The sequence below is a fragment of the Longimicrobium sp. genome (genome assembly GCF_048594345.1).
Classification (GTDB): Bacteria; Gemmatimonadota; Gemmatimonadetes; order Longimicrobiales; family Longimicrobiaceae; genus Longimicrobium.
The window spans coordinates 1-57,671 of record NZ_JBMDXM010000122.1; the positions used below are offsets into that span (position 1 = coordinate 1).

The window sequence follows — 57,671 nt, forward strand, 5'->3', positions numbered from 1 at the left end:
CTGACATCCTGAGGGAGCGCACCACGTCTAAATACAATCCACACAACAACCTGCGCGCGACCGAAGGACCTTCTCTCCGCCAGCGTGAGGCGTGCTCTTCGGCAGAAATTCAGCCCCACGGTTGTGCCGGCAAGGTCCTTCGGTCGCCGCCACGGATCCTGCCGGTTGAAGGATCTGCGCGGCGGCTCCCTCAGGATGACTGGGTCGTGAGATTGCGGTGGGGCAACACCCTTCAGCGGCCGTTGCCGGCGTGTTGATCGCTCGCTCTGAGAGGCTCGTCGGCCTCCGCCGCCCAGACCAGTCATCCTGAGGGAGCGTACCACGTGTAAACAGATGCCACACAACAATCTGCACGCGACCGAAGGACCTTCTCTCCGCCAGCGCGAGGCGTGCTCTTCGGCAGAAATCCAGCTTCACGGTTGTGCCGGCAAGGTCCTTCGGTCGCCGCCACGGATCCTGCCGGTTGAAGGATCTGCGCGGCGGCTCCCTTAGGATGACTGACGTGCGGCGTTCGCCGAAGGACACCGGCACCCGGGCGGCGTCCATCGGCGCGCAGCCTACTCCGTGACGACGCGCTTCCACGAGCCGGCGGGGAGAATGCTGGCGCCGTCTTCCACCTGGTTGAGAATCGCGAGGTCGCGCAGCAGGATGACCGACGGGTACTGGCGGTTGAACTCGGCCAGCGTCATCTGTCGCGTGGTGCGGACGACGTCCACGCGGTTGGGGCGGATGTTGATCACCGCGGGATCGTTCATGGGCCCAAAGCTGCCGATCACCTGGCGAAACGCGGGCTCGTAGCGGCTGAACATCTGCGCCGGGGTGTATGCCATCACCTGGTAGGTGTTGCCGCCGTGCTCGATGAACCCCACCATCCCGCTGATTACCCCCTGCTGCGACTGCGCCTGAAAGTACGCCACCACCGCCGGGCTGCCGTTTACGTTCTGCCGTGACGTCTGCCCCACGCGCAGCCCCTGCTGCGACAGAAAGCGGCGCGCGGCGTCTTCCGCGCCGCTGGCGCCCTGCGCCAGGGTAAGCTGCAGGATGGCGTCCTTTTGCGGCGCCAGCGCGTTGACGGCCTGCGGCAGGTTCTGCGTCTGCCAACCCTGGGGAAAGTTCATGCGAAAGCGCAGCTCGGGGTGCAGGAACACGCCGTCCCGGAAAAAGCCCTGGCGCGGGTCGTCGCCGTACACCAGGCCGTCGATGCGGGCCAGGTACGTTTCGCGCCCCAGTTCCAGCGGCCGGCGCGTGACCGTGTCGGCGCGGGCCTGCGCGGCGGCGATGCGCTCCGGCTCGGCGGGGTGCGAGGCCAGCCACGACGGGATCTCGCTGCGCCCGCTCACCTCGCCGATGCGCAGCAGGGTGGCGAACACGTCGTCCATCTCACGCACCTCGAAGCCTTCGCGCAGGGCGTAGCGAAAGCCCAGCTCGTCCGCCTGCCGCTCCGCGTCGCGGCCGTAGCTCAGAAAGAGCAGCTGCATCCCCTGCTGCGCCAGCCCGCCCACGGCCTGCGCCGCGCTGGGAAACAGGATGCTGCCCACGCCCAGCCCCAGCTGCGCCAGCTGCCCGCGGCTGATCTGCGTGACGGAGTGGCGCGCCGTCACGTGGCCGATCTCGTGCCCCAGCACCGCCGCCAGCTCCGCCTCGGAGTCCATCAGGTCCATCATCCCCCGCGTCATGAAGATGAAGCCGCCGGGGAGCGCGAATGCGTTGGGCGTGGGATCGTCCACCACGCGAAAGGTCCAGGGCAGGTGGGGGCGCTCGGACTCGGCGGCCAGCTGCGCGCCCACGCGCTGCACGTACTGCTGCAGCGCCTCGTTGTCGACCAGGCCCAGCTGCTGTGACACCTCCTGCGCGGCCTGCTGCCCCATCTGAATCTCCTGCGCCTCGGAAACCAGCGTGAACTGCCGCCGCCCCGTCACCGGGTTGGTGGCGCACCCCGCCGCCATGACGCACACCAGGCCGGCCGCCGCCCACGCGCGGGCCTGCCCGCAAAGCGTAGTGCTGATGGACATCGCTCCCCCTTCTCCCTCTCCCGGGTCCGATCTTCTCGCTGATCGCCGCCGCCGGGGGCAAGAAGCACACCCCGCGCACGTGCAGGCGGATCCCCGATCCGCAAAAAGAATGGCCTCACACGGAGTCAACGGAGTCAACGGAGTTTTACGTGGTGGTTCCTCCTGCTCTCCCCGTTCGACAAAAGGAATGGGCCTCACACAGAGTCACCAGAGTCAACAGAGTTTTCTCGTGCCGTTTCCGCTGATCTTGCGTTCGGAGCCGGGATTCCCAGGTGTCGGGTGCAGGGGGGGCGGTCGACGAGGCACAATCTTTTGTGAGGATGTCGGGAACGGGATGTAGATGGAATGCGGCAGGGGGCCATGTGAATTTTTTTGCGGGGTATGCGGATCGGCGGAAAGGTCTCGGTAGATCAGAAAGGCAGGCAGTTCGCACCACCTGATGCGCGATCTGGAGAACCATCCCCCCTCTCCACGGTCCGGGGAGGCGGCCTGATTTCGATCACTGCGGCGTGGCGGACCGGCACGGCAAAGCCCCCTCCCGGTGCGGGGAGAGGGCTTTGCGTCCGCCGGCCGCGGGGCGGCCGGCGGAAAGGTGCCGCGAAGGCGCCTAGCGGATGCGCGTGGTGGTGCGGCCCTGCGCGTCCACCTGGAAGATGGGGCCGGTGGAAACGTCGTTCAGCAGCTGAACGCCGGGCTGGGCGGCGTTGGCGCGCAGCGAGAGCGTCAGGAAGAACGGATCGGCGCCGGCCACGTTGACGGTGTATCCCAGGTCGGCCAGCGAGCGGACGGTGAGCTGGCTGAGCGGATTGCTGCCGGCGTTGATGTAGCCCGTCATCAGCTCGTTGGCCAGCACCGACTCGCGCCAGTGGCCGTTGATGGTGCCGGCTCCGCCCGTGTTCTCCACCGGCACCTTGCTGCCGCCGGTGTAGGTGCTGCCGCCGATGGCGTTGAAGCCCGCCAGCCCGTTGGCCCCGCTGAAGTACGTGTCCAGCGCGGAGGTGTTGCTGGACGGGTTCTGCAGCAGGCTCAGATACGGCCACAGGCTGCCGACCCCCAGCACGTGCCCCATCTCGTGCAGGATGACGGGCGTGTACGATCCGTTGGCCTCCATGCTTGCCACGTCGGCCGCATCGAAGCGCATCATTCCCATCACCGGGAGCCAGTTGTTGCGCACCATGCAGGGGCCGGCGCTCCCCAGAACGCCGCCGGGCCCGTCGATCGACTCCACCGTGGCGATGATCAGCAGGTCGTCCACGGTGGTGTTGATAGCCGGCGTGCCGGCGGCGCAGGCGTTGGCGGCCGCGTTGACGGCGCCGTCGGCCAGGTCGCCGGTGATCAGCCCCTGCCACCGCGTCACCGCGTTCTCGAACGCCGCGCGCTGCGACACCGTCATGGTGGAGTTGATGCACAGCGTAATGCCGTATCCCGACGCCGCGCCCGCCTTGCACCCCGCCGCGTTGAAGCTGACGGGGTTGTTCACCACCCCCGGCCCGTTCACCGTGGCCGTGAGGGTGTTCAGGTTGGGGGTGGAGCCCAGGTACCAGTCGCCCACGCTGGCGATGCCGTTGGCGTCCGTGACCGCCGTGCCGCCCGTGACGGTGCCGCCGCCGGCGGTCACGCGGAAGGTGACGGTGCGCCCGGGGAGCACGTTGCCGGCCCCGTCACGCACGACCACCGCGGGGCGGGTGGGGGCCGCCGCGCCCGCCAGGGCGGCCTGCCGCGTCCCCAGGTGCAGCGCCACCGTGGGCGCGCCCACCTCGACCGTGTGGTCCGTCTGGACGCGGCGCCCCACGGCCCGCAGGGAGCTGCTGCCCAGGCCGGCGTAGTTCAGCTGCACGGTGGCCAGCCCGCTCACCAGCGCCGCGCGCGCGCCGAGGGTGGCGGTGGGGCCGGCGACGCGCTCGATCTGGATGGAGTCCACCACCGTGCGCACGTTGCCGTACCGGTCCATCGCCGCCAGCGTGACCGAGTACGGCGAGCCGGGCGTGGCCACCGACGGGGTGCCGCTGCGGAAGCGCGCGCCGCAGGCGCTGGTGCTCTCGCCGGGCCGCAGCATGTTGATGTGCGTGTACGCCGCCGCGCTGGTAATGTAGCGCGTGGGCGACGCGGCCGTCCCCGAGGTGCGCACGGAGCAGAGCTGGCGCTGCCCCGGGTAGTCGGGCACGTCGCTGGCGGCGGCGGTGCTGCCGGGGAGCACGGTGACCGTCGTGGCGCCCAGCGAGGCCGCGCGCTCGCGGATGCGGCGCACGGCGCTGCTGTCCTGCCCCTCTTCGATGCTCTCCGTCATCCGCGTCTCGCTGTCTTCCACCACCAGGATCTGAAAGGCGGTGGAGTACGGGTCGGCGTTGGCGCTGGCGGTGAGCGGATAGCGGAACGCCAGCGTCACCAGGCCGCCGTAGTCGTTGGCGGTGGCGGCGTTGGGGATGGTGCGGTTGGTGGTGCTGTTCACCGCGCGCACCACGAAGCCGTACGGCATCAGCCCCGTCACGCCCGCGGGAAGGGGAACGGAGGTAAGCTCGGACTCGTCGAACACCTGCAGCACGTCCACGTCCGTGGCCCGCATGGCGGTGCCGCCGCCCAGGGCCGCGGCGCCGGTGGGCACCATCTGCGCGGCTACGGACGGGTCCGCGGCGGTGCCGTTGAAAAGGACCAGCGAGGTGAACGGCGTTCCCGGGATGGTGCTGCTGCTGATGTTGGGGATGAACGTCAGGTTGTTGCGCGTGGCACCGGTGCTGTTGCGCACGCGATAGGTGACGTTGATGTACCGGTGTCCGCCCTGGCCGCGGACCCCCTCGGTGAACGAGCTGGACGACACCAGGTCCAGCGCGATCCCGCTGTTGTACGGCGTAAGCGTGAACGACGGACCGTCGGCCGACCTGAGCTGCGCCGGCCCGGCGGTGGACTGGATGTCGTCCGTGCCCAGGCCGGTCAGCGTGATCTCGTAGACGCCCAGCACCTTTGCGGGCGGCGCCGGCTCGGGGGGCGGCGCGCCGGTGGGGTCGTCGGCGCAGGCGGCGAGCACCGCCAGCAGGGGGAAAAGGCGAAGGGAGCGGGCGCGGAACATGGCGATCGTGGTCCGGGGGGCGAAAGTGCCGCCGCGCGGGTGCGCGGCGCGTCTCTCACGCCAGGTGAGCATCGTGTGGATCGTAGGCTCCGCGCCGCGGAGGACCGCCGGCGCGGCGTCCCTCGCGGGCGGTTCGGCCGCGGCAGGGACGGGGAGGAGTAGCACACGCCGCGAAAACCGCGGCGTGTGCACTGCATCTCGTTGGATCAACGGGCCGCAAAGCCGCCCCAAAGATCAACTTTCCGTCCCCGTAACGCAAGCCCCTGCTTCGGTTTACGGAGCCGTGACGATCGATGGGCGATGCGAACGATCCGCAGCGGCCGTGAGGCGCGAGGGCTCCGGTTCCGATCCGGCGCTCCGCGTCGTGTCGCGGCGGTGTTCATCACCCGCTAATGCTGGGGAGCCAACGCCGATCGGCAGGCCGGCATCCAACCCGTTGTTCGCGTATCTTCCCTACATCCGGCTATCTTGCGATCCCAGGAAACCTCCCGTGCACAACCGCCTCATCCGCCGACCCGGGGCCGTGCGGCTCCACCTGGCCCTTGCCTTTGCCGCCGCCGCCGTGGCCGCCGTACCCGCACCCGCCCAGGACGACCTGCCGCTGCACCTGTTCGCCTACGACCGCGCGGCGCCGCTGGAACTGCAGTCCAGCCCCATCGGCCAGGAGGGCGAGGTGGCGATCCACGGCATCAGCTACGCAAGCCCCAAGGGCGGCCGCGTGAATGGGCGCCTGTTCGTTCCGCGGGGCCGGGGACCGTTCGCGGGTGTGATCCTGGCGCACGGGGCCCCGGGCAACGCCGAGGCGTTCACCGGGCGCGCGGTGTACATCGCGCGGCACGGTGCGGTGGTGATCGCCATCGACGCGCCGTTCAACCGCCGCCCCGGCGGGCCCACGATCCTTTCGCCGCAGGACAGCGTCGAGCAGGTGCAGCTGATCGTGGACCTGCAGCGCGCCGTGGACGTGCTGCTGGCGCGGCCGGACGTGGACAGCGCGCGCCTGGCATACGTGGGACGCAGCTACGGCGGCGCGACCGGCGCGGTGTTCGCGGGCGTGGAGCGGCGGCTTACGACGTCCATCCTGGCCTCGGCGGACGGCGGCATCACCACGCGCTTTACGGCGCCCGGCGCGCCGCCCCCGCCTCCCGGGCAGGAGGAGCGGGCGCGCGCCTGGCTGGCGTCCATGCAGCCCATCGAAGGCCTGCGCTTCGTGGGCCGCGCGAACGGGAGCATCCTGTTTCAGAACGGGCGCCAGGACCAGATCGTTCCCGTGGCGCGGGCGGAAGCGCTGCACGCCGCCGCGCCGGCGGGCAAGGAGGTGCGGTGGTACGATGCGCCGCACGCGCTGAACCCGGCGGCGTACGTGGACCAGCTGCGCTGGCTAAGCCAGACGGTCGGCACCACGCCGCCCGGCCCGGAGGACGAAGCCGGCCCGCAGATCCCGCCGCCTCCCACGCCGCAGCCGCAGCCGCGCCAGCCGTAGCACACGGCCGAAACGTACCGAATGCGAAGGGGTGCATCCACGGTGGGTGCACCCCTTCGTCTCTTGTCGGATCCCTCGCGGCGGATGGAAACAAAAGTCTTCTCCCCTTCGGACATTTCTCCATTTATTTTCTGCTACGATCTGCTTCATCCCGCCGCCGGCCCGTGAGGCTGGTCTTCACGGCGCCGGCGGCCGCGGGTGCGCAGATTTCCCGTTGTCATCCTCTTACGTGACGGAGACGGACATGAGCGACGTGTATTCCCTGCGGTACAACGAGGTTTCGTTCAAGGCATCGCACAACTCCTACGACCGCGACGAGACGCTGGTGGAGCAGCTGAGCTGGGATTCGGCGGAGCCGTGGCAGGGCGGCTGCCGGGGGCTGGAGCTGGACATCAACCAGTCCGAGGACGGCAACTACTGGTCGGTGGGGCACGTGGGCGGCTACAGCAGCAAGGAGCGCCAGCTTTCGCAGTTTCTGAACGAGCTGCGCGTGTGGGCCGAGGGCGACCCGAACCACGACGTGGTGACGCTCTACCTGGACCTCAAGGAGGTTCACGAGGGCTTCGAGGACGGCCTGGACCAGTACGTCAGCCAGTACCTCAGCCGCCCCATCTACCGCCCGGGTGAGCTGATGGGCGGCCAGTCGTCGGTGCCCAACGGCGCGCGGACGTACGGATGGCCCACGCTTCAGGCGCTGCGGGGCAAGTTCATCATCGTGATTTCCGGCGACAGCGACGCCAAGCTGGCGTACAGCAACGACAATCCGCGGGAGCGCCTGTGCTTTGCCGACAAGGACCGCGCCCAGGACGAGGCGCCGGAATCCAACACCCGCGTGTTCTTCAACTACCACCTGTACGAGAACGACGAGGACGAGTGGGGTCCCGTGTTCGAGGGGCAGGCCACCAACCCGGCTTCGGTGTGCCGCGGCTACGTGATCAACGAGGACGATTTCTGGGAGGCCGCGCTGAGCAAGGGGTGCAACATCCTGGCGACGGACAAGGTGCAGGGGCACGACTGGGCCAAGGTGAGCAGCGCCGCACCCTTCACGCAGCTCAAGCCGCTGACGTAGAGGTTCGGAAGATGACCGGCCCCGACGGCGATGCCCGGACGGGGCCGTCGTTAGAGGTTCGGAAGATGACCGGCCCCGACGGCGGTGCCGGACGGGGCCGTCGTTTCTGCCGGACCGCCCTGGCGCTATCTTCGCCGGGATGACGGAGGGTGCGGGCGATGCGCGGGATCACCTGGATGCCGTGAGGGCGGGATGGAAGTGTTCGAGGTGGTCATCGCGCTGCTGCTGGGCGGTGCGGCGCTCGCGGCGGTGGCGCGGCGGATCGGGGCGCCGTACCCGGCGCTGGTGGCGCTGGCCGGGGCGGCGCTGGCGCTGATCCCCGGCGTGCCCACGCTGGTGTTGGATCCCGAGCTGGCGCTGGCGCTGTTCGTGGCGCCCGTGCTGGTGGACGCGGCGTTCGACGCGTCGCCGCGGGACCTGCGGGCAAACTGGCGCGCGGTGGCGGGGCTTGCCCTGGGCGCCGTGGCGCTGACCATCGCGGTGGTCGCCGTGGTGGTGCGGATGCTGGTGCCCGGCATGCCGTGGGCGGCGGCGATCGCGCTGGGCGCAATCGTGGCCCCGCCCGACGCGGCGGCGGCCACCACGGTGCTCAAGCAGTTGCGGCCGCCGCACCGGCTGCTGGTGATTCTGGAGGGCGAAAGCCTGTTCAACGACGCCAGCGCGCTGCTGGTCTACCGCCTGGCCGTGGGCGCCGCCCTCGCCGGCTCGCTGTCCGGGTGGACGGTGCTGCCCACGCTGCTGCTGATGACGGTGGGAAGCGTGGTGCTGGCGCTGGTGCTTTCGCGGGTCACGCTGGCCATCAACGCGCGCATCCAGGACGTATCGACCGCCATCGTCATGCAGTTCTGCAGCACCTTTGGCGTGTGGATTCTGGCCGAGCACCTGCGCCTGTCCGGCATCATCACCATGGTGGTGTACGCGATGGCGGCGTCGCGCCGCGCGGCGGAGATCGTCCCGGCGCGCATCCGCATTCCGGCGTGGGCGGTGTGGGAGGTGGCGGTGTTCGTGCTGAACGTGCTGGCGTTCATCCTGGTGGGATTCCAGCTCCGCTCCATCGCGGGGCGGATGACGGGGGCGGAGGGGGCGCGGTACGCCGTGGTGGCGGCGGTGGTGTGCGTGGCGGTGATCCTGGCGCGGATCGCGTGGGTGATGCTGGCGGCCGCGTTCAGCCGCTGGCGCTGCCGCCCCCGCGCGGACGGCACGCCCGGCCCGCGCGACGCGGTGGCGCTCAGCGCGCGCGGGGCGGCGGTGGTGGGGTGGTGCGGCATGCGCGGCACCGTCACGCTCGCGGCGGCCCTGGCGCTCCCCACGCCCCAGCACGGCGGCGCCGAGTTTCCGTACCGGGACCTGATCATCGTGGTTGCGTTCGGCGTGGTGCTGGGGACGCTGGTGCTGCAGGGCCTTACGCTGCGCCCGCTGATGCTGCGCCTGCGGCTGGAGGACGACGGCGAGGTGGAGCGCGAGGTGCGCCTGGCCCGCGTGGAGACGCTGCGGGCGGCGGTGGATGCGGTTCAGGCCAGCCCCGGCGCCGAAACCGCCGCGCTGGTGCGGCACCGCTACGACCTGCAGCTCACCCGCGCCCAGGCCGCCGTGGCCACCCCTGCGGCTGCGGTGAACGGGGCCGGCCAGGACGCCGACGAGGCGGTCGTGCGCGCCGCGACGGAGGCCCAGCGCCACCGCCTCGTCGCCCTTCGCGCCGACGGCACCATCGGCGACGCCGCCTTTCAGCGTGTGGAGGAAGAGCTGGATTGGGCGGAGCTGGACTGGGCCCGGCTGGTGCAGGCGGGGCAGCGGGAGGACGGGGCGGGGTAGGGACTATCTGATTCCCTAAATTCGTCGTGGACTTGGAGTTCTACTGCCGGTTCACGCGGAGACGCGGAGGGCGCGGAGGCGGGGAGAACAGCACGTTTTCTCCGCGCCTCCGCGTCCTTTGTGTGAGAGCCAGTCGTAGAGACCGGAACGTACAGCAAATTCGGGGAAACGATATGAAATACCGTTTCTCACGGTTCGTTGTGCATTCGGCGAATTGGGGTGAACACCCCCCAGACGGAACATCTCACACGGGGTCAACGGTTTTGATTTTTACCGTTGACCCCGTGTGAGACGAGTTTTGTACCTAATCCCGGATCGGGTGCACAATGAACAGCGGGATTCGGTATCAAAAGGTCCGGTGTGCGTCGTGCCCGCGTCATCCAGAGCGGCGTCAGGTGGGCCAGGCGGGGCCGCAGCCTTCTCGCTGGAAGGTGTCGCTGATGTTGAGGAACTTCCACCGGCCGTCGCGGCGCGCGAGGTGAAAGGCGTCATAGCCGCAGTGGCTGACGGTGCCATCGGGACGGCGGACCTGATATTCGACCCAGACAGTGGCCAGGTCGCCGCTCACCTGGACCACCGGGTTGCGGATGGGCTCGTCCACGCCGGCGGGCTGGCCCGGACGCGTGATGGCGCGGTTGAAGTCGGAGGCGGTCATCACCATCACGACGGAACCCCCCTCACGCGCCGGGCGGATGAGCGTGAGGCGGGTGAGCGAGTCCACGTGCTGGTTCATCGCGGTGGTGTCGCCCATCCGCAGCGCGGCCATGAAGGTCTGGATGGTCGCGAGCACAGCGGCCCGCTCCTGCTCCGTGGTTTCACGCGCGCCGGCCTGCGCAGGCGCCGCGGTGGACGGGGCGGGGGAGGTCTGCGGCTGGCAGGCGGCGATCAGCGGGAGCAGCAGGAGAACCAGGTGGCGTGTGCGCATGTGTGCGGGGGAACTCGGATCCACCGCCGTTTAGGACGAAGCGGACGGTGGCAACCAGCCGGGTGGCAAGGGCGCGCGAAAGCTACGAGGCGCCGCCGGGAACCGCCAATGACCGGGCTCGATACGGCGGTGTGATGAGGAGGGACGATGCTTTGGCCCCGGCGAGACCTCTCGCCGGGGCCGATTTACGTGGTGGACGTCGGAGCCGGCGGCGTCCGCGGAAGTCACCGCGGCTCACGCCCAGTTGGAAGCGGCCTCCGCCCGTCCGCTTCGGCCACGGGAAAGCCGAGCTTTTGGGAGGCGATGGCGATAAACGCGCTGTCCCAGGTCGCCCAGTCTTCCGGCGACAGCTGGCCGCCGACCTGCAGGCCGCTCGCCTCCACCGACACCCACAGATACGGTTGCTCGTATCCGCTTTCTTTCCCGACCACGGCCGGGGCACGGTTGAACCAGCCCGGGTGCCCGTCCGGATCGGAGTAGCCCAGAAATCCCGGCAGCTCCGCGTACAGGGCGTAGAGCGCGGCCCACTGCGCCTCGCTCATCGCGTCTTCGTGGATGTTGTAGAACTTGTCGACGGTGGTCAGGTCCATCTGCCCTCCACGCGGGAAGCCGTGCGCACCGCCATGAGGATAGCCGTGGAGCGGGAGGGCGGAAAGAAGACCGGGGGCGCCGGCGGGCGGCCCCCGTCGCTGGAGTCAGCTGCGCACCGCGTAGTGCAGGCCGACCACGCCAGTGGGGTAGGGCGTGGCGGACTTCAGCTCGAACTTCGCGAGCACGCCGTTGGGGAGCACCTTTTTGCCGCCGCCGAGGGTGATGGGATAGACCAGCAGGTGCAGCTCGTCCACCAGGCCGTGCCGCAGCAGCGCATGCACCAGCTGGCTGCTGCCGTCCGTCAGGATGTTCTGTCCCGGCTCCGCCTTGAGGGCGCGCACCGACTCGATCACGTTGTCGCGGATGACGGTGGTGTTGCGCCACTGCGGATTCTGGAGTGTGGTGGAGACGACGTACTTCTTCTTGCCGTTCATCACGTCGCCAAAGGGATCGCCCACCGGCAGCGGCTCGAACGCCTCGGCGTGCGTGACGTACGTGCGGCGCCCCAGCAGGAACGCGTCGCACTCCTGCATCAGCGCAAAGAAGCTGGCCCCGATGTCGTCGTGCCAGTAGGGCATCGTCCAGCCGCCGTGCGCAAATCCACCATCCAGGTCCTCGTCCACGCCGCCGGGCGCCTGCATCACGCCGTCCAGGGTCATGAACTCGGACACGATCAGCTTTCTCATGGGGCCTCTCTGGCAGGGGTCATCGATCATCGCTCTGCACAGGCGTCGAACGAGGAGCCCCGAAATCGACACACCTCCTCGATGATTGCGCAGGCTGATACCGAATCCGGAAAACCGTATCGATCCCCCGGCGAACGGTGTCAATCTGAGGGAGGCGCACCCTTGATTCTGGCGGGATGCGCCAGGGCCCGTGCGCCGACCGAAGAATCTGCCTGATGGGCGCACGATTCTGTCGGCTACGTCTGACTTTGCCGCGAGAAGCCGCGCGTTTCTGAAAGAGATCCTTCGGTCGGCGCACGGGTTTTCTCTCGTTTCCGCACGTTCGTGGCGGCGCCTTCCCTCAGGATGACAGGTATCGTCAAACAGCGATTGTTTTTGCGGATTCGGTATGACACTGCCGGCGGCGGTCTTTCGGTGAATCAGGACGGGGGATTGGCCGCACCGGGGCCGGCATCGGCGGCGGCGTAGAGGTTGGCGACGGTGTGCAGCCGCCGTTCGTCCGCCGGGCCCGCGGCAAAGACGGGCACCAGGATGCGCCGGTACTCCGCGCCCTCAAAGCGGTCCAGCTCGGGCCAGGCGGCTGGCAGTGCCGCGCTCGTCAGCACCTTCGCGGCGACGGCGGCTCCTCCGGTGACCGGGCGAAAGGCCGGATATCCGAGCGTGGCTCCCCATCCCACCGGAAACAGATCGCCCTCGACTACCCCATCGGTCCACTCGCCTCCCAGCGGCGCCACGACGTGGTGGTTGGGCTCGCCGGGCGCCAGGGTGCCGTAGACCGCCAGCGTCTGGCCGGTCTGGAACAGGTCTTCCAGGCGCCGTTCGGCGTCGTCCGCGTCCGTATCGTCCCCCCGATCCGCGCCTTCATCTCTCCAGCGCGCGGCGTTCGCGGCGGCTACCAGGCGATTCACTTCGTCCAGTGACGGATGCGTCATCGGTGACTCGTGGTTGTGGGCTGACCGAGGAGCGCTGCTCTGCATCATCCCGCATACGCAAAAAGAATGGGGCCTCACACGGAGTTAACGGAGTCAACGGAGTTTTCTCGCGCGGTTTCCCCTGGTCCCGCGCGCAGAAACCTGGGGGATGGATGGGTCTGACCTTGCTACAAATACAGCCGCATGGTCGATTTGTGTTTCGACGCCCCATTTTCGAGGGGCGTGGGCAAGACTTTCGTGAGGCAGGGATGGAGGATGATGGAGTACGGAGCTGGGCACATGGCGGCATGGGCTGCGTGAGTCGCGGGCAATGACGCTGATCGCGGCCGCGCTGGCCATTCTGGTGGGGCTGTCGCTGGGGCTGCTGGGCGGCGGGGGCTCCATCCTGACCGTGCCGATTTTTGTGTACGTGCTGGGATTTCAGGCCAAGGAGGCGATTGCGTCGGGGCTGGCCGTGGTGGGTGCGGTGAGCCTGTTTGGCGCGGCGGGGCACTGGCGCGCGGGGAACGTGGCGCTGCGGCCGGCGCTGCTGTTTGGGGTGGCGTCGATGACGGGCGCGCTGGCGGGCGCCCGCCTGGCCACGGTGGTGAGCGGGCGGGTGCAGCTGTTTCTGTTCGCCATTGTGATGCTGCTGGCGGCCGTCTTCATGCTGCGCGGGCGTGGGCCGGACACCGACGAGGCGGGGCGTCCGGCGGGGCTACGTGTGATCCTTCCCGCGGGGCTGTGCCTGGGGGTGCTGACCGGACTGGTGGGCGTAGGCGGCGGATTTCTGATCGTCCCCGCGCTGGTGCTGCTGGCGGGGCTGCGGATGAAGCAGGCGGTGGGGACCAGCCTTGCCGTAATCGCGATGAACTCCTTCACGGGGCTTCTTGGCTACCGGGGCGAAGTGCACTTCGACTGGGGCGCGATCGCGGCCTTTACCTCCGTCGCCATCGTGGGGAGCCTGGTGGGCGTGCGGCTGGTGAGCCACGTGCCGCAGCGCGCCCTGCAGCGCGGATTCGCCGTGTTTCTGCTCGCGATGGGGATGTGGATCGTGTACCAGAACCGCGCCGCCGTGCTTCCGCAGGCGCCTCCCGCCGCCGCCGCGCGACCCGCCAGCCGATGAACCCCGAGTACGTCGTCATCCGCACGGTTCATCCGGCCGATTCCTGCGCCCAGAAGGGTACGGCTTGTGTATCTGCCACGGGAAAGAGTGGGTTTCACGCAGAGTCACCAGAGTTAGCAGAGTTTTACGTGGCGGGTTCGTCTGCTCTCGCGCTCGGAGCCGGGATCCCCAGGTGTCGGGTGCAGCAGGGGCGGGTGCGACGGCGCGATCTTTTGTGAGGGTGTCGGGAACGGGAAGCAGATGGAATGCGGCAGGGGGCCATCCGCGTTTTTTGGAGGAACACCATTCCCGCCATCTCCGCGTCCGCGCGGGCTGCAGACATCGGAAAAGACGCGCAACAGGTGTGGGTGTCTTCTGGGTCCGGCGCGGCATCGTCGGGATGGATGCCGACGGAAGGATGGGGGACGGCGGAGTCTGCTGCGCAGGGGGCTCCGGTAGCATGAGGAGTGGATCATCCGCCGATGCTGATCGTTGCGAACGATGCGGATCGGTGGATGCCGGCCGGAGGCGTGCGGGATCCAGCAGCCTGCACCACCTGATGCGCGATCTGGCGAACTGTCCACTCGCTCCACGGTGAGGGAAACGGCGCGCCGGACGCTGGCCCGCGGACGGGATGAGACGTAGCGAAGGACAACTGGGGAGCAAGACGATGGAGATCAGGCGCGCGGGGTCGCAGCCGTCCGGAAAGGGACCGGCGGAGTGGTTCACCGGCACGGTGCGGATCGATCCGCTGTTCGCGGCGAACGCGCCGGCACGGGCGGCGGGAAACGCGGTGACGTTCGAGCCGGGCGCGCGGACGGCGTGGCACACCCATCCGCTGGGCCAGACGCTGATCGTCACCGCCGGTTGCGGCTGGGCGCAGCGGGAGGGCGGGCCGGTAGAGGAGATCCGCCCCGGCGACGTGGTGTGGTTCGCGCCGGGGGAGAAGCACTGGCACGGCGCAACGGCCACCACGGCGATGACGCACATCGCCATCCAGGAAGCGCTGGACGGCAAAGCGGTCGACTGGCTGGAGCACGTGCGCGACGACGAATACGCGACCGGCCCCGGAGCCCGCTGACGCACCGGGATCACGTTCGATCGAGGACATCCGACATGCTGCAGACACGCACCCTGGGCACGCAGGGCCTTACCGTCTCGGCGCTGGGCCTGGGGCTGATGGGGATGAGCCAGGCGTACGGCACCGCGGAGGAGCGCGACGAGGGCGAATCCATCGCCACCATCCACCGCGCCGTGGAACTGGGATGCACCTTTCTGGACACGGCGGAGGTCTACGGGCCGTACGTGAACGAGGAACTGCTGGCCCGCGCGCTGCGGACGCTGCCGGGCGGGCGCGACCGCGTGACCATCGCCACCAAGTTCGGCTTCCGGATCGAGAACGGCGCGATGACGGGGCTGGACAGCCGCCCGGAGCACGTCCGCGAGGCGGTGGAGGGATCGCTGCGCCGCCTGGCCACGGACCGGATCGACCTCCTGTATCAGCACCGCGTGGATCCCGCGGTGCCGATCGAGGACGTGGTCGGCGCGATGGCGGAGCTGGTGCGCGAGGGAAAGGTGCGCTACCTGGGACTTTCCGAGGCCGGCGAGCAGAGCATCCGCCGCGCGCACGCCGTGCATCCCATTTCCGCGCTGCAGAGCGAGTATTCGCTGTGGGAGCGCAACCTGGAGCCGGCCATCATCCCGCTGCTGCGCGAGCTGGGGATTGGCCTGGTGCCGTTTGCGCCGCTGGGCCGCGGCTTTCTGACCGGCGCCGTGAAGCGCGCGGAGGCGTACCCGGAGGGCGACTACCGGCGCGGCGACCCGCGCTACCAGGGTGAGAACTTTGACGCCAACGTGCGCGCGGCCGAATCGGTGCGCGCACTGGCGGCGGAGAAGGGAGTGGCGCCGGGGCAGATCGCGCTCGCCTGGCTGCTGCACCGGGGCGACGACATCGTCCCCATCCCCGGGACCAAGCGGCGGACGTACCTGGAGGAGAACGTCGCCGCGGCGGAGGTGCGGCTGACGAGCGAGGAGATGGCCGCGCTGGATGACGCCCTCGCGCCTGGCAGGATTGCCGGGCCGCGCTACAATCCCAAGCAGATGGCGACGGTGGACCGATGACGGATTCGACCCTGACCGCGCGCCGCCCGCGCGTGATCTGCCACATGATGTCGTCGCTGGACGGGCGCATCGTCACAGACGGCTGGCCGCAAGCTGGTTGGTGGACTGCGCTACGGGGGAGCCAGCGACGTACGTCGTAAATGCTGGGGCTTCAGTTCAAACATCCAGCCTTCGCAGATATTGGGGTTTGCATGGCAAGGACCGTCGACATCTTTATTTCGCATGCAGGTGAGGACAAGGATGTCATTGCACGCCCCTTGGCTGAGGCGCTTCGTGATCATGCATTCAGGGTGTGGTACGACGAGTACGCGCTCAAGCTAGGTGACCGGCTACGGAGGTCCATCGACGAAGGTCTGAATCAATGTCAGTATGGTATAGTGATCCTGAGCCATGCGTTCTTCTTGAAAGAATGGCCGCAGCGCGAGTTGGACGGAATGTTCGCGCGAGAAGTCGATGAGGGAAGGACGCTCATATTGCCGATATGGCATGGCGTAAGCGGGGGCGATGTCCGTCGTTATTCGTCAACCTTAGCAGACAGGGTCGGTATTCCCAGCACAAAGGGTATTCCCGCCATCGTCTCAGCGGTGCGGCAGCTGTTCGAATCCCGCGCAATCGAGAGACCGGTGCGTCAAGAGATTGCTTCGGTACCTGCACTCTCTTTTCCCCCCATGGTCCACCGCGCGGACCCGTTGTCGAAGTGCCTCGCCAGTGTCATAGCAATGACGACCGAAGTGGCGCGCACGGTGATGATTCGAAGGCTGGAGCGCCTGACGTTGCCGGAACAGAGCCTCATCGTAGATGCGCTTTCGACTTCTGGTATGATCGCTGATGAATCGGGGCACCTGCTCCCCAAGCTCATAAACTCCCTGCAGGCTACGACTGTGGTTGCTGGAAACCGCAGCGCTCACCCACCCAGCCTTTTCGACTACGTGTTTGCATGTGGTGAACTGGACGAGAGCTGGTTTGCGCGGTCCGTTCAGGCTGACGCAGTCACCGCCATTGCGCATGCGGTCAGGAGCGATGATAGGGGGGCGAGACAACTGATCATGGTCCTGCGTGACAGCTGTGACGTTACAGCCCATGTGACGCTGGGGTGGGCCTTGGATGCTGCTTCTTCCCTGGTCTCGGCTGAAAAAGGTGCTTCTCGCGTGCACGATAGATACTTAAAGGTGTTCTGGGAGGAGCCACTTGCGCATCTGCGCCGTTTCTGGGAGAAAGCTGAGGTAGAAGTTTGATGCAACTTCGTCCGATGAGCGGCCGGAGTACGGCAATGCAGTCACGGCCTCCTTGCCGAGTCGCTGAACAGCCCGAACCATTGGAATGACTCGGCGCCAGATTCGTGGAGGCGGGCGACGTCGATCAATTTTTTTTACGCCGCTATAAGGAGGCAGACGTGCAGGAGTTCCCGGTAGCAACGAGCGACGCCTTAGAGCCACAGTGGGAATGCGGTTTCCGTCCGAGCAGAAGGGTGGACCCGTGATAGCCAGCGTTCGTGCCCAATCGCGCCGGCCGCGCGTGATCTGCCACATGATGTCGTCGCTGGACGGGCGCATCGTCACGGACGGCTGGCCGCAATCCGAAGAGGGCCGGCGGCAGTACGAGCTGGTGCACGAGAGCTATGAGCCCGACGGATGGATCTGCGGGCGCGTGACGATGGAGCAGCACTTTGCGCAGGGGCTGCGCTCCGACGCGGAGGTCGCGCGCCAGCACCACGGCCCGCCGCGCGAGGACTTTCGCGCGCCCGGCGAGCACGAGTCGTTCGCGTTTGCCGTCGACGCCAGCGGCAAGCTGGCGTGGGAGGACGGCGACATCGACGGGGACCACGTGGTGGCGATCCTCTCCGAGCGCGTGTCGGACGAGTACCTGGCGTCGCTGCGCGAGCGCGGCGTGTCGTACCTGCTGGCCGGGGCGCGCGACGTGGACCTGCCGCTGGCGCTGGAGAAGATCGGCGCGACTTTCGGCGTGCGGACGCTGATGCTGGAGGGGGGCGGGCGGATCAACGGCGGGATGCTGCGCGACGGCCTGATCGACGAGGTGAGCGTGCTGGTGGCGCCGGTGGCGGACGGCCGCATGGGCACCCCCACGCTCTTCGACGACGACGGCGCCGACGTGACGCCGCGCCGCCTTGCGCTGGAAGCCGTGGAGCGGCGCGCGGACGACGTGGTGTGGCTGCGCTACCGCGTGGAGGCGGCCGGCGCCTCGTCCGCATCCTGATCCCCGACAGTCTCGTGCCGCCCTCCGACGCTCCGGCCCCGACCATCCGCCCCGCGGCGCCCGCGGACCTTCCGGTACTGGGCCGGCTGGGTGCGCTGCTGGTGCGGGTGCACCACGACTTCGATCCGCTGCGCTTCATCCCGGCCACGCCGGAGACGGAGCGGCTGTACGCCGGGTTTCTGGGGACGCAGCTCCAGGAGCCGAACGTCGTCATGCTGGTGGCGGAGCGGGACGGGGAGGTGCTGGGCTACACCTACGCGGGGGTGGAGGGGAACGACTACATGGCGCTGCGCGGGCCGGCGGGCGTGCTGTACGACATCGTGGTCGATCCCGCCCATCGCGCGCAGGGCACCGGCCGGATGCTGCTGGAGGCCACGCTGGCGGAGCTGGCGGCACGCGGCGCCCCGCGCGTGGTGCTTTCCACGGCGGAGCGCAACGAGAACGCGCAGCGCCTGTTCGCCCGCGCCGGCTTCCGCCGCACCATGATCGAAATGACGCGCGAGGTGGAGGGGGACGCGGGCTGAGCGGGGGGCGATCGTAGCCCCGTGTGTCAGCTTCACAGCGGTAGCCGGGAACTCCGCCTCAGGCGACGGTGCACGCTGCGGCACGGGAGTGGAGCACGAATGGGGCACATTCCGTCGGGGCCGGTTGGCTAGCGTGCGGCGCAGAAAGAACTGTCCCGGGGATTGGGGATCCCGCTATCTTGAGGATCCCCGCTCCGCACGTGGGTCTTGCGCCCTCATCGTCAGCGCTCGTTACGTTTCCTATTCTCGCCATGGCGGACCAACCAGACTCCTCCACAACCTTGCCGCTCGCCGCGGACCCCGCGCGACAGGCGGTAAGCACGCTCAGAGGGTATTCGTACCAGATCTGGCGCACGCTGGCGGCTTGGTTTCAACTGCGCCCGGGCGAAGAGCTATACATCGAAGGTGCCGAGGACTTCGACGTGCTGAGAGCGGGTGGAGGAAGGACGGTTCAGGTCAAGGACCTTTCCCGGAGCGTCACCCTCGCGAGCAAAGACGTCGCTGAAGCCATCTTTCATTGCTGGGAGCACCTGCACCGCAACCCGGATCGAGATCTCCAGTTCCACTTTCTGACCACAGCCGGGCGCGGCCGGGAGCGCAGCAATCCGTTCAAGGGCGAAAAAGGGCTGGATGTGTGGGACGCCTGCCGCCGTCCCGACACCGATCTGCGGCCCTTGAGAGACTTTCTCGGCACGCAGGCGTGGCCGGTTCCGTCCAATGATGCCGAGCGCGAGGCCCTTGCGACGGTATTGTCGGACTTCCTGAGATTGGCCTCTGACGAGGACGTGCGCGAACGCCTGATCCGGCGAATCCACTGGGATACTGGAAGCGACCTTCAAGACGCCATCGAACAGACCATCAAGGACCACGCGATCACCCACGGTGCCCGGTTCCACTACCTGCCGCCGTGGGAATCCACACGCGTAGTCCCAAGCCTCCTTCAGCACGTCTGGGAGGTGGCCTGTCAGCCTGCCGGCCGCCGCCTTACCTACCCTGACCTTCTCCGGGTCTTCGAGAGCGCGACGACTGTCGCGGTGTCGCGCGCCCAGTTCGAGCGGATCAACGCGCAAACCACCTTGGACGGGCCGGCAGCGGCCGGCGGCGGAGTGGGGGGATTTGTCGGGCACGACAGCTTTTCCGGCTGGCGGCGGGACGTGCGGGGGTATCTGAAGAAACTCGTGGAGACCATGCGCGAGCGGAACCACACTTGGTCCACGGGAACCTTCGACCCGTACATCGACCTGGCCGCGGAGCCGCAAGACGACCTGTCTCCGGGGTGGCGCGAATATCCACGCGAGCGGGGACACGTCGTTTCCTTCCCGCAGATCCGTCCCACCGTCGCCAGGGTCATGGGTGCCGCCCGCCCGTCGGGGAGCATGATGGCCTCCGACGCCGTGGGCCTGCAGACCAAGACGGTGCGTAGCGTGCTCCGGGAGTTAGGCTCGCGTCCGGACCCGGTGGTCTTGCTCGGAGAGCCGGGATCGGGAAAGAGCACCACTCTCAGGGAACTGGTGATTCAGCTTGCGCAGCGCGCGCTGACGATCCCGGGTGCGCCCGTTCCCATCTACGTGGAGCTGGGTGCGTTCCGCGAGCGCGTCGATCGCAATCCCGGCGAAGCCGTGATCGATCTCATCCGCCAGTCCATTCCGGCGGGGGTGAGCAGTTTACGCCGCCGGCTGAACCTCGGCGCCATCTCGGTTCCCATCGTCGTGGTGTTCGATGCGATGGACGAGATGCCGCGGTCCGGTGACTATGCCGCACGGACCGCGGCCCTGGCCACCTTCGCCGCGGAGTACGTGTACGTCGCGCGTACCGTGTTCGCGTGCAGGACCAACGACTTCGATCCCAGCTTCGGACATCGCCAGCTCGTCATCAAGCCCTTCGACGAGCCGCGCATCCGCCTGTTTCTTCGCAAGACGCTCGGCCGCCACTTCGAGGTGGGCGGCGAGGTGCAGACGCCGCGTTCCGCCACCCGGCGGCTTCTTCGGCCCGACGAACTCGGCTCGGACGCCGGAAACCCTCTCACGCTTTCCCTGGCCATAGAGTTCATCATCAAGCGCCGCGAGTGGCCGCGCGGCCGTGCTTCTCTCTTCGAGGACCACATCGTCGCGCTCGCCGACCGGGCGCTGGCGCGTAGCCGCGAGGCGTCGTCCGACGCGCTGCTCCGGGAAACGGTGGACGCCTGGGCCGGCCTTGCCTACGAGATCTTCAGCCGCGACGGTGCCGTCGTGATGGAGCGCGATTTCGTGGAGGCGCGGGTGGGTGATACGGTCGTGGAGCGCGCAGTCGGGGGAGGCCTGGTCGTTGAGGATCCGGAGACCCGGCTGCTCAAGTTCCGCCACCACCGGCTGCAGGAGTTCCTGGTTGCCCGCCGCCTCCGCCTGCCGGATCCCCCGCAGCCCGACTGGGCGGCAAGCCTTGCCAGTCCTCGCTGGCAGGAGACGCTGCTCAACTACTTCGCCATCGGCGGGCACAATGACGGGGCGCTTCAGGTGGTCCTGGATACGCTCGGCCCGGCGGAACGGTACTTTGCGCGCCTCCGTCCGCTGGTGGACCGGGCGGAGAAGGACGCCGCCAAAGCCCGGCGCGCGTACGACGCAGTTAAGCCAGATATCGTACAATCCGCTGGGGAGTATGCCAGCTACTCATATAGCCCGGCCCAGCAGGCAAGGAAGGATGCGGCCCAGAAACGGCTCGACACCCTGCGTGGCCGCCATAAGCGTCTGCGCACACTGTCACTGGAACGCGAAACAACGTGGAGCGACCACGTGCTCTTTGCCGCACGGTTATCCGCGCTGCTTAACCCCTCGTCACCAGAGGCGGAGGGCCTGCGCCGGCCGCTTCAAGGCTCGATGACGGGGCTTTTGGATTTCGGGCGGCCGGCGGCCCAGGTACGTATGCTCTCCGCGTGGCGCGAGATCGCCGACTGGTGCCCGGCGACGGTGCTCGACCCCGTTCGGGATTCACCTCTGCACTGGGTGCGGTCGCAGGCGATTCATGCACTCGTCTCCACACCTCTGGACCGTGATCGCATAGATCACGCGTTCTCGGAAGAGCTGGAGTGGGAACTGCTCAACCTGCGGCTGCCTGGAAAGCTGCGAGTCTTCTGGGAGACGGCGGCCCTTCGGCCACACCGTCGGCTGCAGGTCGTATTCGCCCTGCTCCTTCACCTGATGTTCGTCGTCATCGTGCTCGGGGCACTCGCCGCGGGCGGGATGAGGGTGGTTCCGAAGCTCGGTTCGTTCGCGGCTTTTGCCGGCGTAAACTCTGCGCTCCTCTGGGTTGGCTGGATCGGGGTCGTGGGGACCGCCGCCGTTCTCACGGTGCCGGTTCTGCGCTGGACGTTGCTGGTGCGCGTGGCAGCGGCTAACGCGATCACCGTAGGTATTGCGCTGGCCGTCTCGTGGCCGTCCGCAACGATCTTTGATGCCCCGGGGGAGCCCTCCTGGGCAGATTCGCTCGGCAGCCTGGGCTTGCTCGCTCAGGCGGCGGGCCCGGTACTTGTCACGTCCGCAGCTCTCCTCCTTCTGCTCGCGGCAGATCGCCTTTTGTTCCGCATGGTTGCGTACGGATGGAACCCTGGTGCCGGTTCATCTCGAAAGATCTCCAGCAGCGAGGCGTTTTTGCCCGCATTGTGGATGGCGGCCGGGGCGTGTGTCTTCGCGACCGGGGGGGCTTTTTTCGTGCTGTTCCGTTCGCCGGCAGGGAAATACGTGGGCTGGGGCTTGGCCGGTATCATGATCCTGTTCTGCGTGGCAATCGCCTTCATCCTGATCCGCGAGATGCTCGACGAACGCTGGAAAGCGCATCGGGGAAAGCGGGTGCCCGTCCGGATCGCCCTGATTATCAAGGAGATCGTTCTCTTCGTATGCGTGGCAGGACTTGTAATCGGAATATTGTGCGGGATTGACGCTGGTCTCAGCATTCTCGGAAGACTGCTGTTCGAGGGGTTGGTCCCGGAATGGCTGGCCGAGCTCTTCTTAGGAATCGTTTCGGGCATCCTTATACTCAGCTTCGGTGTTGCGCTGCTCGTGCTGGTGGCTGTTTACGTACGCTCCGCGTTCGGCCGGACGGCTAGCGAGATCCGATTTCTGCTGATGCGAGGACGCCTTCGGCGACGTCCCTACCGTGGTAGTCTGGGTGAATGGGAAGCCGCTTTTCACGGTGCCTCGCAGCTGGTGCGTCGAGAGCTGCTGGAGTCTTTTGATCACCGTGCGATGGCAGTCGCGCCGCAGGACGCGTTGCGGACGCTGCTAAGGCTAGAAGGCTTGGTGGAGGTTGACGATCCGGCGGCCGACATCTTCCACAAGACGATGTACCAGGTCCAGGAGGCCGCGCGCCAGCAGCGCTGGACTGACCCGTCTGGCTTGACAGCGACGGGAGACGTGCAGCCGTGAGCCCGGTTCCGCGCGCCCCGGAGGCGGGGCGCGCGGACGCGGCGCTTACGAGGCGAGCTGGGCGTCGAGGGTGATCTCGGCGTTCAGGACCTTGGAGACGGGGCAGCCGGCTTTGGCGGCGGCGGCGAGCTCCTGGAACTGCTCGGCGGAGACGCCGGGTACCTTGCCGCGCAGCTCCAGCTTGATGGCGGTGATGGTCCAGTGCACACCCTCGCTCTCCATCGTCAGGACGGCGGTGGTGCTCAGCTCGTCGGGGGGAAAGCCGGCGCCGGAGAGCTGAAAGCTGAGCGCCATGTTGAAGCACGCCGCGTGCGCCGCGGCGATCAGCTCTTCGGGGTTGGTGCCCGCGCGCCCGTCCTCGCTCTGGAACCGCATGGAGGTGGAATACGGCTGGTCCTTCAGCGCCCCGCTGAAGGTGCTCACCGTGCCCGAGCCCTCGGCGCCCGTCCCGTGCCACACCGCACTGCCTCTACGCTTCAGCATCTCGTCGTCTCCCCGTAATGGGCTGGTGGTTTTCCGCGTCCCGGCGGTCCACGACTGGTGCGCCGGGCGGAGCGGAACCGCGCGCAAAAGGCGCTCCCGCGCGCGTGGCCGCATTGGACGGCGGTCATCGCCGCGACCAGTCATCCTGAGGCAGCCGCCACACAAAATCCTTGCCCTGGAAGGATCTATGGCGGCGACAGAAGGACCTTGCCAGCAGAGCCGTGGGGTCGGATCTCCGCGGGAACGCACGCCCCACGATGGCGGAGAGGAGGTCCTTCAGTCGCGCGAGAATGGTTGTGCAGGTTCGGATTCCGCGCGGCGCTCCTTCAGGTGACTGATCGCGCAATTGGTGGGTGAAGCGGTACCGTGGGGCCTGGATCTCCGCCTCAGCCTGTTCCTTATCCTCGCCGCGACCTTTGCGCGGTCGCTCCAAGTAGGCGTAGCGGCTCGCCCGCAACCGGTGGATGCTTGAAGACAACGGCGCGGAGCCTCCCGCTCCGGGGCCGGTCTTCGCCCGCCGCATTTCATAAGGCTTGACACATATGATCAGGGGCGCGTTGAAGCAGTTGGAGTGTACATCATAAGATCATCTCGGGATATTCTGCGTGGTGGCATCCATCACTCAGACATTGGTCTTCCGTTGCTCCTGCGAACTAATCAAAGGGAGAAGTTCACGTGTTTGATCTATGCACGAATGACTGAATACGCGCGGCTACAGCACACCGTAATAAAAATTGATGGCGTGAAATAAATTGTAAACGTCTGCGTTAGTCAGTAGCTTTGAGCACGTTCGTGTGGGTAGTGAGCTAGGGAAAAGGCTTGCCTCCGTGGGTGCTTCAGGTTAGTAATTGCTGACGTAATTACCGGTTCCAGCGCTTCGACGGGATCGGAAGCCCTTGTTGGATCGGCAGCTTTACCTGGGGTGGTACACGGCTTTGTTGCAGATCGTATAATGGCCCTGAATGATCTAAGTACTGCCGAAGGTGAATTGGCTGATCGGTGGCTTGGATAATCCACGGAGGGCCGTCTAGTCAATCCTTTTTCTGCTCGACTGATTCGGGGAGAGGATCAGTCATCACCTGTTGAATAACTATTTGCGACTTTTAATGTCAACAAGGATGATCGGCGGGCTGTGGCTGTACAGTCGTCGTTGGGAATCATTCGCCTGTGTCATCCACCCTGAACCGGATGTTCAGATGATCGCGCCATTCGCGCCCGACGACGGGCGTTCCCCAGGAGAAGGGCAGGGGCTCGCGCTGCGCGAGGTGATCACGGCGGGCGAGCAGCTGGTGGCCACGCCGCAGATCGCCGCGCTGCTGGACGCCGCGCCCGGGTGCCGCCTGCAGAACCACTACGGGCCCACGGAGACGCACGTCGCCACGTCGTACTCGCTGGCCGCCCGCTCGTCCGAATGGGGGCTGCTGCCGCCGATCGGCCGCCCCGTGCCCAACATGCGTGTCTACGTGCTGGACCGGACGCTCCGGCCGGTGCCGATCGGCGTTGCGGGGGAGCTGTACATCGGCGGCGTGCAGGTGGCGCGCGGATACCTGGGGCGGCCGGGGCTCACCGCCGGGCGCTTTATCCCCAACCCGTTCAGCCCACTCCCCGGCGCACGCCTGTACGGCACCGGCGACCGCGCGCGCTGGCGCTCCGACGGCGAGATGGAGTTCCTGGGGCGCGGCGACAAGCAGGTAAAGATCCGCGGCTACCGCGTGGAGCCGGGCGAGATCGAGGCCGTGCTGCGCGAGCGCGACGAGGTGCGCGAGTGCGCCGTCGTCGCCCGCGAGGACACGCCCGGGGACCGGCGGCTGGTGGCGTACGTGGCCGGCCAGGCAAATCCCGACGACCTGCGCGCCCACCTGCGGCGCACCCTGCCGGAGCACATGGTCCCCGGCGCCTTTGTCTTCCTCGACCGCCTGCCCCTTACGCCCAGCGGCAAGCTGGACCGCGCAGCGCTCCCCGCGCCGGAGCTGGCGCCGGTGGAGGGGCGCTACGTGGCGCCCCGCTCGCCGGTGGAGGAGGAGATGGCGGGGATCTGGGCGGAACTGCTGCGCGTGGAGCGGGTGGGGCGCGACCACGGCTTTTTTGAGCTGGGCGGCCACTCGCTGCTGCTGCTGCGGCTGCAGGCGCGCATCCGCGAGCGGATGGGCCGGCAGGTGACCGTGGTGGACCTGTTCCGCTTTCCCACCGTGGCTTCCCTGTCCGAGCACCTGGGCGCGGAGCCCACCGCCGCCCCGGCACCCCGGCGCGGGAGCGCGCGCGCGGCCAGGCGGCGGGCGCTGGCCGCCGGGCGCGGCGCCGGCCGGCGTTCTGACGACCCAACGAACCGAGGAGACGACCGATGAGCGACGGCCAAGAGACGGTGCACGACGGCGGGTCCGCGATCGCGATCATCGGCATGGCGGGCCGCTTTCCGGGCGCGCGCGACGTGGAGGCGTTCTGGAGCAACCTGCGCCGCGGCGTGCACTCCATCACCTTCTTCAGCGACGAGGAGCTGGAGGCGTCCGGCGTGGACCCACGCCTCATCGCCGACCCGTCGTACGTGGGTGCGGGCGGGGTGATCGAGGACGCGGACCGCTTCGACAGCGGCTTTTTCGGCTTCACGCCCCGCGAGGCGGACGTGATGGATCCGCAGCACCGGGTGTTCCTGGAGACTGCCTGGGAGGCGCTGGAGAACGCCGGGTACGAGCCCGGCACCGGCACCGTGGGCGTGTACGCCGGCGCGCCGTCCAACGACTACCTGTCCCACGTCTTTGCCCGGCCGGACCTGGTGGAGGCGCTGGGCGCGTTCCAGCTGGGGCTGGCCAACGGGCGCGACTACCTGGCCACCCACGCCGCGCACCGGATGAACCTGCGCGGCCCCGCCGTCAACGTGCACACGGCCTGCTCCACGGGCCTGGTCGCCGTCCACGTCGCCTGCCAGGCGCTCCTGGCGGGCGAGTGCGACGTGGCCATCGCGGGCGGCGCGTCCATCCGCGTGGGCGAGCTGGGCTACCCGTACACGCCGGGCGGCATCGCCTCGCCGGATGGCCACTGCCGCGCCTTTAGCGCCGACGCCGCGGGGCTGGTGGGCGGCGACGGCGTGGCGCTCGTCGTCCTCAAGCGGCTGGACGAGGCGCTGGCGGACGGCGACACCATCCGCGCGGTCATCCGCGGCAGCGCCATCAACAACGACGGCGCGCAGAAGGTGGGATTCACCGCCCCCAGCGTGGAGGGGCAGGCGGCGGTGATCGAGGAGGCGCTGGACGTGGGCGGCGTGGATCCGGCCACCATCGGCTACGTGGAGGCGCACGGAAGCGGTACGGCGCTGGGCGACCCGATCGAGGTGGCCGCGCTCACCCAGGCGTTCGGCGACACGGGGCGCCGGCAGTTCTGCGCGCTGGGCTCGGTCAAGACCAACGTGGGGCACCTGGACGCGGCGGCCGGCGCCACCGGGCTCATCAAGGCGGTGCTGGTGGTGGAGCGCGGCGAGATCCCCCCGTCGCTGCACTACGCGGCGCCCAACCCGCAAATCGACTTCGCCGCATCCCCCTTCTTCGTCAACACCGAGCTGCGTCCCTGGCGGGGCGAGGGCGGGGCGCCGCGCCGGGCAGGCGTCTCCTCGTTCGGCATCGGCGGGACGAACGCGCACGTGGTGCTGGAGCAGGCGCCCACGCCGCGTCCCTCCGCGCCCACGCGTCCCTGGCAACTGCTGACCCTCTCCGCCCGCACGCCCGCGGCGCTGGAGGCGGCCACGGACCGGCTGGCGGCGCACCTGCGCGCGCACCCGGAGCAGCCGCTGTGCGACGTCGCCTGGACGCTGCAGGCCGGCCGCAAGGCGTGGGAGCATCGCCGCGCCGTGGTCGCCCGCACCGGCGCGGAGGCGGCGGACGCGCTGGAGGTGCGCGCCGCGGACCGCGTCCTGGGCGGCGTCGCGCCGGGCGGGGCGCGGCCGGTCGGCTTTCTCTTTCCCGGCCTGGGGAGCCACTACCCGGGGATGGGAAGCGGGCTCTATCAATCCGAGCCCGTCTTTCGGCAGACGGTGGACCGATGCGCGGAGATCCTGCGGCCCATCCTGGGGCTGGACCTGCGCGAGGTCCTGTATCCCGGCGACGCGCCTGCGGAGGGGGAGAGCGCGGCGCAGTCCATCGACCTGCGGGCGATGCTGGGCCGCGCCGGCGCCGCCCCGGACGATCCCGGCGAGCGGCTGAACGCCACCCGCGTGGCGCAGCCTGCGCTCTTCGTCACCGAGTATGCTCTGGCGAAGATGTGGATGGCGTGGGGGATCCAGCCCGCGGCGATGGTGGGCCACTCCCTGGGCGAGTACGTCGCCGCGACGGTGGCGGGCGTGTGGTCGCTGGAAGACGCGCTGGCCCTTACGGCGGAGCGCGCGCGCCTGGTGGCGGAGATGCCGCCGGGGGGGATGATGGGCGTCAACCTGCCGCCGGAAGAGGCGAGCGCGTACCTGCGCGGCGGCCTGTCCATCGGCGCGCTGAACGGGCCGTCCATCACGGTCTTTTCCGGGCCGGTGGAGGACCTGGAGTCGGTGCAGGCGGAGATGGAGGCCCGCGGCATCGTCTGGCGCCGCCTTCCCCTGCAGCACGCCTTCCATTCGCCGATGATGGAGCCGGTGGCGGCGCGCCTGTCCGGCCTGCTGCGCGGGATGACGCTGCACGAGCCGGAGCTCCCGTTCGCCTCCAGCGTCACCGGGCGATGGATCACCGCCGCGCAGGCTACCGATCCGTCGTACTGGTCGCGCCACCTTTGCAGCACCGTCCGCTTTTCCGACGGCGTGGAGACGATGGCGGCCGCCGGCATCCGCGTGCTGCTGGAGACGGGTCCTGGCCACGGGCTGCGGATGCTCGCGTCCCAGCTGACGGTGTGGGGCGACGAAGCCCCCGTGGTCGTCGCGTCCATGCGGCACGCGTACGAGCGGCAGGGGGATACCGCGCACGTGCTGGGCGCGGCGGGGCGGCTGTGGGCGGCGGGGGTGCCGGTGGATTGGGAGGCCGTGCACGCGCACGCGCGGCCGCGGCGCGTTCCGCTCCCCACCTACCCGTTCGAGCGCCGGCGGCACTGGATCGAGCGTCCCTCGTCCACCCTCGCCGCGACGTTCGCGACGCGCGGGGCGGATCCCGCGGACCCGCTGCACGTCCCGGCCTGGCGCCGTGCGCCTCTCCCCGCGTCACGGAACGCGGAGGCGGCGCCGTGGCTGGTGCTGGCGGACGGCGCCGGGATCGGCGCGCGGCTGGCGGCGCGGCTGCGGGCGCGGGGGCACACCGTCACCGTTGCGGAGCCGGGAGAGCGCTTCGGGCGCGGGGAGGACGGCGGCTGGCGCGTGAGGCCGGGCTCCGCGACGGACCTGGCCGCCCTGCGCGAGGCGCTGGACGCCTCCGGCGCGCGCCCCGGCCACGTGGTGCAGACGTGGGGGATCGGCGGGGAGGATGACGACGGGGCGGACGCGGCGGAGCGGGCGCAGGCGCGGGGCTACGGCAGCGTGGCCGCGCTGGCGGCCGCGTTCGCGCGCGACTCCGCCGATCCGCTGCGGGTGACGGTGGTGACGGAGGGCGTGCGCGACGTGGCCGGCGGCGAGTCCGCATCCCCCCTGCGCGCCACGGTGCTGGGCGCCTGCGCCGTCCTTCCGCGCGAGCATCCGCACGTCGTCTGCCGCACGGTGGACGTCCGCCCGCGCCGCGGTGGGGAAGAGCGCCTGGCGGACCAGCTGCTGGCGGAGGTGACGGCGGACGCAACGGAGGATGTCGTCGCGCTCCGCGGCGCCGCGCGCTGGGTGCGCGGCTGGCAGGCGGCGCGACCGACGGAGGCGGAGGCTGGTCTGCGGGAGGGCGGCGTCTACCTGTTCTCCGGCGCCCTGACTTCGGCGGGATGGGTGCTGATGGAGCACCTGGCCCTCGCGCTGCGCTCCCGTGTGGCGCTGATGGTGGATCCGGCGCTGCCGGAGCGTGCGGAGTGGGACGCGCACCTGGCGTCCGCCGCGTCGCGCCTGGATCCGCTGGTGCACACCGTCGCCTGGCTGCGCGCGGCGGAGGATCGCGGCGTCGCCCCCCTCCTGCTGCGCGCGCCCCTGGACGACGCGCAGGCGCTGCGGGCTGCGCTGGATCGCGCCCGCGACGAACTCGGCGGGCTGGATGGCATCGTCCACGCGCCGGGCGTGGGCGCGGCCGCGGGATACGCGCCGCTGGCGACGGCGGCGGACGACGCGGGCGCGGAGATGGCGCGCCTCCACCGCGAGCTGTCCGCGCTGCGGGCGGCGACGGAGGGCGTGGCCCTGGATTTCGTCCTCCTGCAGAGTTCCGTGGTTCCCGCGTCCGTCGGCACCGGAGTGGGTGCGGCCGCCGCGGCGTACGCGCTGGTAGACGCGTTCGCGCAGCGGGCGGTGGCGGAGGGCGCGCGGTGGACCAGCGCGGCCTGGGACCGCTGGCGTGTGGACGGCGACGTCGGCGACGCCGCGGGGGAGGGGATCCTTCCCGCGGACGGCGTGCGCGCCTTCGGGCGGCTGGCCGCGCTGGCGGGGGAGCCGCTTGTCATCGTCACCCCCCGCGATCCGGCGAAAATGGGCGCGCGTCCCGCACCCGCCGCCGCGCGTGAGGAGGGGGAGGAGGCGCAGATGCACCCGCGCCCGCAGCTGGGGAGCGAGTTCCAGGCTCCGTCGGGGCCGGCGGAGGAGGGCCTGGCCGGGGTGTGGCGTGACCTGTTCGGCATCGGAGAGATCGGGGCGCGCGACGACTTCTTTCAGCTGGGCGGGCACTCGCTGCTGGCGATGCAGCTGGTCTCACGCGTGCGCGACCTGTTCGAGGTGGAGCTGCCGCTCCCCGCCATCTTCGAGGCGCCCACCATCACCGGCCTGGCGGAGCTCATCCAGGAGGCCATCCTGCTGGAAGTGGAGGGGATGAGCGAGGACGAGGCGCGCGGTGAGCTGGACGGATTGGGCGAGGCCGCGCCGCATCGCCCCGGCGACCTGGTGCTGAGCGGGGCCGCCAGCCCGCACCTGTTGCTCGCGTCGCTGGATGAGCTGTCCGACGATGCGCTGGACCGCCTTCTTGCCGGGGAACCGGAGAACGGGACGTTCGCATGACATCGTCCACCACGCTCGCCGGCACCCTGACGCGCGAAGAAAAGCAGGAGCGGCTGCGCCAGGTGCTGGCCGAGCGCATCCGCCGCACCCGCACCGTCCCCGCCTCGTTCGCGCAGGAACGGCTGTGGCTGCTGGACCGGGTGCACGGCGCCGGCACCGCCTACAACCTGCCGATGGGCCTCCGCATCCCCGGCGCGCTGGACGCGCGGGCGCTGGAGCGCGCCGTGGGCGAGCTGGTGCGGCGGCACGAGGCGCTGCGCACCGTCTTCGCCGAAGAGGACGGCGGCCCGGTGCAGGTCATCACCCCCTTCAGCGGCTTCGTGCTGCGGGTGGAGGACCACGGCGGCGCGGGCCCCGCGCGGCTGCGGGAAGTGGTCAGCGAAGAACTGGCGCGGCCGTTCGACCTGGACACGGGGCCGCTCTTTCGCGCGCGGCTGCTGCGGATGGGCCTGGACGAGCACGTGCTGCTGCTGTGCATGCACCACATCGTCGCCGACGGGTGGAGCATCGGGGTGATCGGGCGCGAGATCGCGGCGCTGTACGCGGCGTACCGCGAGGGTCTCCCGTCGCCGCTGGCGGAGCCCGCGTTCCAGTACGCCGACTACGCCGCGCGCCAGCGCGAGACGCTGCGCGGCGACGCGCTGCAGCGGCAGCTGGCGTACTGGCGCGAGCGGCTGGCCGGCGCCCCGCCGCTGCTGGAGCTGCCCACGGATCGGCCGCGCCCCGCCGCGCAGACGTACCGTGGCGGAAGCGTCCCGCTGCAGCTTGGCGACGGGTTGCGCGAGCGGCTGGAGGCGATGGCGCGCCGCGAGGGCGCCACGCTGCACATGACGCTGCTGGGCGCCTTCCAGCTGCTGCTTTCCATCTACTCCAGCAGCGACGACATCGTGGTCGGCAGCCCGGTGGCGGGGCGCGGCCGGCGTGAGCTGGAGGAACTGGTGGGCTTCTTCGTCAATACGGTGGCGCTGCGCACGGACCTGTCCGGCAATCCGCCGTTCCGCGAGGTGCTGCGGCGGGTGCGCGAGGCGGCGCTGGGCGCGTACGCGCACGGCGAGGTGCCGTTCGAGCGGGTGGTGGCGGAGCTGCGGCCGGAGCGGTCGCCGCGCTACGCCCCCGTGGTGCAGGTGATGTTCTCGCTGGAGAACGCGCTGCCCGGGGGCGAAGAGGCCGGCGGGATGGAGCCGCTGCCGCTGGACGTGGAGATCGCGACCGCCAAGTTCGACCTGGCCCTGGCGATGGAAGCCCGGCCGGAGGGGCTGGGCGCGATCCTGGAGTACAGCACCGACCTCTTTGCCCGCGGCACCGTCGAGCGGATGGCGATCCACCTGCGCGCGGTGCTGGAGGCGATCGCCCGCGACCCCGACGTCCGCCCGTCCCGGCTGGAGCTGATGGACGCGGCCGAGCGGCGGCGGGTGGTGCAGGACGGGACGGGCGCGGCTACGGCGTATCCGGCGCAGGCGATTCCGGCCCTGTTCGAAGAACACGCGGCGCGGACACCGGATGCCCTCGCGGTCGTCTTTGGCGGCGAATCGGTGGATTACCACACGCTGAACCAGCGGGCGAACCGGCTGGCGCACCACCTCCGCGCGGCGGGGGTGAAGCCGGAGGCGCGGGTGGGGATCTGCGTGGAGCGGGGGGTGGAGATGGTGGTGGCGATGCTGGCCGTGCTCAAGGCCGGCGCGGCGTACGTCCCGCTGGAGCCCGCCTATCCCGCCGAGCGGCTGGCCTTTATGCTGGCGGACAGCGGCGTGGCGGCGGTGGTGACGCAGGATTCGCTGCGCGCCGCGCTGCCCGTCCCGCCGGGCGTGCCCGTCATCCGCGTGGACGGCGACGCGGCGCGGATCGCGGCGGAATCCACGGAGAACCCCGGCGTCCCGGCCGGGTCTCGGAGCCTGGCGCACGTCATCTACACTTCCGGCAGCACGGGAACGCCCAAGGGCGTGGGGGTCGAGCACCGCGGCGTCGTGCGGCTGGTGCGGGAGACGGACACCGTGCGCATAGGCCCGGCGGACCGGGTGGGGCAATCCTCCACCCCGTCGTTCGACGCGGCGACGTTCGAGGTGTGGGGCGCGCTGTTGAACGGCGCGGCGCTCGTCATCATCCCCCGCGAAACGATCCTGGCCCCCGAGCGGCTGGCGGAGACGCTACGCACGGACGGCATCACCATCCTCCTGCTCACCACGGCGCTCTTCAACCAGGTGGCGCGAGAGGTTCCGGACGCCTTCCGCACGCTGCGCGCGGCGCTGTTCGGCGGCGAGGCAGCGGACGCGTCCGCGATTCGGGCGGTGCTGCAGGCGGGAGCGCCGGAGCGGCTGGTGAACGCGTACGGCCCCACGGAGAACACCGCCTTCAGCACCTCGCATGCGCTGCGGCTGGTGCCGCCGGAAGCGGCCAGCGTGCCGATCGGCCGGCCTGTCGCGAACTCATCGGCGTTCGTGCTGGGCGCCGGGCTGCAGCCGCTGCCGGCCGGCGTTCCGGGCGAGCTGTACGTGGGCGGCGACGGCGTGGCGCGCGGCTACCTGGGCCGCCCCGCGCTGACGGCGGAGCGCTTCGTCCCCGACCCCTTCGCCGCGGACCCCGGGGCGCGGATGTACCGCACGGGCGACCGGGCGCGGTGGCGGGCGGACGGCACGCTGGAGTACCTGGGGCGGCTGGACGGACAGGTGAAGATCCGCGGCTTCCGCATCGAGACGGGCGAGATCGAGGCGGCGCTGCGGGGGATGGAGGGCGTGGCGGACTGCGTCGTCATGCCGCGCGAGGACGGGTCCGGCGGCGCGCGGCTGGTGGCGTACGTGGCGGGGCGGGGGGATGCGGACGGGCTGCGCGCCCACCTGCATCGCACGCTGCCGGACTACATGATCCCCGCCGCCTTCGTGGTGCTGGAACGCCTGCCGCTGACGGCTAACGGCAAGATCGACCGCCGCGCGCTCCCGGAGCCGGAGTACGCCGCCGCGCACTTTGTCGCCCCGCGGACGTCCACGGAGGAGGTGCTGGCGGGGATCTGGGCGGAGGTGCTGCAACTGGAGCGGGTGAGCGCGGACGCCGACTTCTTCGCCCTGGGCGGCCACTCGCTGCTGGCCACGCGGGTGATCTCCCGCGTCCGCGCCGTTTTTGGCGTGGAGCCGACGGTGCGCGCGCTGTTCGAGGCGTCCACGCTGGCGCGGCTGGCGGAGGCGGTGGACGCGTTGCGGGGCGCGGAGGTGGCGGAGCTGGCGCCCGTCGTCCGGGCGCAGCGGGGGGACGCGCTTCCCCTTTCCTTTGCGCAGGAGCGGCTCTGGCTGGTGGACCGGCTGCAGCCCGGCGGCGCCGTCTACAACGTGCCGATGGGCGTCCGCCTGCGCGGCGCGCTGGACGTGGACGCGCTGCAGCGCGCCGTGGGCGAGATCGTCCGACGGCACGAGGCGCTGCGGACGGTGTTCGCGGAGCGGGAGGGCGCGCCCGTGCAGGTGATCACCCCCTTCGCCGGCTTCCTGCTCCCGGTGGATGACCTGGCGTCGATGGATGAGGCCGGGCGCGAGGCAGAGGTCCGCCGCCGCGCCGGAGAGGATGCGGCGCACCCGTTCGATCTGGCCGCCGGCCCCCTGTTCCGCGCGCGCCTGCTTCGCCTGGCGGACGACGACCACGTGCTGCTGATCTGCATGCACCACGTGGTCACGGACGGATGGAGCCTGGGCATCCTCTTCCGCGAGCTGGCCGCGCTCTACGGCGCGTATCGCCAGGGCGCGGAATCGCCGCTCCCTGAGCTGCCGGTGCAGTACGCCGACCACGCCGTATGGGAGCGCGAGCAGTTGCGCGGCAAGGCGCTGGAGCGGCACCTGGCGTACTGGCGCGAGCGGATGGCGGGCGCGCCGGCGCTGCTGGAGCTTCCCATCGACCATCCCCGTCCCGCCGTGCAGTCGCACCGGGGCGCGTACGTCCCCGTGAAGCTGCCGGACGAACTCCTTCCGCGGCTGGAGGCGCTGGCGCGGGGCGAGGGCGCCAGCCTGTACATGGTGCTGCTGGCCGCGTTTTCCGTCCTGCTCTCCAAGTACGCGGGGAGCGGCGACGTGGTGGTGGGAAGCCCCGTCGCCGGGCGCACGCGGCCGGAGACGGAGGGGCTGATCGGCTTCTTCGTCAACACCGTCGTCGTGCGGACGGAGCTGGAGGGCGATCCCACCTTTCACGAGGTGCTGCGGCGGGTGCGCGAGGCCACGCTGGGCGCGTACGAGCACCAGGCGCTCCCCTTCGAGCGGCTGGTGGCGGAACTGCAGCCGGAGCGCTCGCTGGGCCACTCGCCCCTGTTCCAGGCGATGTTCGCCCTGCAGAACACCGACGTGTCCGGGGGGGAGCTGCACGGGCTGCGCGCGGAGCCGGTGGAGGCAGAGATCACCAACACCATGTTCGACCTGTCGCTGATGCTGGCGGCGGACGGCGGTGCGCTGGGCGGGGGGATGACCTACGCCACGGACCTGTGGGAGCGCGAAAGCATCGAGCGGATGCTACGGCACTTCGGGCGCGTGCTGGAGCAGGTGGCGGATGCGGATCCGCGCGTGTCCGAACTGGAGCTGCTGGACGGCGCGGAGCGGCACCAGCTTCTGCACGCGTGGAGCGGCGCGGACGCTCCGTATCCGGTGGACCGCTGCATCCACCAATTGTTCGAGGCGCAGGCCGCCCGCACGCCCAACGCCCTGGCGCTGGTGCACCAGGCGGAGGCGCTGGGCTACGGCGCGCTGAACGCGCGCGCCAACCGCCTCGCGCGCCACCTGCGGCGGCTGGGTGTGGGGCCGGAGACGCGCGTGGGCATCTGCATGCCGCGCGGGGTGGAGATGGTGGTCGGCATGCTGGGCGTGCTCAAGACGGGTGGCGCGTACGTGCCGCTGGACCCCGCCTGGCCCGCGGAGCGGCTGGCCTTCATGCAGGCGGATTCGGGGATGACCGTCCTGGTCACGCGCGGCGCGGCGGGGGGCGCGGTCCCCGCGGACACGGGCGTGAGGGTGGTGGACGTGGATGCGGACGCGGCGGAGATCGCGCGGGAGACGGCGGAGGATATCGACGGCGGGGCGCATCCGCGGGGGCTGGCGTACCTCATCTACACATCGGGGAGTACGGGCGTCCCCAAGGGCGTGGCCATCGAGCACGGCAGCGCCGCGGCCATGCTGGCCTGGGCGTGGAGCGTCTTTGCCGACGAGGAGCTGGGCGGCATGCTGGCGTCCACCTCCATCTGCTTCGACATGTCGGTGTTCGAGCTGTTCGCGCCGCTCACCCGTGGCGGCCGCGTGGTCCTGGTGGAGAACGCGCTGGCGCTGTCGGCCGCCCCCGCCGCCGACCAGGTGCGGCTGGTGGACACCGTTCCCTCCGCCATGGCCGCGCTGCTGCGCACGGACGGCCTTCCCGCCGGCGTGCGCACGGTCTGCCTGGGCGGCGAGCCACTGGCGGCGGAGCTGGTGGACGCCCTGTACGCGCGCGGCGTGGAGCGCGTCTGGGACCTGTACGGGCCGTCGGAGGACACCACGTTCAGCACCTTCGCGCTGCGCCGCGCGGGTGCGCCCGCCAGCATCGGGCGGCCGCTGCCCAACTCGCGCGCGTACGTGCTGGACCCCGCGCTGCGCCCCGTCCCCGCGGGCGTCGCGGGCGAGCTGTTCCTCGCCGGGCGCGGCCTGGCGCGCGGCTACTTGGGCCGCCCCGCGCTGACGGCGGAGCGCTTCGTCCCCGATCCGTTCGGCGCGGAGTGGAGCGGGCGGATGTACCGCACCGGCGACCGCGTGCGCTGGCGTGGGGATGGCACGCTGGAGTATCTGGGGCGGCTGGACCAGCAGGTAAAGGTGCGCGGCTTTCGCGTGGAGCCGGGAGAGATCGAGTCCGCGCTGCGCCGGCACCGGGACGTGGCCGCCTGCGCCGTGGTGGCGCGCGTGGATGGTGGCGCAGACACGCGGCTGGTGGCCTACGTCGTGGGCGGCGCATCGGCGGAGGCGCTGCGGGCGCACCTGCGCGGCACGCTGCCGGACTACATGGTGCCCGGCGCGTTCGTGCGGCTGGATGCGCTGCCGCTGACGCCCAGCGGCAAGGTGGACCGTCGGGCGCTCCCCGCGCCGGATCCAGCGCCGGCGGAGGAGCGGCCCGTGGAGGCGCGCACGCCGGTGGAGGAGGTGCTGGCGGGGATCTGGGCGGACGTGCTGCGGGTGGAGCACGTGGGCGGCGCGGACAACTTCTTTCACCTGGGCGGGCACTCGCTGCTCGCCACCGTCGTCGTCGCCCGCATCCAGGAGCTGCTGGGCGTGCGGCTGCCGCTGAGCGCCTTCTTTACCGCGCCCACGCTGGCGGAGCTGGCGGCTGACGTGGAGGCGCAGCGCCGCGCCGGGCTGCCGCCGCTCCCGCCGGTGGTGCCAGTGGATCGGCACGGCGCGCTGCCGCTTTCCTTTGCGCAGGAACGGCTCTGGTTCCTGGATCGCCTGCAGCCGGAGAGCGCCTTCTACAACGTTCCCCTCGCGCTGCGGCTGGAGGGGCGGCTGGACGCACGGGCGCTGGAACGGGCACTGGGCGAGATCGTCCGCCGGCACGAGGTGCTGCGGACGGTGTTCCGCGAGCGGGATGGCGCGCCGCTGCTGGCCATCCAGCCCTTCGACGGCTTCCACCTTCCCATGGAAGACCTGTCCGGCGCGGGCGAGGCGGAGGCGATGCGCCGCACGGCGGAGGAGGCGGCGCGGCCGTTCGACCTCGCCACGGGCCCCCTGTTTCGCGCGCGGCTGCTGCGGCTGGGCGTGCAGGATCACGTGCTGCTGGTTTCCATGCACCACGCCGTGAGCGACGAGTGGAGCCTGGGCGTGCTCTTCCGCGAGCTGTCGGCGCACTACACGGCTGTGGTGGAGGGCGTCGAATCGTCCCTCCCCGAGCCGGCGGTGCAGTACGCGGATTACGCCGTGTGGCAGCGGGAGCAGTTGGCGGGGGAGACGCTGGACCGGCAGCTGGCGTACTGGAAGGAGCGCCTGGCGGGCGCGCCGGCCGTGCTGGAGCTTCCCGCGGACCACCCGCGTTCCGCGCTGCAGTCGCACCGCGGCGCCAGCGAGCCCTTCGAGTTTTCGGCCGCGTTGCTGGGCCGCCTGGAAGCCCTGGGCCGCGCGGAGGGTGCCACGCTGTTCATGGTGCTGCTGGGCGTGCTGCAGGTGCTGCTGTCCAGGTACAGCGGCAGCGACGACGTCGTCGTGGGCAGCCCCATCACCGGCCGCACGCGTCACGAGGTGGACGGGCTGATCGGCTTCTTTACCAACACGCTGGTCCTGCGCACGGACCTGTCCGGTGATCCCGGCTTCCGCGAGGTGCTGCGCCGCGTCCGCGAGGTCGCGCTGGGCGCCTACGATCACCAGGACATCCCCTTCGAGCGGCTGGTGGAGGTGCTGCAGCCGGAGCGTTCGCTGGGCCACTCGCCGCTCTTTCAGGTGATGCTCATCCAGGGGAGTGGCGATCCCGGCGGGCTGCAGCTGCCCGGCGTGACGCTGCGGCGCTTCATCGGGGGGACGGAAACCAGCAAGTTCGACCTGTCGCTGGGCGTCACCGCGCACGCCGAGGGGCTGAGCGGGTCGCTGGAATACAGCACCGACCTGTTCGAGCGCGCGACGATTCTGCGGATGGTGGAGCACCTGCGCCGCGTGCTGGAGCAGGTGGTGGATGATCCGGACGTGCGCCTGTCGCGGCTGGAACTGTTGGGCGAGGAGGAACGCCGCCTGGTGCTGGACGAGTGGAACCGCACCGACACTGCGTATCCGGCGGAATCATGCGTGCACCACCTGTTCGAGGCGCAGGCGGAGCGGACACCGGATGCCGTGGCGGTGGTGCATGGCGCGCATTCGCTCACGTACGCGCAGCTGAACGCGCGGGCGAACGGCCTGGCGCATCGGCTGATGGCGCTGGGGATCGGCCCGGAGGTGCGGGTGGGGATCTGCCTGGAGCGCGGGATCGGGATGATCGTCTCGCTGCTGGCCGTGCTCAAAGCCGGGGGCGCGTACGTGCCGCTGGACCCCACCTACCCGGCGGCGCGCCTGGCCTTTATGGCCGCGGATTCCGCCGTCCCCGTGCTGCTGACGCAGGAGAGCCTGCGCCCCGCGCTCCCCCCGCTGGACGGCGTGCGGGTGCTGGATGTGGACGTCCTTGGGTCGGAGATCGATGGCGCATGCGTGGAGAACCCTGCCTCTGGCGCCGGCCCCGCGAACCTGGCGTTTGTGCTGTACACGTCCGGATCGACGGGCACGCCCAAGGGAGTGGCGATGCCGCACGCCGCGCTGGTGAACCTGGTGGCGTGGCACCTGGAGGACGGGTCGGAACCGCGCCACACGCTGCAGTTCTCGTCGCTCAGCTTCGACGTGTCGTTCCAGGAGATCGCGACCACGCTGTCATCGGGTGGCACGCTGGTGCTGGTGGACGACGCCCTGCGCCGCGACCCCGCCGAGCTGCTGCGCTTCATGGAGCGGCAGCGCGTCGAGCGGCTTTTCCTCCCCTTCGTGGCCCTCCAGTCCCTGGCGGAGGCCGCACGAGCGTGAGGCGACCCCGCGACACCAGCCCGAGCGACGAAAACACAACAGAGGAAGGGTACTGAGGAACAGAGAAAAGCCAGAGGGACAGAGGACAACCCGATTTTTCCTCTGTTCCTCTGGCTGTTGTCTGTTCCTCTGTACCCCTTCCTCTGTTCTTCCTTCCCGACGTTCGGCCTGCACAGCACTGGCGCCTACTCCGCCCGCAGCGCCTCCATCGGCTGCACCGCCAGCGCCCGGCGAGTGGGGACGATGCACGCCAGCAGGCACACGCACAGCATGAACGCGGCGTACGCCATGACCAGGGCGGTGGATTTCGCCGAAATCGTCTCCATCTCGACGATCGTGGGGAGGATCGCGACGACGATGCCGCCCACCACGATGCCGAGTCCCACCTGCGCGAGCGGCTTGCGGAAGATGGCGCTCACCAGCCGCCGCGCGTCCGCGCCCAACGCCACCCGGATGCCGATCTCTCGCGTTCTCCGCGAGACGGTGAACGACATCACCGCGTAGATGCCGGCCAGCGAAAGAAGCAGCGCCACCGCGCTCACCAGGATGATGAGCCAGAACCAGAACACGAGGAACTTGTCCGCGTTCACCTGGTCCAGCGGCACAAGCTCGTGCAGCTGCAGCGTGGAATCCACCGCGGCGGCCACCGTGCGCAGCCGCGGGGCCAGCGACGCCGGATCGCCGCGCACGTGGACGGCCATGTAGAGGGCAGTAGCGGCGCCGGGCGCGGCGGGGAGGTAGAAGCCCTCGGGCTCCATTCCCATCCCCAGGTCCGGCACCACGCCCACGATCTGGTACCACGGCTGCGCTTCCGCGGGCGCCGCCTGGCCCCGCCGCGCGGGGGGAAGGAGCCGCAGGTGCCGGCCGATCGGGTTGCGCCCCCCCAGCTGGCGCTGGACGAAGGACTGGTTGACGACCACCACCCGCGCGTCGGGCTGCAGGTCGCCCGCGTGAAAGCCGCGGCCCCGCAGCACCGGCGCGCCCACGGTGGCAAAGTAGTCCAGCGCCACGGAGGTGAACGCCACCCGCCGGATGCCGATGACGGGGTCGATGGGCTCCGCGCCGCCCTCGTCCAGCTCAATCCCGCCGTGCGAGTGAGCCATGCGCGGCATGCGCCCGGCGAAGGTCACGCCCAGCACGGCGGGATCGGCTTCCATCCGCCGCTCCAGCTCCGCCGTCGTCGCCGCCACGCGGGCCAGGTGTCCGGCTTCCGTCGTGTCCGCCGCCCGCCCAGGCGCGGCGTCCGCCGGGTCCACCTCCAGCCGCACGGACAGGTACTCCGCCGTGGGAAAGCCCACGTCGCCCGACTGTTCGCGGGCTCCCTCGCGCTGCGTCATCACGGCGGCCGCGGGAAAGACCACCGTCACCGCCACCTGCGCCACGATCACCGCCGTCCACAGCCCGCCGAACCGGTATCCGCCTCCGCCCGCGCTGGCCTGCCGCAGCCGCGGAGCGAGGGAGCGGGTCACCTTGAGCGCGGGAAGGACGCCCGCCACCAGCGCGCCAACCACCGTCAGCAGCCCCGCGTACAGGATGGTCGCGGGCGAGATGTGGTCGCGGATCCAGAACGGGAACCCTGGCAACCCGCCGCTAAAGCTGGTCGTGGCCGCCGCGTCCAGGAACCACCGCAGCCCGGCGTTCGTCGCCGCCAGCCCCACGGCCGCCGCCACGCCCACCAGCACCAGCGCCTCGGCGAACAGCTGCGCGATGATGCGGCCGCGGCTGGCGCCCAGCGCGTTGCGCACCGCCAGCTCTCCCTCGCGCGACACCGCCCGGGCAAACGTCAGCAGCGCCACGTTGCCGCACACCAGCACCAGCAGCATCACCAGGAACAGGTTCACCGACATCAGCACGGCCGCATCGGCGCCGGACAGGTCCAGAATGGTGTTGGCGTACGGTATTACCTGCGAGCGCAGGTGCCGGTGCGTTTCAGGATGGTCCACGGCCGCGCGGCGGGACAGCGTGGCCAGCTCCGCCCGCGCCTCCGCCAGCGTGGCCCCGGGCGCCAGCCGCCCGAACGCGCCCACGCCGGCGCCCGCGCCGGGCACCGCGTCCAACTCGCTCCGCCGCAGCGGCGTCCACATCTCGTGGGCGATGGGAAAGCCGAAGTCACGCGGCATCACCCCCACGACCGTGTACGTGGTGCTCCCCAGCCGCACCTGGCGCCCCAGCACGGCCGGATCGGCGCCGAAGCGCGCCTTCCACAGCGTGTGGCCCAGCACGACCACGCCCGGCGCGCCGGGAAGCTCGTCCGCGTCCAGCAGCGTGCGGCCCAGCCGCGGCGCCACGCCCGCCACGCGAAAGCCGGACGCGCTCATCTCCGCCAGCGCGACCGGCTGGATCGGCACGCCGGGCACGATCAGGTTGCGCGAAACCGTGCGGAAGGCGCCCACGTCCCGCACCGTCCGCAACCCGGTGCGCCAGGTGGCGACGTCGTTCAGCCGCGGCGCCGTGGCTCCGCTTGCTTCCGCGTCCCACTGGCGCAGCCCCACGATACGGTCGCCGCCGGGAAGGGGAAGGGAGGGGTGCACGACCTGGGAAAGGACCTCGAAGGTGACGGCGCCCACCCAGATGGCGAACGCCATGGCCAGGCCGCCCACCAGCGTAAGCCCCGGGTACTTGCGCAGCATGCGGAAGCCGAGCTTCAGGTCCAGCGACACGCCGCCCGCCCACGCGAACGTCCATCCGTCGCGGATCCGCTCCTTGTGCCCCTCCACCCCGCCGAACGCCAGCATCGCGCGCCGCCGCGCCTCGGCCGGGCTCATCCCCGCGCGCAGGTTCTTTTCCGTCTCCATCTCCAGGTGAAAGGCCAGCTCCTCCGACATGCGGTCCTCGGCGGCGCCGCGAAACAGCAGGCGCAGGCGCGCCCGCATCCCGTGCATCCATCTCATGGGGTAGTCCTGTGGGGAGGGAGGGCGGAGGCGCCCCCGGGGTGCCGGTCAGGGGGTGTGGAGGATGACTTCCATGGCCGCCGCAAAGCGCCGCCAGCTGTCCACCTCGGTGCCCAGGGCGCGGCGTCCGGCGGGGGTCAGGTCGTAGTAGCAGGCGCGGCGGTTGTTCTCGGTCTTGCCCCAGTCGCTGCGGATGAGCCCTTCCTTCTCCAGCCGCTGCAGGGCGGGGTAGAGCGACCCCTGGTTCACCTCCAGCACGCCCTCGGAAATCTGCTGGATGCGCTGGCTGATCCCCCAGCCGTGCATCGGCGCAAGGGAAAGCGTCTTGAGGACCAGCAGGTCGAGCGAGCCGCGAAGGGCGTCGGTCTGGTTGCGCGGGGCCACGTGCAGCTCCGGATGAGGGTGTTCCTGTAGCCATCAAAAGGAAGGATGCATTTCTCTCCTCTCGCTGTCAAGAGGAGCGAGTCAGGTTTTTGGTGGAAGAGGGCGGGGGAAGGGAGGTGGAGGGGGATATGGGGATGCGGAGGATGTCGCTCCGTCGTCCGATCATCGCGAGACCCGTCATCCTGAGGGAGCGCCGCACGAAACCGTAAGCCACGCAACCGCTTGCGCGCGACCCAAGGACCATCTCTACGCGACCGCGGGGGTTCCGCCAGGGCAGATAAGCCAGCCTCGCGGTTGTGCTGGCAAGGTCCTTCGGTCGCCGCCACGCATCCTACCAAGGCCAGTGTTGGAAAACTCCGATGCCCCACAGAAGCACGGTGTCATCCTGAGGGAGCGCACACCCGCAACGTACGCATCCACAAAAGGTTGCGCGCGACCGAAGGATCTCCGTCGGGTCGCGCGAAACCCAGCCCCCGGGCGCCGTTCAAGGCTCCTGGTTCATCGGGCAAGGTCCTTCGGTCGGCGCGAAAGGGTTGTGTATCAGCAGAGTGCGGAGCGGCGCCGCCCTCAGAAGGCGTTGAGAAACTCGGTTCTTCGTACGGCAGCGCAGTCATCCTGAGGGAGCGCCACGCGGAACCTTCAGGACCACAAGAGCTTACGTGCGACCGAAGGACCTTCGCCCCCGCCACCGTGGGGCTTGATGCGGGGCATGAAGCCAGCCTCACGCTTCTGCCGGCAAGGTCCTTCAGCCGGCGCCAAGGTAGTGTGTATAAACAGGTTATGGAGCGGCGCCTCCCTCAGGATGACTGGCACGATCCGAGGGTTCTCAACACCCTCTCAGGATGACGGATAGGCTCGAAGACGAAGCACGGCATCGACTACGACAGCCACGCCAGCCACCGTTGGGTGGAATGTTCAATATCCTCTCAGGCTCAGCCTCAGGATGACGGGTGCGCAGCGTCTGGCTACAGGGAGACCGCTCAGCGGCAGCACGTGCAGCGGAACGCTGCTCGCGATCCTCCGGAACCCTGCCGCCAAACGGACCCTGTTTTCCGGATTTCCGGAGGGGTTGCGTGATCCCCTAGAGTGTGGTATCTTATTCCGCGAGCGCTGCTTAGGTGCAGCGCAGGGGCCGACGGAGGCGTCCGGAAGGATGCCGCCTCGGACCAACGGGAGCCCGAGGGTTCCCTGCGGTGTTCACGCCCTATGTTGAACCTGAATAAAGGAGGTGATCTCTTGTCCATGACGACGACTGCTCGCAACCTGACCCGGGCAAGCGATCGCCGCATCGGCGCCTGAGCCGATCGTAAGGCGAAATCTTCCGCGTCGGCGGGATGACCCTTGCGGCCATCGCGTCAGGAAGCGGCAGACCAAAAGCACCACCGGCCACACGGCCGGTGGTGCTTTTTCCTATCCCCTCCCTCATTCTCCGGGGGTGGCAAGCCCTCGACGCGTTGACTTCCCGACAAATGAGGAAGCCGCCACGCGTAAGCTGCCCGTTCGATGAAGACTGGCGCGCGACCGAAGTCGCCGGCGCAGCTTCGGGGGCCGGCTGGGCGGTGGCGGCATCGCCCCGAGGGTATCGCCCGATGTGCCTTCTCTTCCTGTCGAAAGAACCTGTCTCGCGCAGGAGCGCGTAGAACACGGTCCACGTTCCGCACTGCCGATTTTCGGCGTGAACTCCGCGTTTCTTCGAAATTTCCCCTCGCGCAACGGCGGGGCGAAGCGCATCTTTGAGTCACCGTCCGGACGCCCCGCCCAAAACGCCGTCCGGATCCCACGTCCCCTCTCCAAGGCGGTGCAGATGCATCCACCACGTTCACGTTTCGCGCTCCTGGCACTGCTGGCGGCGGCGCTCGCCGGCTGCGCGGATCAGAGCCCCACCGTGCCCTCGGCCGCCCCGCCTCCGGCGGCCGCGCAGAACGTTTTGGAGCCGTACGCGGGGCGCATCCGCATCGGCATCGTCACGGCGGCCACGTCGGTCAAGATCGGCGCGACGGTGGGGTACGACGTCCGTGAGAAGGGGACGAACACGTACCTTGTCTCCGGGCTGGCCAACGAGCAGGTGACGGTTACCCACAACCCGTCAGCCGCCGTCGCCACCAACAACCGCCGGCTGCAGGTGGTCTGCACCACCACCACGGCCGATCGCGACCAGCGCGTGGCGGCGGGCGTGGCGGCGGGCTTTCCCTCCGCGTGGGAGCACGTGCCCGCGTCCAGCTGCTGGCGCGTGTACATCGGCGAGCGGCCGCTGCCCATCGACGCGACGGCCGAGGCCACGTACAAGCAGAACGTGATCAACGCGGGCCTGGCGACGTCGGCCGCGATCTGGAAGACGGTGAACACCACCATCTACGAGCCGCGCTACGTTACGACCAAGACGACCGGGACGTCGGCCAGCTCGCGCAACCCGCCGCGCATCTCCGTGGCGTCCACGGCGCGCGTGCTGATTGGCGGCACGGCGCAGTACCGGGGCATCGCCGAGGTCATGCGCAACGCGTCGGGAACGCTGGCCGGCATCAACGACGTGCCCATGGAGGAGTACCTGTACGGCGTGGTGCCCCGCGAGCTGGGGCCGGTGGCGTATCCCGAGGTGGAGGCGCAAAAGGCGCAGGCGGTCGCGGCGCGCACCTACGCGCACGGCAACCTGGGCAAGCACTGGAACAACGGGTACGACCTGGTGGCCACGGTGCAGGACCAGGTGTACGGCGGCGCGGCGGCGGAGCACTCCGTAAGCACGGCGGCGGTAAACGCGACGGCGGGGATCGTGGCCACTTACAACGGCAACCTGATCAACGCGCTGTTCTACGCCACCAGCGGCGGCAAGACCAGCAACGTAGAGGACGTGTTCACCGGCACGGACGCGTACATGCGCAGCGTGTGGGACGCGCCGGCGGGGCAGGAGCTGAGCTCCGTCAGCGCGCTGCTCACCGACCTGCGCACGCCGACGTGGACGGGTGCGTACGCGGGCTGGCACAGCTACCACCGCTGGAACTACACGTGGACGATGGCGCAGATGAGCTGCGTGGTGGGTGACTTCGCCAACCAGCCGGTGGGCAACGTGACGGCGATCAACGTACTGTCGCGCTCGTCCACCAGCGGCCGCGTGACGCAGATCCAGTTTGTCACCGACGCGGGCACGTTCACCGAGACGGGGACGGCCATTCGCTCGGCGATGCCGTACATCAACACCTCCGGCGTGCCCACGCTGCTCCCCAGCACCCTGTTCGTGGTGGAGCGGCTGACGAACTCGTCCGGCGCGCTGACGGGGTACCGCGTGTACGGCGGCGGCAACGGGCACGGCGCGGGGATGGCGCAGACGGGCGCGGTGGGGATGGCGCGCGCGGGCCACACCTACACGCAGATCCTGCAGAAGTACTACACGGGGATCGTGCTGCAGGTAAAGAACGGCACGCGCCGCAACGGCATTTCGACCGTTCCCACGGTTCTCACCGACCCATACGACTGCACCAGCGCGTGACGCGCTGAACGGCATGCCTCACACGGAGTTAACGGAGTCAACGGAGTTGGCCCGCTCCGGTTCCGCGGGCGCCGTGCGGGACGCGGATGGATGATGTGAAGCGCCTTCTCTGGATCATTCCGGGGGAGGCGCTGTGCTTTCCGTAGATACGGGTGCGTGTGAGACGGATGCTCAACCTCCAGCCAGACCAGTCATCCTGAGGGAGGCGCCGCGCGGAATCTGCTCTTACGATGAACCTTGGCGCCGACCGAAGGACCTTGCCGGCAGAAGCGTGAGGCTGGCTTCATGCCCCGCATCTGGCCTCACGGTGACGGAGAGAAGGTCCTTCGGTCGCGCGTAAGCTCTTGTATTCCTGAAGGTTCAGCGCGGCGCTCCCTCAGGATGACTGTGCGATTCATACGAAGAACCGCGATTTCCACACCCTCTGAGGCTGAGGGAGGCGCCGCTCGTAATCTGGCTCTTACGATGAACCTTGGCGCCGACCGAAGGACCTTGCCGGCAGAAGCGTGAGGCTGACTTTATGCCCCGAATCTGGCCTCACGGTGGCGGAGAGAAGGTCCTTCGGTCGCGCGCATGTCATTGTGTGACTTCTGGTTGCAGGTGGTGCGCTCCCTCAGGATGACTGGCTCTGGGTTTTCAGTAGAGGGTTTTCGACACGACGCGCGGCGTGATCATCGCCCGCCGCGGCCCACGCGGCGCAGGCGCTCGGCAAGGCGGGCGGTCCGGCGGCGCTGCGTACGTGCGTGCAGAAGCATCCGCACGCCCAGCACGTTGCATAGCCCGATCATCAAGAACCCCAGGAGGAGCCCCAGCCAGGCCGACCACGGCTCCTCGTCCGCGGGGACGATGGGTTCGCCCCGGAACACGTCGCGCAGCCAGACGAGCGTCAGCCAATCCATCCAGACCGCAAACGCCAGGAACACCACGCCGAAGAGCGCGACCCGGCGATAGCTGCCGATGTCGTACTCCAGCTCTTCCAGACGCTCCGCCTTGCGCGTGTGGATGTCGTCTCGCCGCTCTTCGTCGTCGTAAGCGACCATAATGCGTTCGGTGGATGGGACCGGCCGCCGGCGATCAGCGGAGGTGAAGGGACAGCCAGCGCAGCGTCTCGTCCATCGCCCGGTTCCAGTGCTCCTCCGACATCAGGTGCACGGCGCCGGGCAGCTCCACGTAGCGGTGCATCGCGGAATCCGGTTCGGCTTCCGCCAGGCGGCGGTGCAGCTCGCGCGCGGCGGCGGGGGGCACGTTCTCGTCCCGCTCCGCCGTGACGGACAGGAGCGCGGTGCGGCGAAATCCGTCGAGGTGACGATGCGGGCTGTCCCCCTCCGGCCACTCCGGCGAGCCCAGGATCGAAACCGCCGCACGGATCGCAGGCTCCGTCAGCACGGCCGCGTAGACCACGTAGCCGCCCATCGACACGCCGGTCACGCCGATCCGCCCGCCATCCGCCAGCCCCTCTTCCACCAGCCCGCGCACCAGCGCCGGAACCTCGTCCGCCGTCCGCCACGCCAACTCGATCATCGTGCGCAGCGCCTGCGCGTGCGGCGCGGCCTGGCGGGCATCCAGGTCGGGAAGGCGGCGGGCGCCGTGGCCGGCGGCATCCACCCCCACCGCCACGAACCCCGCTTCCGCCAGCTGCCGCAGCTCCTTGCGGTGCGTCTCCTTGTCCACGCCAAACCCGTGGAACCACAGCACCGCCGGCAGCGGCCCGGCGGCATCGTCAGGCATCGCCAGGAGCAGCGGAACGCCGGCGATCGTTCGCGTCTGGAAGATCGTGGACAAAGGTGGCGCAGGTGCGGATGAAGAGCGATTACCAGACTACAAAGATCTGCCTCACGCCAGAGTCAGCGATGTCAGCGGGAGCACACTCTGCTGACTCTGCTAACTCTGTGTGAGGCCTATCTTTGAAGCTTTCGGGACGAGCTTCGGTCAGTCGAAGTCGAAGATGTCGCCCAGCAGGCCGCGGCGCTTCTTCTTGTGGCCGTAGCCGCCGTGATAATCCTTGTCGTACTTCTTGTGCTCGCGATAATCGCGGTCGTAGCCGGGCTGCGGCGCGTACCCGGACTGCTGCTGCGGCGGGTAGCCGGACTGCTGCTGCGGTGGCGCCTGCGAGGCGGAGGGCTGGGCCGCCGACCGCTCGATGATCTTGTCCAGCTCGCCGCGGTCCAGCCACACGCCTCGGCACTGCGGGCAGTAGTCGATCTCGATTCCCTGCCGCTCCGCCATCACCAGGTCGGGCTGCAGGCACACGGGACACTTCATCGTCATCCTCACGTCCGGGGAGTTTCGCACGGAACCCACGCACCCATTCTGGCACCGCGGCCCGGACCCGTCCAGCCCCGCCCGCCTCGTCAGCGTGCCTCCGGGTGGGCAATGCGGCCCTGGACCTCTTCGTGGGGATCGCGGCCCCAGCAGAACAGCTCGCCGCCGGTGGTGACGCCGCACTGGCCCCAGTCGCCCGCGGAAATCGAGGCCCAGCGCCGGTCCGGGTTCCACGGCCGCGGCACGCGAGCCCCATCCCACACGTACGCCTCGCCGGACGCGGTGAGCCCCACCATCTCCACGAACCTCGGCATGGAACCCCGCGGCATCGCCGTGATCGAGCGGAAGCGCAGGCCCCCCGCCACCGGCGCCGGGCGGGTGTTGCACCACGTCTGCGTGCCCCACCGCTCGCACCGTTCGAATCCGGCGCGCTCAGTCGCCTCCCGGGTGGCGTCGTCGTAGCTGGCCGCGCCCCAGCAGTGCGCGGCGCCCTCCGCATCCAGCCCGCACGCCCACCATCCCAGCACCGCCACCTGCGTGAACGGCACCGGATGGTCCACCGCCGTCCCCTGCGACGCGGAGTCGCGGCTGCCGTTGCCCCCAAAGCCGAACTCCGGCCCGCCCCGGCAGAACGCGCGGCCGTCCACCGCGACGGCGCAGCGGGTGGACGTCTCCGGGTCGCCCGCCACGTGCGAGGCCGCCAGTCCCGGCCAGGGCTTCACCGCGGTGCCGGAGGTGCGGAAGTCGTGCCCCCAGCAGAGCGCCGTGCCCTCGCGCTGCACGCCGCAACGCGCGGCCATGTCCACCGCCGTGAACCGGGTCCTTGCCTCCAGCGGGACGGGCCCGAAGCTGCACGCGCCCTGCAGGCAGCGGTCCGCGTACGCGTCAGGCGGCCCCAGCGGCTGCCCCCAGCAGAACGCCGCGCCCCGCGCGTCAGCGCCGCAGGTGACGTAGCGCCCCACCGCCAGGTTGGCGAAGCGCATCTCGCCGCCGGCGGGGAGCGGCACCGCTTCGCTGGCGGTGGGATAGCAGGCGCGGCGCCCGCTCTCGCTCACGATGCCGCAGTGCTCCGGCGTGCGGGCGCCCAGCTGGCCGGAGTGGTTGTTCCCCCAGCACCAGGCGCGGCCGGCCGCATCCAGCGCGCAGGCGTGGTCGTCGCCCACACTCACTTCCGTCCACCGCGCCGGCTGCGCGTGCAGCGAAGCCGCGAGCGCCATCATCCCCAGCAGGAGGAGCACACGGCGCGGGAAGCGAGTGATGTCGCGCATGAGGATTTCGGGAGAGGGATGGATGACGCCGGTGCCGGCGGAACGTGGGTGCGCTCGTACCAGCACGCGTCACGTCCGGTTCCGCGGCGCCGGCGTGAAAAAGGAGGCGCGGAGAGAACCAGCCTCTCCGCGCCTCCGTGTCTATCGTCCCGATAAGCTACGCCCGCGTGTAGCGGGATTCCACGGCCAGCTCTTCCTTGCCTTCGGGCCAGATGTTGTAATGCACGATGCGCAGTGTGTCGCCCTCGGGAAGCACGTCGATGCGCCAGCCCCAGTCGGGCCCGGGAGGCGCGGCGTAGGAGCCGCGCACGGAGAAGGGGCCGTCCTCCGGGACGGTCCCGGCGCACACCATCACCTTGTCGCCGTTGTGAAAGCTGTCGATCCAGTGCCCGGTGGCCGTCTCGGCCTTGCGCTGGTACCCCAGCAGCAGCGACCCCTCGTGCGGCTTGCCGCCGTAGCTCCACGTGTAGTCGATGCGCACGAAGCGCCCGCCCAGCACCGGGCTTACCGTCGCGGTGGACTGCGACTCGTCCGGACCGCCGGTGCTGGGGTCCTGAAGCGTGCTCGTGCCCTGCCACTGCCCCGCGAAGGCGGCCAATTCATCCAGTGCGCTCATCCGGCAATGTCCCCGAAACAGGTTTAGGTGTCACTGCGCATCTACAGGCTGTATCACTACTTCGCGCGTGCACGCGCAACCATTTCCTGGATGCGCCGTACGCCCTCCGCCACCGATGCTTCCTCCGGCCCAAAGGAAAAGCGCGCATAGGTGCGAAAGCGCGAGGTGCGGCCACTGCGGCGCTTGCCGGGGTTGATGTCGAAGAACTCGCCCGGTACGCAGATCACCTTTTCCTGCAGCGCCGCCTCGAAGAAGCCCATCCCCTCGTTCAGCGGCTCCGGCAGCCCCGCCAGGTCCGCCCAGACGTAGAAGGTGCCCTCGGGCTCCATGTCCAGCCGCATCCCCGCCGCGCGCAGCCCGTCGGCCATGATGCGCCGCTTGCGCAGGAACGCCGCGCGGATGGCCGCCGTCTCCTCGCGCACGTGGGTGGGGTCCAGCAGCGGGATGGCGGCACGCTGCAGCGGCCGGCTTCCCCCGCCGTCCAGGAACGACGCCGCGCTGGTCACCGCGTCGATCACCGAGCGCGGCCCGATCACCCAGGTGGTGCGCCACCCGGGGTAGCGCCAGTTCTTGGTCAGCCCGTCCATGATCAGGACGGGATCCGCGTCCACGTCCTCCACGTAGCGGGCCGCGCTCACCATCCCCTGCTCGTCGGGCGTGGCGCACCAGGCGTAGTGCGAGTAGAACTCGTCCATCAGCAGCGTGCACTCCAGCCGCCGCGCCGCCTCTACCCACGACGCCAGCTCCAGCCCGCGGATCGTCCGCCCCGTGGGGTTGGACGGGTTGGAGAGCAGCAGCGCCGAAAGGCCGCGGCCCAGGATTTCGCGCTCCAGCCGCCCCATGTCGAAGCGGTAGCCGTCGGTCCCCTCCAGCAGGATGGGGATGGCGGTAAAGGCGCGAAAGATGTTGAGCAGCTCCTCGTACGCCGTGTAGTCGGGGAGAAAGTGGCCCAGGTTGATCTCGCCCAGCGCGGCCACGGTGCGGGTGAGCCCCAGCCGCCCGCCGCCGCAGATGCACACGTTGTCGGCGGTGTACTGCGACGGTTTGCCCTGGCGGTACAGGTGGTTGTAGAGCGCGGCCACCGCCGCGCGCAGCTCCGGGATGCCGGCGACGGGGGCGTACTCCTGGTCCGCCGGGGTGATGGGCGCCTCAAGCACGCGCGGCGGAGCGCCGGGAAGGGCGCCGGTTTCGGGCATCCCCTGTCCCAGGTTGCACCAGTCGGGGTGCCCGTATGCGTATCCCAGCCGCGCCGCCTCCGCCATCACAAAGATCACGCCCGTGAACGGCACGGCGCGAAACCCCGGCACGGTGGGCGGTGCGACCGTCCTTTGTCTGCGTTCCATCAGCTTCTGTTCGATCGGATTGGCTGCTTCATGCCCGGGAGTCTACCCGGTCGCGCAGCACCGGGCAAATCCGCGGCCCGCGGAATCCACAAGGCGTCGAGGGCGGATCGGCGGGGCTTCCCGGCGCGCGGCGGAGCCCCTACGTTACTGTCCCCTTCCATGCCCACCCGCCGCCTTCCATACCGATGAAACGCATTCCGCTCGCTTCCGCCGCCGTGCTCCTGGCGCTGGCCGCCCTGCCACTGTCCGCGCAACCCGTGATCACCGGACTCGACGACCTGCGCTGGGGTGCCACCCGCGATGCCGCGGAGCGCTACTGGCGCGGGGTCCCGATCCTGGAGTACAAGGTGGCCGAATGGGAATTTTTGCGGATGCCGGACCGCGACGGGATGCAGTGGATCCTTGGCATGCACGTCAGTGCGGGTTTTCAATCGTTTCTCGCAAGGTCGGTGGCCAGCCCGGGGGACGCGGAATGCCAGCGCGCATTCGAGCAATTTGTGGAGCGCATGCGGCGCCTGGCGCCCGGCATTACGCCGGACGGGCAGGTGCACAACCCCGGCGGCGGAAACCTGTGCCAAGCCGTGCTCGCCAGACAGGGCTACGCGCGCTTCGTGTGGAAGGATCCCGCCAGCGGCGCGGTCGCCCTGGTCTACATCGATCACACGAGCGGGCGGATGACGTACGTGTACCAGAGTCCGGACGTCGCGGCGTCAGACCGGGCGTCCGGCGCGATCGGGACGTCCACGCTCTTTCTGATGCGGGACCTGCCCCTCCCGGCATCCGGCCGCGAAGTGTGGAACCCCCAGGCGCGGCTGCCCACCACCCTGCCGCTGGGCGCGCCGGGGGCGGACATCCTGCGCTACTACGGCGACCCCGTCCGCCGGGACACGGAGAACGTGGGTCCCGGCATGACCGACCACGTCTACGCGGACAGCGGCCGCGGCGGCCTGGTGCTCACCATGCACGAGACGGCCGGCCTGGTGCGGGTGATCCACTCCACCGGGCAGACGGTGCCGGACCTGCCCTGCAACGCGTTCTGGGCCCGGGCCCGTGACCGCGTGGCCGCGCGCATGCCGGGCGTCACGCCGCGCGGCGGGGCACACAACCCGCGCGGCGGCGACCTGTGCGAGCAGGTAAAGGCCGGCACCGCCTTCGCCGAGATGGTGTGGGAGGATTCGGCGGCCGGCTTTACGGTGTGGCTGCGGGTGGACCCGTCGTCGGGGGAAACCTCGCTGGCCTTCCAGTCGCCCCAATTCCACCAGTGGTTCGACGGCAGCCCCATGGGCCGCGAGCGCTGGGAGCGGGTGAACCGCGCCGCCGGCGTCCGGTAACGCGGCGCCCGGGCAGCGAAAAGGCGCGGGGGCCAGCTGGCCTCCGCGCCTTTTTCTCGTCCAGGGCCTCACGGCACCCTCCTCACGTCCGGGAGTCTATATATGGTTGCGTACCACCAGGCAAATCCGCGGCCCGCGCGCGGAGTCGCTGACCTGCCCGTGGCCGGCTTCTACAGATATGCCTCACACGGAGTCAACGGAGTAAACGGAGTTGATCTTCCGCGATTCGCGGATTGATGCGAATATTCGTTGTTCGCGGTGCCACTCGATCGGGAGGAGAGCAATGATGGATCGCATTGCCATGACAGAGCGAGATGCCGCCTTGCCTGAGGAAGCGTTTCGCGTAGAGGATGGTGTTGCTCAGGATGTGGAGACGGTGACGCGGGAACTGGAGAGTTTTCTGGATCCTGACGTCATTCCGGACTGGCTGCACACGGAGCAGCATGCACTGGGTGGACGAACCCCGATGCAGGCGTTGCGCGACGGCCACCTGGCCGAAGTTCTCCAACTCGCGAATGCGACGGAGCACGACCCCTACATCTGACGGGTGGGAGTCATACCGTTTCTGCTAATTCGCTGTGCATTCTGGCCTCTACAACTGCATCTCACGCGGAGTACGCGGAGGTGCGGAGAAGCGTGATTTTCTCCGCGTCTCCGCACCCTCCGCGTCTCCGCGTGAGCTCGGAAGTAGAACTCGGAGTGCACGTCGAATGATGGAGATCGGTATCAGATCAACGCCGGTTCTCCGATTTTGGCGGTGACCGATCTCGCGCCGAGCAAGTGGCCGATCTCGTCGAACAGGCTGTTGAGGGAGAGGGAGGCCAGGGCGCGCGGTTCGAAGGGCGTGACTTCGACCGTCATCTTGTGGCCGGCGAACTTGTGTGACCAGGCGGCGATGGCGCGGCCGCCGCGAAGCAGGAGCGGGTTGCCGTCGCCGCTGGTGGCGCCGGCGCCGCCCGTGCCCGCCTTGCTGTAGGCGAACGGCAGGTGCTCGTCCGCCACGAAACGGCGGCGGCCGTCGGGGGCGTAGCCCATGGTATACGCGTCCCACTTGGGGAGCAGGGCGATCGCATCCGGATCGATTGGCTGGACGGAGGCGAAGGCGGCCTTCTGGTTCGCGGGGAGCAGCATCCCGCCGCCCACGTCCACCGTATCCGCGTCCTTCAGCGCCTCGGCCGCGTGCTTCTGGCTGGCGCCGATCCACCATGCCACGTCCTTTACGCGCGCCGGGCCAAACGCGCGCAGGTACTCCATCGCCAGCCAGCGCAGCGACTCGTCCGCGTCCGGCTCGTCCAGCGGATGGCCCAGCCATGCCTCCGTCGAAACGTAGCGAAGCACGTCCGTGCGCAGGCTGCCGCCCAGCCGCAGCACCAGCCCCTCGTAGGCCATCACCCGCAGCGCCGTCATGAGGTTGGCGCCCATCCCGAACGCCGCCTGCGCCTCCGCGGGCGTCATCGGCTCGCGCAGGATCTCCGGCATTCTCGCCTTGAGCGCATCGTATTCGGCGCGCTCGATCTTGGCGTACGCCAGGTTGCCGGCGAACTTGTCCAGCGGCAGGCGCACGGGGGCAAAGATGCGCGGCGCGGTGTCCACCGGCATCAGGTGGATGGAGCCGCGCGGGCCAGAGAGCCGCACGACCTGGCGCCGCGCCTCTGCCTCCCCCAGCCACCCCGCGCCAAAGCCGCGGGTGCGCGCCAGCAGCGACAGCGGCGCCGACGGATGGCTGCTGTAGACGGCCACCACGCCGTGCAGCGCATCCATCGCGTCGTCCGCCGGCTCGGCGAGCAGCTGGCGGCGATAGCTCCAGGCCCGCAGCTGCTCCAGGTCGGGCGCGGCGGTCACTTCCACACGCCCAGCAGCTTGCGGACGGCCACCACCTGGCCCACGTGGTAGGCGTTGTGGTCCGCCACCAGCAGCAGCTCGCGCAGGTACGTCTGCCCGCTGCCGTGCGGGATCTGCGCGAACAGGTCGATGCCGGGATCCGCCGCCAGCGCCTTGAGCGACTCGCGGTTGGCGCGGAACGCCTCCACGCTCTCGTCCCACGAGTCCGCGTCGGGCGGGGTGGGGGAGTCGGGCCAGTAGTCGGCGGGCCAGTCGGGCTCCTGGTAGGCGGGGTTGCGGCAGAACTCCAGGATGTCCCACTGCGTGAACCGCAGGTGCTCCAGCAGCTCCCACGCGGAGTACGGAAGCCCGGCGGGGCGCACGCCCTGCACGTTCCACGGCACCCCTTCCACCGCGGAATCGAAGGTGGCGTGCGCGTCCTGCCAGTCCAGCATGCGCAGCAGGTGCTGCCGTAGCGCGTCGTTCTCGGTCATCGGCGGGTGGGGTGGATACGGGTGATGGATGGATTCGAAGCGTTTCGACACAAGCCTGCGCGACCGGCTGGCGCCCCCCTCTCCCGGCCTCTCCCCCATAAACAACATGGGGGAGAGGAGAATACGATCCCGGCCGAAGGTGCGTAGCACCTCCCTCCCCCGCGCAGTTTGCGGGGGAGGGGCGGGGAGGGGGCGCCGTCGGATGCAGTTCGATGCCATTCGAAGCGTCCTGATCTTCCCGCGGAGCCGAATCGCCCCAACCTAGCGCGCCGCCCGTCTGGACGGAACGGCTTCGCGGGTGCAGGTTCAGCACCTTCGCGCGTCATCATCCGCCGCGCGCCGACTCCAGACGACGAATCCTGATGCAGAACCTTATCGAGCCCGCCGCCCCCACCTCGCCGGACGAGTACCGGCAGCTGGCGCGCGACATCTTTCGCGAACTGGTCGAGATCGACACCACCGATCAGTCCGGCGACGTGACCGAGGCCGCCCAGGCCGTCGCCCAGCGGCTGCGGCAGGCGGGGTTCGCGGACGAGGACCTGACGCTCGCCGGGCCGCATCCGCGCAAGATGAACCTGGTGGCGCGGCTGCGCGGCACCGGCGCGCGCGGCCCGCTGCTGATGCTGGCCCACCTGGACGTGGTGGAGGCCGATCCCGCCGAGTGGGAAACGCCGCCCTTTCAGTTCGACGAGCGCGACGGCTTCTACTACGGCCGCGGCACCATCGACCAGAAGGCGATGGCCAGCCTCTGGGCCGCCAACCTGATCCGCATGCGCCGCGAGGGCATTGTCCCCGACCGCGACCTGATCGTGGTGCTCACGGCGGACGAGGAGGGCGGACAGCACAACGGCGCGCGCTGGCTGGTGCAGGAGCGCCGCGACCTGATCGAAGCGGTGATGGGGATCAACGAGGGCGGGTTCGGGCGGATGAAGGGCGGGCGGCGCATGAGCAACAACCTGCAGGCCAGCGAAAAGGTGTACCTTGACCTGGAACTGGCCGCCCACGGCACCGCCGGCCACAGCAGCCTCCCCACGGCCGACAACGCCATCTACCACCTGGCCGCCGCGCTGTCCCGCGTGGCCGCGTACGAGTTTCCCGTGCAGCTGGGCGAGGTGGCGCGCGCCTTCTTTGAGCGGATGTCGCGCATCGACACGGGTCCGATGGCCGACGACATGCGCGCGCTGCTGGCCGGCACGGCGGACGCGGATGCCATCGCGCGGCTGTCCGCGGTGCCGCAGTACCACGGGATGACGCGCAACACCTGGGCGGCCACGCGGGTGGATGCCGGCCAGAGCAACAACACCATCCCGCACGCCGCGCGCGCCATCGTCAACTGCCGCCTGCTTCCCGGCGAGTCGCCGGACGACATGGAGCGGCTGATGAACGAGGTGATCGCCGACGAGCGCATCACCGTGCGGCAGGTGGTGAACGGCAAACCCAGCCCGCCGTCGCCGCTCACGCCCGAGGTGATGCAGGCCGTCGAATCGATCACGGAGCAGATGTGGCCGGGCGTTCCCGTGGTTCCCGTGATGGGGATCGGCGCGACGGACAGCCTGTACCTGCGCTCCGCGGGGATCCCCATTTACGGCGTCAGCGGCATCTTTATCGACGTGGATGACGCACGCGTCCACGCCCCCAACGAGCGCATCAACATCCAGTCCTACTACGAGGGCCAGGAGTTCCTGTACCGCCTGATCCGGTCGCTCTCGTAGGACGGAAAGAACGCCCTCGCACAACATCGACGGAGTCTTGTCCTTCGCTCCGTGCTCGAAAGAGAAGGCCTCACGCAGAGTTACCAGAGTTAGCAGAGTTTTACGTGGCGTTTCCTCGCGCGTTCCTCCGAGGAGACACCACGAAACAACTCTGCTTACTCTGGTAACTCTGCGTGAGGCTTTTCTTTTTGATCTTTTCAGTCCACGCGCGGGACGATGATTTCCGGGCCGCCGCCGCCGGTGACGCGCAGGCGGACCACGCGGCCGGACCCGTCACGGTCAAAGGTGTACTCCCGCCCGGATTCGCGGATAAAGAAGCGCATCTCCGTGGTGGACGCGGGATAGAGCACACGCGGCTCCACCCAGCTGGGCGCCTGCACGGTCAGCGATCCGTTCGATGCGCGGACCGTGTATGTGATGGTGTCGCCCTCGTACACCGTCGCGTAGCGCGCGGGGACGTCGCGCGGGGCCGCGGGGTCCATGGCGACGGCGGTCTTCTCCACCGCCTGAAACGCGGGCCACCCGTACTCCCGCGCCAGCGCCCGCCCGATCTCCACCATCAGGTCGCCGCCCTGGTCCCCGCTGGTCATCATCGCCACGCCCTGGCCGGTGCCGGGAAAGATGACCAGCTGCGCGCGGTAGCCCTCGTTGGCGCCGCTGTGCCCAAACCGCTCCGCCGGCGTGCCGACGTTGTTCACCTGCAATCCCAGGCCAAAGCCGCCGCCGGGACCCCCGCTCTGCTGCGTAAGCATCTGCCGCGCGAGGGCGGGGGAGATGGGGCCCGCCGCCTGGCCCTGCTGCGCGCGCAGCACCGCCACCCCGAAGCGCGCCAGGTCCGACGGCGTGGTCCACAGCCCCGCGGCCGCCATCTCCGGGTACCGGTGCCATCCGCCCGGCACCGGCGTTCCATCGCCACGGTGCGCCCGCGCCACGCGCCCGGCCCGCTCCGGCGCCACGTTGTAATCATAGCTGGAGTGGATCATCCCCAGCGGCTGCAGCACCGTTTCGCGCATGAACGCGCGGAACGGGCGGCCCGTCACCTCTTCCATCATCAGCTGCATGACCGTGATCCCGCCGCCGGAGTAGCGCATC

The 57,671-nt window shown here is 69.7% G+C and carries 36 protein-coding genes (1 of these 36 running past the window's edge); 18 read left to right on the forward strand and 18 right to left on the reverse strand.

Annotated elements, in window-relative coordinates; all coding sequences use genetic code 11:
- Positions 1 to 557 precede the first annotated feature (557 nt).
- Both ACOJUJ_RS13290 and ACOJUJ_RS13295 read right to left on the reverse strand, forming a co-directional pair.
- Entirely contained in the window at positions 558 to 2,012 is a 1,455-nt protein-coding gene (locus ACOJUJ_RS13290; RefSeq protein ID WP_420127367.1) for a M48 family metalloprotease, read from the reverse strand.
- 607 nt (positions 2,013 to 2,619) lie between these two features.
- Positions 2,620 to 5,076, reverse strand: a complete 2,457-nt coding sequence (locus ACOJUJ_RS13295) for a leishmanolysin-related zinc metalloendopeptidase (RefSeq protein ID WP_420127368.1) — start codon at positions 5,074 to 5,076, stop codon at positions 2,620 to 2,622.
- A gap of 490 nt (positions 5,077 to 5,566) precedes the next feature.
- Between ACOJUJ_RS13295 and ACOJUJ_RS13300 the strand changes: the two genes are divergently transcribed.
- From ACOJUJ_RS13300 to ACOJUJ_RS13310, 3 genes are all read left to right on the forward strand, one after another.
- A complete protein-coding gene (locus ACOJUJ_RS13300; RefSeq protein ID WP_420127369.1) occupies positions 5,567 to 6,556 on the forward strand; it encodes an alpha/beta hydrolase family protein in 990 nt (329 codons plus the stop codon).
- Between the two features lie 244 nt (positions 6,557 to 6,800).
- On the forward strand, positions 6,801 to 7,625 hold the full coding sequence (locus tag ACOJUJ_RS13305; protein ID WP_420127370.1) for a Ca2+-dependent phosphoinositide-specific phospholipase C: 825 nt from the start codon (positions 6,801 to 6,803) through the stop codon (positions 7,623 to 7,625).
- A gap of 192 nt (positions 7,626 to 7,817) precedes the next feature.
- Entirely contained in the window at positions 7,818 to 9,437 is a 1,620-nt protein-coding gene (locus ACOJUJ_RS13310; protein ID WP_420127371.1) for a cation:proton antiporter, read from the forward strand.
- A gap of 391 nt (positions 9,438 to 9,828) precedes the next feature.
- Here the strand turns inward: ACOJUJ_RS13310 and ACOJUJ_RS13315 are convergent, their stop codons facing one another.
- The 4 genes from ACOJUJ_RS13315 to ACOJUJ_RS13330 form a co-directional block, all read right to left on the reverse strand.
- The gene (locus tag ACOJUJ_RS13315) at positions 9,829 to 10,362 is read right to left on the reverse strand and encodes a nuclear transport factor 2 family protein (RefSeq protein ID WP_420127372.1); all 534 of its coding nucleotides are present in this window, start codon (positions 10,360 to 10,362) and stop codon (positions 9,829 to 9,831) included.
- A gap of 224 nt (positions 10,363 to 10,586) precedes the next feature.
- Positions 10,587 to 10,952 carry a hypothetical protein gene (locus tag ACOJUJ_RS13320; protein WP_420127373.1) on the reverse strand — a complete coding sequence of 122 codons (366 nt, stop codon included), beginning with the start codon at positions 10,950 to 10,952 and terminating at the stop codon, positions 10,587 to 10,589.
- Positions 10,953 to 11,057: 105 nt separating this feature from the next.
- A complete protein-coding gene (locus ACOJUJ_RS13325; RefSeq protein WP_420127374.1) occupies positions 11,058 to 11,639 on the reverse strand; it encodes a dihydrofolate reductase family protein in 582 nt (193 codons plus the stop codon).
- Positions 11,640 to 12,058: 419 nt separating this feature from the next.
- Complete coding sequence (locus ACOJUJ_RS13330; protein ID WP_420127375.1) at positions 12,059 to 12,571, reverse strand: gamma-glutamylcyclotransferase family protein; 513 nt, start codon at positions 12,569 to 12,571, stop codon at positions 12,059 to 12,061.
- A 310-nt stretch (positions 12,572 to 12,881) separates the two neighbouring features.
- Between ACOJUJ_RS13330 and ACOJUJ_RS13335 the strand changes: the two genes are divergently transcribed.
- From ACOJUJ_RS13335 to ACOJUJ_RS13370, 8 genes are all read left to right on the forward strand, one after another.
- Positions 12,882 to 13,676: a sulfite exporter TauE/SafE family protein gene (locus ACOJUJ_RS13335; protein ID WP_420127376.1), complete on the forward strand. Its 795-nt coding sequence runs from the start codon at positions 12,882 to 12,884 to the stop codon at positions 13,674 to 13,676.
- 649 nt (positions 13,677 to 14,325) lie between these two features.
- Positions 14,326 to 14,736, forward strand: coding sequence for a (R)-mandelonitrile lyase (locus tag ACOJUJ_RS13340; protein WP_420127377.1), 411 nt, complete (start codon positions 14,326 to 14,328; stop codon positions 14,734 to 14,736).
- 35 nt (positions 14,737 to 14,771) lie between these two features.
- Positions 14,772 to 15,776: an aldo/keto reductase gene (locus ACOJUJ_RS13345; RefSeq protein ID WP_420127378.1), complete on the forward strand. Its 1,005-nt coding sequence runs from the start codon at positions 14,772 to 14,774 to the stop codon at positions 15,774 to 15,776.
- Entirely contained in the window at positions 15,773 to 15,916 is a 144-nt protein-coding gene (locus ACOJUJ_RS13350; RefSeq protein WP_420127379.1) for a hypothetical protein, read from the forward strand. Before ACOJUJ_RS13345 ends, ACOJUJ_RS13350 begins: the two co-directional genes overlap by 4 nt.
- Positions 15,917 to 17,011 carry a TIR domain-containing protein gene (locus ACOJUJ_RS13355; protein WP_420127380.1) on the forward strand — a complete coding sequence of 365 codons (1,095 nt, stop codon included), beginning with the start codon at positions 15,917 to 15,919 and terminating at the stop codon, positions 17,009 to 17,011.
- Positions 17,012 to 17,252: 241 nt separating this feature from the next.
- Positions 17,253 to 17,990, forward strand: a complete 738-nt coding sequence (locus tag ACOJUJ_RS13360; RefSeq protein ID WP_420127381.1) for a dihydrofolate reductase family protein — start codon at positions 17,253 to 17,255, stop codon at positions 17,988 to 17,990.
- Positions 17,991 to 18,004: 14 nt separating this feature from the next.
- Entirely contained in the window at positions 18,005 to 18,514 is a 510-nt protein-coding gene (locus ACOJUJ_RS13365; protein WP_420127382.1) for a GNAT family N-acetyltransferase, read from the forward strand.
- 281 nt (positions 18,515 to 18,795) lie between these two features.
- Complete coding sequence (locus ACOJUJ_RS13370; RefSeq protein ID WP_420127383.1) at positions 18,796 to 22,911, forward strand: NACHT domain-containing protein; 4,116 nt, start codon at positions 18,796 to 18,798, stop codon at positions 22,909 to 22,911.
- Positions 22,912 to 22,956: 45 nt separating this feature from the next.
- Here ACOJUJ_RS13370 and ACOJUJ_RS13375 read toward each other — a convergent pair whose 3' ends face one another.
- Complete coding sequence (locus tag ACOJUJ_RS13375) at positions 22,957 to 23,394, reverse strand: OsmC family protein (protein ID WP_420127384.1); 438 nt, start codon at positions 23,392 to 23,394, stop codon at positions 22,957 to 22,959.
- Between the two features lie 1,196 nt (positions 23,395 to 24,590).
- Between ACOJUJ_RS13375 and ACOJUJ_RS13380 the strand changes: the two genes are divergently transcribed.
- The 3 genes from ACOJUJ_RS13380 to ACOJUJ_RS13390 are packed head-to-tail and all read left to right on the forward strand — an operon-like array spanning position 24,591 to position 38,976.
- The gene (locus ACOJUJ_RS13380) at positions 24,591 to 25,739 is read left to right on the forward strand and encodes a non-ribosomal peptide synthetase (RefSeq protein WP_420127385.1); all 1,149 of its coding nucleotides are present in this window, start codon (positions 24,591 to 24,593) and stop codon (positions 25,737 to 25,739) included.
- Complete coding sequence (locus tag ACOJUJ_RS13385) at positions 25,736 to 30,466, forward strand: beta-ketoacyl synthase N-terminal-like domain-containing protein (protein WP_420127386.1); 4,731 nt, start codon at positions 25,736 to 25,738, stop codon at positions 30,464 to 30,466. The genes ACOJUJ_RS13380 and ACOJUJ_RS13385 overlap by 4 nt, the downstream gene beginning before the upstream one ends.
- On the forward strand, positions 30,463 to 38,976 hold the full coding sequence (locus tag ACOJUJ_RS13390; RefSeq protein ID WP_420127387.1) for an amino acid adenylation domain-containing protein: 8,514 nt from the start codon (positions 30,463 to 30,465) through the stop codon (positions 38,974 to 38,976). The genes ACOJUJ_RS13385 and ACOJUJ_RS13390 overlap by 4 nt, the downstream gene beginning before the upstream one ends.
- A 185-nt stretch (positions 38,977 to 39,161) precedes the next feature.
- On the opposite strand, the gene ACOJUJ_RS13395 is transcribed toward ACOJUJ_RS13390, so the two are convergent.
- A complete protein-coding gene (locus ACOJUJ_RS13395) occupies positions 39,162 to 41,867 on the reverse strand; it encodes an ABC transporter permease (protein ID WP_420127388.1) in 2,706 nt (901 codons plus the stop codon).
- A gap of 48 nt (positions 41,868 to 41,915) precedes the next feature.
- Positions 41,916 to 42,251 (reverse strand): PadR family transcriptional regulator, encoded by a 336-nt coding sequence (locus tag ACOJUJ_RS13400; RefSeq protein WP_420127389.1) that lies wholly within the window; start codon positions 42,249 to 42,251, stop codon positions 41,916 to 41,918.
- 1,804 nt (positions 42,252 to 44,055) lie between these two features.
- Between ACOJUJ_RS13400 and ACOJUJ_RS13405 the strand changes: the two genes are divergently transcribed.
- On the forward strand, positions 44,056 to 45,732 hold the full coding sequence (locus tag ACOJUJ_RS13405; RefSeq protein WP_420127390.1) for a SpoIID/LytB domain-containing protein: 1,677 nt from the start codon (positions 44,056 to 44,058) through the stop codon (positions 45,730 to 45,732).
- Positions 45,733 to 46,403: 671 nt separating this feature from the next.
- On the opposite strand, the gene ACOJUJ_RS13410 is transcribed toward ACOJUJ_RS13405, so the two are convergent.
- The 6 genes from ACOJUJ_RS13410 to ACOJUJ_RS13435 form a co-directional block, all read right to left on the reverse strand.
- Positions 46,404 to 46,772, reverse strand: coding sequence for a hypothetical protein (locus ACOJUJ_RS13410; RefSeq protein WP_420127391.1), 369 nt, complete (start codon positions 46,770 to 46,772; stop codon positions 46,404 to 46,406).
- 34 nt (positions 46,773 to 46,806) lie between these two features.
- A complete protein-coding gene (locus tag ACOJUJ_RS13415) occupies positions 46,807 to 47,514 on the reverse strand; it encodes an alpha/beta hydrolase family protein (protein WP_420127392.1) in 708 nt (235 codons plus the stop codon).
- Between the two features lie 147 nt (positions 47,515 to 47,661).
- Positions 47,662 to 47,994 carry a zf-TFIIB domain-containing protein gene (locus tag ACOJUJ_RS13420; RefSeq protein ID WP_420127393.1) on the reverse strand — a complete coding sequence of 111 codons (333 nt, stop codon included), beginning with the start codon at positions 47,992 to 47,994 and terminating at the stop codon, positions 47,662 to 47,664.
- Positions 47,995 to 48,083: 89 nt separating this feature from the next.
- On the reverse strand, positions 48,084 to 49,262 hold the full coding sequence (locus tag ACOJUJ_RS13425) for an RCC1 domain-containing protein (protein WP_420127394.1): 1,179 nt from the start codon (positions 49,260 to 49,262) through the stop codon (positions 48,084 to 48,086).
- Positions 49,263 to 49,419: 157 nt separating this feature from the next.
- Positions 49,420 to 49,878: a DUF1579 family protein gene (locus ACOJUJ_RS13430; RefSeq protein WP_420127395.1), complete on the reverse strand. Its 459-nt coding sequence runs from the start codon at positions 49,876 to 49,878 to the stop codon at positions 49,420 to 49,422.
- Between the two features lie 56 nt (positions 49,879 to 49,934).
- Positions 49,935 to 51,221, reverse strand: coding sequence for a pyridoxal phosphate-dependent aminotransferase (locus ACOJUJ_RS13435; protein ID WP_420127396.1), 1,287 nt, complete (start codon positions 51,219 to 51,221; stop codon positions 49,935 to 49,937).
- Between the two features lie 185 nt (positions 51,222 to 51,406).
- Between ACOJUJ_RS13435 and ACOJUJ_RS13440 the strand changes: the two genes are divergently transcribed.
- Complete coding sequence (locus ACOJUJ_RS13440) at positions 51,407 to 52,552, forward strand: hypothetical protein (RefSeq protein ID WP_420127397.1); 1,146 nt, start codon at positions 51,407 to 51,409, stop codon at positions 52,550 to 52,552.
- 286 nt (positions 52,553 to 52,838) lie between these two features.
- Complete coding sequence (locus ACOJUJ_RS13445) at positions 52,839 to 53,096, forward strand: antitoxin Xre/MbcA/ParS toxin-binding domain-containing protein (protein WP_420127398.1); 258 nt, start codon at positions 52,839 to 52,841, stop codon at positions 53,094 to 53,096.
- A gap of 182 nt (positions 53,097 to 53,278) precedes the next feature.
- Here the strand turns inward: ACOJUJ_RS13445 and ACOJUJ_RS13450 are convergent, their stop codons facing one another.
- Entirely contained in the window at positions 53,279 to 54,400 is a 1,122-nt protein-coding gene (locus tag ACOJUJ_RS13450; protein WP_420127399.1) for a DNA glycosylase AlkZ-like family protein, read from the reverse strand.
- The gene (locus ACOJUJ_RS13455; RefSeq protein WP_420127400.1) at positions 54,391 to 54,867 is read right to left on the reverse strand and encodes a DinB family protein; all 477 of its coding nucleotides are present in this window, start codon (positions 54,865 to 54,867) and stop codon (positions 54,391 to 54,393) included. The genes ACOJUJ_RS13450 and ACOJUJ_RS13455 overlap by 10 nt, the downstream gene beginning before the upstream one ends.
- A gap of 362 nt (positions 54,868 to 55,229) precedes the next feature.
- Between ACOJUJ_RS13455 and ACOJUJ_RS13460 the strand changes: the two genes are divergently transcribed.
- On the forward strand, positions 55,230 to 56,579 hold the full coding sequence (locus tag ACOJUJ_RS13460) for a M20/M25/M40 family metallo-hydrolase (RefSeq protein WP_420127401.1): 1,350 nt from the start codon (positions 55,230 to 55,232) through the stop codon (positions 56,577 to 56,579).
- A gap of 197 nt (positions 56,580 to 56,776) precedes the next feature.
- On the opposite strand, the gene ACOJUJ_RS13465 is transcribed toward ACOJUJ_RS13460, so the two are convergent.
- On the reverse strand, positions 56,777 to 57,671 hold the 3' portion of the coding sequence (locus ACOJUJ_RS13465) for a serine hydrolase domain-containing protein (protein WP_420127402.1). The gene runs 596 nt beyond the window's last position; only the last 895 of its 1,491 coding nucleotides appear in the window; its start codon lies off the right edge, out of view; its stop codon occupies positions 56,777 to 56,779.

Excerpts from the sequence above, each read along its gene's own strand:
- ACOJUJ_RS13290 (WP_420127367.1), bottom strand. The coding sequence starts at position 2,012 with ATGTCCATCAGCACTACGCTTTGCGGGCAGGCCCGCGCGTGGGCGGCG.
- ACOJUJ_RS13295 (WP_420127368.1), bottom strand. The coding sequence starts at position 5,076 with ATGTTCCGCGCCCGCTCCCTTCGCCTTTTCCCCCTGCTGGCGGTGCTC.
- ACOJUJ_RS13305 (WP_420127370.1), top strand. The coding sequence starts at position 6,801 with ATGAGCGACGTGTATTCCCTGCGGTACAACGAGGTTTCGTTCAAGGCA.
- ACOJUJ_RS13310 (WP_420127371.1), top strand. The coding sequence starts at position 7,818 with ATGGAAGTGTTCGAGGTGGTCATCGCGCTGCTGCTGGGCGGTGCGGCG.
- ACOJUJ_RS13315 (WP_420127372.1), bottom strand. The coding sequence starts at position 10,362 with ATGCGCACACGCCACCTGGTTCTCCTGCTGCTCCCGCTGATCGCCGCC.
- ACOJUJ_RS13320 (WP_420127373.1), bottom strand. The coding sequence starts at position 10,952 with ATGGACCTGACCACCGTCGACAAGTTCTACAACATCCACGAAGACGCG.
- ACOJUJ_RS13325 (WP_420127374.1), bottom strand. The coding sequence starts at position 11,639 with ATGAGAAAGCTGATCGTGTCCGAGTTCATGACCCTGGACGGCGTGATG.
- ACOJUJ_RS13330 (WP_420127375.1), bottom strand. The coding sequence starts at position 12,571 with ATGACGCATCCGTCACTGGACGAAGTGAATCGCCTGGTAGCCGCCGCG.
- ACOJUJ_RS13335 (WP_420127376.1), top strand. The coding sequence starts at position 12,882 with ATGACGCTGATCGCGGCCGCGCTGGCCATTCTGGTGGGGCTGTCGCTG.
- ACOJUJ_RS13340 (WP_420127377.1), top strand. The coding sequence starts at position 14,326 with ATGGAGATCAGGCGCGCGGGGTCGCAGCCGTCCGGAAAGGGACCGGCG.
- ACOJUJ_RS13345 (WP_420127378.1), top strand. The coding sequence starts at position 14,772 with ATGCTGCAGACACGCACCCTGGGCACGCAGGGCCTTACCGTCTCGGCG.
- ACOJUJ_RS13350 (WP_420127379.1), top strand. The coding sequence starts at position 15,773 with ATGACGGATTCGACCCTGACCGCGCGCCGCCCGCGCGTGATCTGCCAC.
- ACOJUJ_RS13355 (WP_420127380.1), top strand. The coding sequence starts at position 15,917 with ATGCTGGGGCTTCAGTTCAAACATCCAGCCTTCGCAGATATTGGGGTT.
- ACOJUJ_RS13375 (WP_420127384.1), bottom strand. The coding sequence starts at position 23,394 with ATGCTGAAGCGTAGAGGCAGTGCGGTGTGGCACGGGACGGGCGCCGAG.
- ACOJUJ_RS13380 (WP_420127385.1), top strand. The coding sequence starts at position 24,591 with ATGATCGCGCCATTCGCGCCCGACGACGGGCGTTCCCCAGGAGAAGGG.
- ACOJUJ_RS13385 (WP_420127386.1), top strand. The coding sequence starts at position 25,736 with ATGAGCGACGGCCAAGAGACGGTGCACGACGGCGGGTCCGCGATCGCG.
- ACOJUJ_RS13390 (WP_420127387.1), top strand. The coding sequence starts at position 30,463 with ATGACATCGTCCACCACGCTCGCCGGCACCCTGACGCGCGAAGAAAAG.
- ACOJUJ_RS13395 (WP_420127388.1), bottom strand. The coding sequence starts at position 41,867 with ATGAGATGGATGCACGGGATGCGGGCGCGCCTGCGCCTGCTGTTTCGC.
- ACOJUJ_RS13405 (WP_420127390.1), top strand. The coding sequence starts at position 44,056 with ATGCATCCACCACGTTCACGTTTCGCGCTCCTGGCACTGCTGGCGGCG.
- ACOJUJ_RS13410 (WP_420127391.1), bottom strand. The coding sequence starts at position 46,772 with ATGGTCGCTTACGACGACGAAGAGCGGCGAGACGACATCCACACGCGC.
- ACOJUJ_RS13420 (WP_420127393.1), bottom strand. The coding sequence starts at position 47,994 with ATGAAGTGTCCCGTGTGCCTGCAGCCCGACCTGGTGATGGCGGAGCGG.
- ACOJUJ_RS13425 (WP_420127394.1), bottom strand. The coding sequence starts at position 49,262 with ATGCGCGACATCACTCGCTTCCCGCGCCGTGTGCTCCTCCTGCTGGGG.
- ACOJUJ_RS13430 (WP_420127395.1), bottom strand. The coding sequence starts at position 49,878 with ATGAGCGCACTGGATGAATTGGCCGCCTTCGCGGGGCAGTGGCAGGGC.
- ACOJUJ_RS13435 (WP_420127396.1), bottom strand. The coding sequence starts at position 51,221 with ATGGAACGCAGACAAAGGACGGTCGCACCGCCCACCGTGCCGGGGTTT.
- ACOJUJ_RS13440 (WP_420127397.1), top strand. The coding sequence starts at position 51,407 with ATGAAACGCATTCCGCTCGCTTCCGCCGCCGTGCTCCTGGCGCTGGCC.
- ACOJUJ_RS13445 (WP_420127398.1), top strand. The coding sequence starts at position 52,839 with ATGGATCGCATTGCCATGACAGAGCGAGATGCCGCCTTGCCTGAGGAA.
- ACOJUJ_RS13455 (WP_420127400.1), bottom strand. The coding sequence starts at position 54,867 with ATGACCGAGAACGACGCGCTACGGCAGCACCTGCTGCGCATGCTGGAC.
- ACOJUJ_RS13460 (WP_420127401.1), top strand. The coding sequence starts at position 55,230 with ATGCAGAACCTTATCGAGCCCGCCGCCCCCACCTCGCCGGACGAGTAC.